This is a genomic window from Bradyrhizobium sp. SZCCHNR2028, assembly GCF_032380995.1.
Classification (GTDB): Bacteria; Pseudomonadota; Alphaproteobacteria; order Rhizobiales; family Xanthobacteraceae; genus Bradyrhizobium.
This window is the reverse complement of record NZ_JAUHJF010000004.1, coordinates 344,903-401,255: the sequence shown is the minus strand read 5'-3', so window position 1 is coordinate 401,255 and position 56,353 is coordinate 344,903. Positions and strand designations below refer to the sequence as shown.

Here is a 56,353-nt window from a genome sequence, read left to right as displayed (position 1 = left end):
GCCGGCGGCTGGACCCCGTCGGCGTCGAGGTCATTGTGCATGACCGCGGTCTAACCGCAAGATCGTTGAAATACGAGATTCCAAAAACGATGCACCCCGGCAACACCGCTGCCGGCAATGATGCCGCGCGCCGGTCTTTGCCTGCACACAGCGCGATCTCGCCGAACACGTAGGCGCACCATCCCAGATAGGCGGCAAGACACAGCGCGGCATCGAGGGAACGTCGCATCGGATCTGCCTCGCAGCAGGAACGGTGGGAAGATGTAGAGGAAGATCGCCACGGCGCGCGTGCCGACGTGGTCGCGCCGGTCACTCATCTCGCGGTCTTGCCACCGCAGCCCTTGTAGAACGGCGCCAGATCGTCGTGGTCGCGCCACATCAGCTCGGTGTGCTCCTTGGTGCCGTCCCAGCCGTATTTTCTTGGTGACGAGGTGACGGATGAAGCGCGGATAGCGGTGCCACATGATCGAGGTGGCGTCGGCGGCGAAATAATGCTCGCCGCGGGGTCCGTCGAGTGATCCAAGATTGCCTGATCAGTTGCCCCGCCAGCCTATCGACGCCGCGTCAGGGTTGAGCTGCCGCCACAAAGACGGTGCGCTCCCCTCCCCCTTGCGGGGAGGGGTCGGGGGTGGGGGTCCGCGGGCGCTGGCGTTCGTGGGAGCACGCCCAGGATGCGACCCAAACCATGGCTACTAAAGAAGAGGACGATACGATCGTCATGCCCCCTGCTCATGCGGGACAAGCCATCGCTGATGGTCATCCATCGTAGACGATTTCATCGCAGGCAGGGTGAGCTCGTGGACCCCCTCACTGCCGTTGCGGCGAGAGGCCGGGTTAAATTTGCGCAGCCGAGTGCTCGCGCGGCAGTTGCTCTACAGAAGCGCCAGCGCGGCTTGCTTGAGGTGGGAGGCGATGGCATCGCGGGCTTCGCGTGAGCCGACGCTGCGCGCCATCGTCACCCCTCCCGAGAGGATCGCCATCAGCGACCAGGCCTTTTGCAGCCGAGCTTCATCGGTGCTCCCCTGCAACCCTTTTGCGATCTGCTGCGCGACCTTTTCGAGCGCGGCGCCATAGGCGGCCTTCGTTTCCTCGCTTGCGCGCGTCACGTCCGGCGTCAGGCTCTGCAGTCCGCAGCTTGAGTCCAGAATGCAATGGAGACGTTCGCCGAGGTAGAACGCGATGAACGCCTCGGCCCAGCGCACTCCCATCTGCTGCTGAAGACTCGCGATCCCCATCCTGAGCTCGTCCAGCCCGGCCAACGCGGCGGCTTCGAACGCAGCATCCTTCGACTTGAAGTGACCGTAGAAGGCGCCGGACGTGACCCCGGCTTCCTTGGCGAGGCCGTCGACGCCGATCCCGCCATAGCCAAGCCGGCGAAAGCCGCGCCCCGCGGCCTCCAACAACTTCGTCTTTGCTTCCTGCTTGTGCTCGGCGTGGTACCGCATCTGGCGCCTTCCATAGCGATCGTTATTTCATGATTGACTCATAACGATCGTTATTCTATTAGTGGATCACGGTCGTTATTTAATGACCGCCGTTCCCCAGGACAACCGCCACAGGGCGAGCACAGGAGGAGTCATGCCGATCAGTCTCACACTCACCGAAGGCGTCATCGCCGCCGACAAGGCGCCGATCGCCGTTGCGCGGATCACGGAATCGTTCTTGAGGCACCATGGTCTCGCGGGCAACAGGATCATGACGGCGAACGTCACCGCCCATCTGAACATCCTGCCGAAAGGCCAAGCATTCGCCGGCGGCAAGCCGGTCGATGGCGCCTGGATCGAGACCAAGACACCATCGTTCGCGCTCGCCAGTCACGAGGTCCAGACGGCGTTCTTCGGCGAAGCCACCGACATTCTGCATGACCTCTCCGGCGGGGCGCTTGCCAGGGACCGGATCTGGTCCAATGGCGTCCACGCCGTCGACGGCACCTGGAATCTGGACGGCAGGCCGATGACCAACGAAGCGCTTGCGGGGGCCATCACCGCGGGCTGACACCAAGGCAGTCGCCAAGCCTGCGCGGCCGCTCCGGCGTCTGTTGCGGTAGCGGCCGCGACTCATGCGGATCGTGTCACGTCCCCGGCTTCACCAGCCCGAGCTCAGCGAACTTCATCTCCGTCGCCACCACGGCATTCTCATACACCTCGCCGCGCTCGACGAAGTAGTTGAAATAGCCGGCCGGCGTTTCCGGCTGGATCTCGACCAGATCGACGGTCTTGTATTTGGGATCGGTGATCACGCCGCCCGCGATCAGATCGTTGATGCGCTTGAGCGCGTCGACCTCGGCCTTGTAGCCGACCGAGAACCACATCTCAGTGGTCCAGTCCTGCACCTCAAACCAATTGCCGGGCGCCTGGCCCTGCCACCCCTGGGCGAGCGGGCGGACGGCGAAGACGCGGTCGAAGCCGTGCAGCTCGGAGATGATGCTAGCGCGGTGATAGGCGCCGTCCATCTGTCCCTGGGGCAGCTTGGTGAAGCCGTAGAGCGACAGCCACAGCGCAGCCTTGACCGCCTCTGGCGTGATCGGGCGGATGGCGCGCTCGGCCAGCACCTCGGAGGCGTAGCGCAGATCGCGCTTGGCCGCCGATTGCCGCGCCTTGACGGCATGGGCGTTGGGAACCGACTTCTCCGCCGGCAGCAGCGCCCGCGCCGCCTCGTTGCCGTAGAGATAGCCCGTGCCCGCCTCGGGATCATAGGTGTTGAACACAACGCCGATCGGCGTGGCATTGAGCGTCTCCGCCGCGTGCGCGAAGTCAGCCTCGCTGCGCACCGGGACATATTGCTGCGCCGGCCACAGCCGGTCCGCGAGGGCGTTGAACGGGCCGTCGCGCCAATCCGGCCAGGAGACGAATCGCGCCAGCGCCTCGGCATAGGCGGGACGAAACACGCCGGGATAGCCGAACAGCACTGTGCGCAGCTGCGACGCCGGATCTCTGAGGCGGTCGGAGGACATCAGCTCGTTGCGCAGATCGAGACCCTGAAGCCACGCCGACAGCACCAGGATCTGGCCGGACGTCGCGGTGACGAGATCCGGCGTGACGCCCCAGGCGCGGGCGGTGTCGAGGAAGCCGGCGCCATGGGCGTTCAAGCCGCCCAGCCCAGCCAGCGCAAAGGCCACACGCACGGCTTTCTCCATCAGCAGAGGGACCGGAAAACGCTACCTCAGATTGTTTCGGCGACGCAACCGACGGCGAGACACGGCGAATTCGACCATCGAACGAAGCGACGCGCTGCGAACATGATCAATGCTCAGATCCCCACAAAATCCCGGTGATTCGCGGAAGCGTACGGCGGCAAGCGGCGAAAAGCTGCAGCCGGCGGCTGTGAGCCCCCTCCACAACCTCATGTTGCGCGCGTGCAGAATGCTTCACTTATCGACCAATGATTGTCGCAACCCCAAAAAAGTTACATAACTTGGCTGTGCGCGAGGGCAACACTGTTGTCTAGCTGCAATAGTGTGGCAATGATTGGTTAACCATATTGAATTACCTTGGTTAACATGGCCCGCGGCAAACAGCCTTCAGTGTCGCATGCGCTCCCGAAGCAGCCGACGCTGCTCGATTGCTTCCTCGAAGCGCAGGCGAAGCGGACGAAGCGTCGGCGACGCCCCGCCGACGCGGTGACCAGCGCCGATCCCTTGGATCCTGCAAACGACGCTTCGGCTCTCGATGAGGCCGAACAGCCGTCGGCCGAGACCAAGACCGCCCGCGCGGTTTGAGTCCGCGCGGCACGGTTGAGGACCGACACGCCGGCCCTCTCGGCTCAGCCGAGGTGCTTGTGGAAGAACGCCGTGGCGCGGCCCCAGGCGAGCTCGGCGGCCCTGCGATCGTGCACGGTCATGCGCTGCTCGTTCACGAAGGCATGCTCGGCATCGTAGCGATAGAGCTCGAGCGACTTGCCGGCGGCCTTCATCGCCTTCTCGAAGCCGTCCACCAGCGCCGGCGTGCACCAATCATCCTTGTTGGCAAAGTGGGCCTGCAGCGGGATCTTGACGTCGGCCGGCTTCGCCGCCTGCTCCGGCGGAATGCCATAGAACACGACGCCGGCGGCGAACTCGTCGATCTTGGTCGCGCCGATGATCGTCACCGCGCCACCGAGGCAGAAGCCGGTGAGGCCGACCTTGGCGCCGTTGCGCGCCAGATATTGCGCGGCCCCGCGCACGGTCTGCGTGGTCGCGTCCATGAAGTCGAGCGAGTTCATCTCCCGGCCCGCCGCATCCGTGTCGTGATAGGGCACCACCGTGCCCTTGTAGAGATCGGGCGCCAGCGCGTTGAAGCCGGCGAGCGCGAAACGATCGCACATCCCCTTGATCTGGTCCTGCAGGCCCCACCATTCCTGGATGACGACGACGCCCGGCGCATCGGCCTGCGCGGCCTTGGCGAGATAGCCCTTGGCCTCCTGGCCGTCGGGGCGCTTGAAGCTGATGAGTGTGCCCATGTGTTCCTCCGCATTTTCTGTTGGAAGCTCAGGAGCGGGGTTTACCGCAAATGCGTGTCCGGCGCGACGGGAGCAATCGGGTTCGTTTCAACGTGACTCCCGTAGCCCGGATGAGCGCAGCGACATCCGGGACCACAACCGGCGCCGCGACGATCCCGGATATCCGGGCGATGGCCCTCGACCAGCCAGCCCCACAGCAGCGCCGCGGTGATATCTATGCCGCCATAGGCGGCATAGGCGCGGCCGGCGAGCGGGCTGTCGGCCAGGGTCAGCAGATAGGCAAAGCCGGCAAGCGCGGCCAGCCCCGGCAGCAGCCATAGCGGCGACTGGCCGAGCCGCAGCCGGGCCCAGAACGCGAAGCAGCCGCCGATTTCGAGCACGGCGGCGCCTGCGAAGGCCAACGATGAAGTCATGCGTCGCCTCCTCTGCCGTGCCTCGCCAATGGCGCGACGGCCAGACCGGCCAAAAGCAAAAAAGCCCCCGAAGGGGCTTTTTCAATCTCATGCCGTGATGGCCCGCACACCGCTCAATGCGCGGCGGCCCAGACCCGCTTCTTGGTGAAGTACATCAGGCCGGCGAAGATGATCAGGAAGATGAACACCTGGTAGCCGAGGCGCTTGCGCGCCTCCATGTGCGGTTCGGCGGTCCACATCAGGAAGGTCGCGACGTCGTGGGCATACTGCTTCACGGTGGCCGGCGAGCCGTCGTCGAACGTCACCTGGCCGTCGGACAGCGGCGGCGGCATCTTGATCGCATGCCCGGGGAAGTACTTGTTGTAGTACGAGCCCTCCGGGATGGTGACGCCGTGCGGCGGGGTTTCTTCATAGCCCTGCAGCAGCGCGTTGATGTAGTTCGGGCCCTGCTCCTGGAACTGGGTGAAGAAGTCGATCAGGAACCAGGGGAAGCCGCGCTTGTATGAGCGCGCCTTGGCCATCAGCGACAGGTCCGGCGGGGCCGCACCGCCATTGGCGGCCCGTGCGGCCTGTTCGTTCGGGAACGGCGACGGGAAGTAGTCGGCCGGCCGGCCCGGACGCTCGAACATGTCGCCAGCGTCGTTGGGACCGTCCTTGATCTTGTACTCGGCCGCGAAGGCGGCGGCCTGCGCCGCCGAGTAGCCGGGGCCACCGGGCTCGGCGAGGTTGCGGAACGCCACGTATTGCAGCGAATGGCAGTTCGAGCAGACTTCCTTGTAGACCTTGAGGCCGCGCTGCACGGCGCCGCGATCGAAGGTACCGAACGGACCGGCGAACGACCAGCTCGCCGACGGCGGGTTCTCCTGGCCTTCGCTGGCACGGGCGTCGCCCATGCTGCCGGCGAGCAGCGACACCGCGGCGGCCAGCGCGATCACGGTCGAGACCATCGGCGCCGCCTTGCGGCCGGACTTGGCCAGCACGTCGTCAGCGATCGAGTTCGGCAGCGGGCGCGGCCGCTCGATGCGCGCGAGCAGCGGCAGCACGATCAGGAAGTAGGCGAAATACAGCACCGTCAGGATGCGGCCGAGCACGACATAGACGCCCTCCGGCGGCTGCGCGCCGAGATAGCCAAGGCCGATGCAGACGACGACGAAGATCCAGAAGAACTGCTTGCCGAGCGGACGGTACTTGTTGGAGCGGGTCTTGGCCGAGTCGAGCCAGGGCAGGAACACCAGCACGATGATCGCCGCGAACATCGCCACGACGCCGGCGAGCTTGTTCGGGATCGAGCGCAGGATGGCGTAGAACGGCAGGTAGTACCATTCGGGCACGATGTGCGCCGGCGTCACCGCCGGGTTGGCCGGGATGTAGTTGTCGGCCTCGCCGAGATAGTTCGGCATGTAGAAGATGAACCAGGAATAGAAGATCAGGAAGCAGGTGGCGCCGAAGAAGTCCTTGATGGTGGCGTAGGGCGTGAACGGCACCATGTCCTTCTCGGTCTTCGGCTCGACGCCGGCCGGGTTGTTCTGGCCGGCGACGTGCAGCGCCCAGACGTGCAGCACGACCACGCCGGCGATCAGGAACGGCAGCAGGTAGTGAAGCGCGAAGAAGCGGTTCAGGGTCGGGTTGCCGACCGAATAGCCGCCCCACAGCAGCGTCACGATGCTCTCGCCGAAATACGGCACGGCCGAGAACAAATTGGTGATGACGGTGGCGCCCCAGAAGCTCATCTGGCCCCACGGCAGCACATAGCCCATGAAGCCCGTCGCCATCATCAAGAGATAGATGATGACGCCGAGGATCCAGAGCACCTCGCGCGGCGCCTTGTATGACCCGTAATAGAGGCCGCGGAACATGTGGATGTAGACGGCGAGGAAGAACATCGACGCGCCGCAGGCATGCATGTTGCGCAGCAGCCAGCCGTAGTTCACGTCGCGCACGATCAGTTCGACCGACTTGAAGGCCAGGTCGGCATGCGGCGTGTAGTGCATCGCCAGGATGACGCCGGTGACGATCTGGACACCCAGCATCATCGAGAGGATGGCGCCGAACGTCCACCAATAGTTCAGGTTCCGCGGCGTCGGATAGGCAACGAAGGACGAGTGGACCAGGCCGATGATCGGAAGTCTTTGCTCGAGCCACTTCAAGGCGGGGTGGCTCGGCTGGTAGTCAGAAGGTCCACTCATGATGCGTTCCTGAAGAAATTATCTTGCACGATCGAGCGTGAGCTGAAGACGAACGTCCGCTCAGCCGATCTGGATCTTGGTGTCGGAAACGAACTGATAGGGCGGGACGGGAAGGTTGAGCGGCGCCGGCCCCTGGCGCACGCGGCCGGAAGCGTCGTACTGGGAGCCGTGGCACGGGCAGAAGAAGCCGTCGTAGTTGCCTTCATGGGCGATCGGGATGCAGCCGAGATGGGTGCAGATGCCGATCACGACCAGCCACTGCTCGTGGCCGTCCTTGGTGCGGGACTGGTCGGTCGCCGGATCGATCAGGCTCGACACGGGAACCTTACGGACCTCCTCGACCTGCTTCTTGGTGCGGTGGGAGATGTAGATCGGCTTGCCGCGCCAGAACACCTTGATGTCCTGACCTTCGGCGACCGGAGAGAGGTCGACCTCGATCGGCGCACCGGCCGCGATGGTCGAGGCATCGGGATTCATCTGGGAGATGAAGGGCCACAAGGCGGCCACACCACCGACCGCTGCGGTCGCGCCCGTGGCGACGAAAAGAAAATCCCGGCGTGTCGGATGATCCGCAGTAGACGCTGTCACGATTCCAACCCTTTCTTCGTTGCAGCCGGTGGAACCGCCCCGCTCGACGTCTTAGATCTCGGCGTTGGAGATCACGTGACCGGGAGATCCTGCCGGCGCCCGCGTCCCCCGCGGCGGCAGAAAACGGCTCGCTCCACCGCCCCTGGGGAACAAGCCGTCCAGAATCGTTCTATTGGCACCCTTGCGATACGAGCGCAAGCCCGCTATCGGCCCTGCAGCACGCCATGCACCAATTCCCGCGCAGGAAGCGGACTTTCCGCCTCAGTCTTAAGACCAATTCGCATGCAGATCGCGCTCTATCAACCCGACATTCCGCAGAACACCGGAACGATCCTGCGGCTGTGCGCCTGCCTCGGGCTCGCGGCCCACATCATCGAGCCGGCCGGCTTTCCGGTGTCGGACCGGCAGTTCCGCCGCGCCGGCATGGACTATCTGGACCAGTTGAATTGGCGGCGCCACGACTCATGGCACGCGTTCGAGGCCTGGCGGGCGGCGGCGGGCCATCGCCTGCTGCTGCTGACGACCAAGGCCGCGACCTGCTATCTCGACTTCAGCTACGGCGCGGACGACATCCTGCTGCTCGGGCGCGAGAGCGCCGGCGTGCCGGAGGCCGTGGCGGAGGTCGCCGATGCGCGGCTGCGGATTCCGCTGCAGCCCGGGTTGCGCTCGCTGAACGTGGCGATGGCGGCGGCGATGGCCGCCGGCGAGGCGCTGCGCCAGACCGGACAATTCGTCCAATTGCAATCTGCACAAGGAGCCGAAGGGTGAGCTACGCGGTGAAGGAAATCTTCATGACCCTGCAGGGCGAAGGCGCCCAGGCGGGCCGCGCCGCGGTGTTCTGCCGCTTCGCCGGCTGCAACCTGTGGAGCGGACGCGAGGCCGACCGCGCAACCGCGACGTGCCGGTTCTGTGACACCGATTTCGTCGGCACCGACGGCACGCTCGGGGGCCGCTATGACAGCGCCGATCTCGCCGAGGCGATTGCCGGGCAATGGACAGGCGGTGCCGCCGACCGCTATACGATCCTCACCGGCGGCGAGCCGCTGCTGCAGGTCGATGCCGACCTGATCACGGCGCTTCACGCCCGCGGCTTCGCGGTCGGGATCGAGACCAACGGCACGCTCATTCCGCCCGACGGCATCGACTGGATCTGCGTCAGCCCGAAAGCGGGCACCGAGTTGAAGCTGCGGCAGGGCCATGAGCTGAAGCTGGTCTATCCGCAGGACGGCGCCGAGCCGGAGCGGTTCGAAGGCCTCGCCTTCGAGCGTTTCTCGCTGCAGCCGATGGACGGGCCCGACGCGGCCGCGAACACGGCGCGCGCGATTCAATACTGCCAGCATCATCCGCAATGGCGGCTCAGCCTGCAGACGCACAAGATGATCGGCATCAGATAGGGATTGTGACTGACACGATGTGGGAATTGACCAAGTCGTTCACCTTCGAGGCCGCGCATACGCTGCCGATTACGACGCTCGGCGAAGCCAGCCAGGAGATCCACGGCCATTCCTTCCGCGCCGAGGTGACGGTGCGCGGCGATGCGACCAATCCCGAGACCGGCATGGTGGTGGATTTCGGCGTGCTGACGCAGCGCTTGAGCGAGATCCAGGCCATGCTCGACCACAAGTTCCTGAACAAGATCGAGGCGATCGGGCTGCCGACGCTCGAAAACCTGTCGCGCTTCATCTATGAGCGCGTCCGCTCCATCGGCCATGTCACCAAGGTCAGCGTCCACCGCGACAGCTGCCGCGAGACCTGCACCTATTTTGGCCCGCAGGGCTGATCGCTTATGGTAGTAGCCAGGTGTAGCGACATGAGCGGTCCCACCCTCCCCTCCAGGGGAGGGTGAAAGAAACGCGCCCCGGGGAAAACTGCCATGACCACTGCCGCCATCGAGGATCGCAAGGCCCGCGCCCGCTCCTGGTTCGAGAGCCTGCGCGACCAGATCTGCGCGGCGTTCGAGCGGCTCGAGGACGAGGCGCCGGCCGCGCTCTATCCACGTCAGGCCAGCCGCTTCGTGCGCACGCCATGGGAGCGCACCGATCATGCCGGCGGCCCGGGCGGCGGCGGCGTCATGAGCATGATGCACGGCCGGCTGTTCGAGAAGGTCGGCGTGCACTGCTCCACCGTGCATGGCGAGTTCGCGCCCGAATTCCGCAGCCAGATCCCTGGCGCCGCCGAGGATCCGCGGTTCTGGGCCTCGGGCATCTCGCTGATCGCGCATCTGTGGTCGCCGCACGTGCCGGCGGTGCACATGAACACCCGCTTCGTCGTGACCACGAAGGCCTGGTTCGGCGGCGGCGCCGACCTGACGCCGGTGCTCGACCGCCGCCGCACTCAGGAAGACCCGGATACGCTCGCCTTCCACGCCGCGATGAAGAGCGCCTGCGATGCGCATGCGGCGGTCGCGTCGTACGACAAGTATAAGCGCTGGTGCGACGAGTACTTCTACCTGCCCCATCGCAAGGAGCCGCGCGGCATCGGCGGCATCTTCTACGACCATCACGATTCCGGCGACTGGGAGGCCGATCTCGCCTTCACCCAGGATGTTGGCCGCGCCTTCCTGAAGGTCTATCCGGAGCTGGTCCGCCGCAATTTCGGCGCGCCTTGGACCGACGCGGACCGCGAGGAGCAGTTGATCCGGCGCGGCCGCTATGTCGAATTCAACCTGCTTTATGACCGTGGCACCACATTTGGGCTGAAAACCGGCGGCAATGTCGACTCGATCCTGTCCTCGATGCCGCCCGAAGTGAAATGGCCCTGAAACCTTCAGCCCCGCCGCCGCGTACCAAGGAGATGACCGCTCCCCTGCCCCGCGCCATGCTGATCGACATGGACGACACCATCCTGTCGGCCTATGGCCGGCCCGAGATCGCGTGGAACATCGTCGCCACCGAATTCGCCGACGAGCTGGCGCCGCATACCTCGCAGGAGGTGGCGGCCGCGATCCTCTCCTCGGCGCGCAGCTTCTGGTCGGTCGCCGGCGCCGAATGGCGGATGAAGCTGATCCAGGCCCGCCAGGAGGTGGTCAAGGGCGGCTTCGCGGCGTTGACCGCCGCAGGCCAGGCGCTGCCGACCGAGCTTGCGATCCGCATCGCCGACCGCTTCACCGCCTATCGCGACGAGCAGATGTTCATCTTTCCCGGCGCGCATGAGGCGATCGACGCATTCAAGGCGCGCGGCGTCCGGCTGGCGCTCGTGACCAACGGCGAGGCCGGCCAGCAGCGCGCCAAGATCGAGCGCTTCGCGCTGGCGCACCGCTTCGACCACATCCAGATCGAGGGCGAGCACGGCTTCGGCAAACCCGAGGAGCGCGCCTATTGGCACGCGATGGAGCGGCTCGGCGTCGGCCCCGAAGACACCTGGATGATCGGCGACAATCTCGAATGGGAGATCGTGGCGCCACAGCGGCTCGGCATCTATTCGATCTGGATCGACGTCCATGGCGACGGCCTGCCGGAAGGCACCGACGTCAAGCCCGACCGCATCATCCGCTCGCTGACCGAGCTCGTGCCGGCCTGAAGCCTGGTGATCAATGCAAGAGCGCCGGCCCGTCAGGACCGGCGCTCTGTCGTATCCGGATCAGGCCGGACGCTCGGCGACGTTGGGACGCCATTTGATCAGGCGGCTCTCCACGAGGTCGAGCAGCGCGTCGATGCACAGCACGAAGATCGCCAGGATGAAGATGCCGGCGAACACGCCGACCGCATCGAAATTGCCTTCGGCCTGCGCGATCAGATGGCCGAGCCCGGCGGACGAGCCGAGATATTCGCCGATGATGGCGCCGACCACCGCAAAGCCGACCGAGGTTCGCAGCGACGACAGGATCCAGCTCGCAGCCGCCGGGAAGTAGACGTGACGCAGCAGCTCCGAGCGCCGGGCGCCGAGGATGCGGGCATTCGCCAGCACCACCGGGTTGACCTCGCGCACGCCCTGCAGCGCGTTGAAGAAGGTGACGAAGAACACCAGGGTCACCGCAAGCGCCACCTTCGACCACAGGCCAAGGCCGAGCCATAGCACGAAGATCGGCGCCAGCACCACGCGCGGCACGGCGTTGAGCGCCTTGATGAAGGGATCGAGGATGCGCGCCGCGGAATGGTTGAGGCCGAGCCAGACGCCGGCGGTGACGCCGAGTCCGGTGCCGATGATGTAGCCGAGGATCGTCTCGGTCAGCGTCGTCGAGACATGCGCGTAGAAGCTCTGCGCCGACAGCCAGGCAAACACCTGCTTGAGCACCGCCAGCGGCGCCGGGAAGAAGAACGGATCGATGACGCCATAGGTGACGCCGGCCTGCCAGCCGCCGACGATGACGATCAGCAACGCGAGCTGGATGAGGCGTTCAGTCATGGCGGGCATAGCTCTTCTCCACTTCCCCGCGCAGCGAGGCCCAGATGTTGCGATAGAGATCGGTGAAGCGCGGATCGAGCTTGATCTCGGCCACGTCGCGCGGCCGCTCCAGGTCGACTGGGAAGCTGTCGATGACCCGCGAGGCCGGTCCCGAGGCCAGAACGACGACGCGATCCCCCAGCGCGATGGCCTCCTCGAGATCGTGGGTGATCATGACCACCGCGCGCTTCTCCTCCTGCCACAGCCGCAGCAGCTCGTTCTGCATCAGGTGGCGGGTGTGGATGTCGAGCGCCGAGAACGGCTCGTCCATCAGGATGACCTTCGGCCCATGGATGAGCGCCTGAGCCATCTGCACGCGCTTGCGCTGGCCGCCGGAGAGCTGGTGCGGATAGCGGTGCTCGAAGCCCTTCAGCCCGACCTTGACGAGCCAGGCCATTGCGCGCTCATGGCGCTCACGGGCCGACACGCCGCGGAACAGCGGGCCGAGCTCGACATTCTCGATCGCGGTCTTCCACGGCAGCAAGGCATCCTGCTGGAACAGATAGCCGATGTTGCCCTGGACACCGCGCACCGGCTGGCCATCGATGGCGATGCTGCCGGCGCTCGGCTTCAAGAGGCCCGCGATCGCGTTGAGGATGGTGCTCTTGCCGCAGCCGGTCGGACCGGCAATGGCGAGAAACTCGCCATCGGCGACCGTCAGATTCACGTCCCTGACGGCGGTGTAGCTGCCGAAGGACATGGTGACCTGATTGATCTCCACCATGCTCCTGGCGCTGCGGGACTGAACCATCGGGTCCGGGTCCTTGACGACGGCGAGTGCCATTGTTTTCCTCCCGATCAGTTCGAGACGCTCTGCGCCTTCACGGCGAAGGCGTTGGTGTAGGTCTTGGCGAGGTCGATCGACGCCGCCTCCACCTTGTCATTGAAGCTCTTGAGCACATGCAGCGGCGTCTGCACATCGGTCTCGTCGAACTGCCCATCTCTGGAGAAGATCGCCTTGGCGTTCTCAACCGCCTTCGTATAGGTCTCCTTCTCGCCGGAGATGAAATCGTTCGGCAGCACCGCGACGATCTCCTCGGCGCTGTGCGTGGCGATCCAGCGCAGTGCCTTGACCGTGGCGTTGGTGATCTTCTGGACCGTTGCCGGGTTCTTCGCGATGTACTGCTGGGTCGCGTAGAGCACGGAGGTCGGATAGATGCCGCCATAGACCTGCTTGGCGCCCTCGTCGCTTCGCGCATCGATCAGGATCTTGCCGATCCCCTTCTGCTCGACATAGGTCGCGGCCGGATCGTAGTTCACCAGCAGATCGATCTTGCCCTGCTCCAGCGCGGCCACGGCAGCGGCCCCTGATCCGACGCCGATCAGATACACGCTCTCGGCGGGGATCTTGTTCTGCTTGAGATAATAGCGGACGAAGAAGTCCGAGGATGATCCGGGGGCGGTGATGCCGATCTTGGCGCCCTTGATGGTCTCCGGCCTGGCCGGGTCGAACGTCGCAGCCTTGCCACCGGCCAGCACCAGACCGGAATTGCGCGACAGCAGCACGAAGCCGACGACCGACTTGTTCTGCGACTGCATCTGGATGGTGTGGTCGTAGAAGCCGACGGCGACATCGGTCGATCCGGCGACCAGCGCCTGCAGCGTCTTGGAGCCGCCGGAGGCGAAATTCTCCACGGTGATGTCGAGCCCTTCCTTCTGGAACAGGCCAAGGCCCACCGCGACCGGAAACGGCAGGTTGTTCAGATTGTACGAGCCGACGCTGATGCGCACGGGCTCGGCGGCGGCCGAGCCGCAGATTGCGACAGCCGCAGTGATGGCGAGCATGAGACGACGCATGTGACTTCCTCCCTTGTTATCGATGTCGATTGAGTCCGGACGCCGCGTGCGCTCAGGCGGCGTGTACCATCCGTGTCGCGGGCTTTGCGAACACGCAGCCTTCGAACAGCCTGCGGGCGGTCCGCAAAATCCCAGCCACGATCCGGCCATCGCGCTCCTGCAGCTTGACGTCGATATGGCCCATCGGGTGCTCGATGCCGATCACCGCAGGCGCGACCTGCAGCCCAGCGAGACGCGCGCTCACCGTGTCCGCCACGATCAGCGAGGTGGCGATGCCGACGGCGCCGGTGGTGGCAAGCGACGGGTGGCAATCGTGCGGCATGAAATAGCGGGCCGACACGTGGCCGCCATGCACCGCGGGGGCGAGCAGCACCGGCTTGGGAATGACACGGTCGCGAACGTCGCCGAGTCCCATGCGCCCGCCGGCCGCCACGCGCAGCCGCTCGAGCCGCTCCAGCAGCGCCGTGTTCGCACTCAACGCGGCGGCGCTCTCATAGCCGGTCACGCCGAGATCCTCCGCACGCACGATCATCATTGGCATCGCGCAGTCGATCAGCGTGACGTCGAGATCGTCGATCGTCTCATTGGCCTCGCCGGTCGGAAACATCTCGTCCATCCGGTTGGCCGCATCGAGAAAGGTGAGCGCAATCGGCGCCGCTCGCCCTGGGACACCGTCGATCGACGCGTCGCCGAGATACGACACTTTGCCGTTGGGGGTCGGCACCTCGGCCTCGATCAACTGGCGCGTATTGACGTTGTGGATGCGGACCAGCGTCGCCGGACCTTTCGCCGGCACCAGCCCCGCCTCGATGGCAAAAGGTCCGACCGCGGCAAGCATGTTGCCGCAATTCGGCGAGGTATCGACCAGTTGCTGATCGATCCGCACCTGCGCGAACAGATAATCCACGTCGGCGCCGGGCACGCTGGCCGGCCCGACGATGGCGACCTTGCTCGTGACCGGATTGCCGCCGCCGATGCCGTCGATCTGCAGCGGATGACCGGAGCCCATGACCGAGAGCAGAATCTCATCGCGCCGGGCCGGATCGCTCGGCAGGTCCGACGCCAGGAAAAAGGGCCCCTTCGACGTTCCGCCTCGCATCAGGACGCACGGTATCGAGATCAGATCGTTCATGCCGGCCTCAGTTATGTCAATTTCGTATCAATCTAAGTTACTGTTGCGTATACTGAGCTGAGATCGATCTTTGAAATGCAAAGAATTGCGGTATTGATGCATGATTAACATCAATTGTGAGATCCTAGACCTCCGGGCCTTCCTGAGCGTCTCGGATCTGGAGAGCTTTCATCGGGCCGCCGAGGCCCTGAACCTCTCGCAGCCGGCATTGAGCCGGCGCATCCAGAAGCTGGAGGGCGCGATCGGCGCGCCGCTCCTGGAGCGCACGACGCGTCACGTCGCGCTGACGGCGCTCGGCGCCGAGCTGGTGCCGCTCGTGCGGCGTATGATCGAGGAGTTCGACGGCTCGCTGTTTGCTGTGCGCGACAGCGGCCTCAATCGCGGAGGCCTCGTCACCATCGCCTGCCTGCCGACCGCGGCGTTCTACTTCCTGCCGTCGGTCATCCGCGAGTTCAACGATCAATATCCCAACATCCGCTTTCGCATTCTCGACCTGCCTGCCACCGATGGGCTGCAGGCCGTCGAGCGTGGCGAGGTCGAGTTCGGCATCAACCTGATGGGAGCATCGGACCCCGAGCTGATCTTCGACCGTCTGGTCGAGGATCCCTTCGTGCTCGCCGCGCGCAAGGATCACCCGCTCGCCGCGATGGCGACGGTCGGCTGGGGCGATCTCGAGCCCTACCCCCTGATCACCGTCCACCGGTCCAGCGGCAACCGGACCCTGCTCGATGCCGCGCTCGCCAAATCAGCGATCAAGCTGCGCTGGTTCTACGAGGTGACGCATCTCTCCACGTCGCTTGGACTCGTCGAGGCTGGGCTTGGCATCTCGGTTCTTCCGAAGATGGCGACACCGCAGAGCGATCATCCCTTCCTCGTCACGCGCCCCATCCTCAATCCCGAGATCTCACGCACCATCGGCGTCGTGCGCCGCAGAACCGGCACGATGTCGCCTGCGGCGGAGCGTTTCCTGAAGATGCTGATCGGCCGCTGGGGGCGGACGTAGAGGCCGAGCAGCACAGCAGGTAGCCTGACGCCGAAGGGCTATCCCGCCGGCAGCAGGTGCCGCAGCGCCGACGCGATCATCACGCCGCCGCCGGTGATCACGGCGGCGTCGAGGATGGCGGCGTGGATGTGCACCGGCATGCGGGCGACGAAGGCCTTGGCGAGGAACGCGCCCGGCACCGCGACCGCGCCGATCAGGAGCGCGAAGGCCAGCACCTGCGCCGTGACCACGCCGGCCAAACCAAACACCGAGATCTTGATGACGCCCGTCGCCACCGAGATCATCGCGTCGGTGGCGATGACCGCGGCGCCTTCCAGGCCCGCCGCCATCAGCAGCGACAGCAGGATCACGCCGGAGCCGGAGGTGCCGCCGACCAGCACGCCATAACCGACTGCTCCGGCGGCAAGCCCGCCATTGCCGATCCTGACCTCGCGCTTGCGCAGGATCCGCCGCAGCGGGACGCTCATGATCAGCATGGTGCCGATCACGAACGCCGCGCCGGCATTGGTCAGTCGCGTGTAGCCGTAGGCGCCGAGCGCCGTCGTGAGCGCGGCTGCCGCGATGACGATCACGGCGCGCGTGCGGTCGGCGTGGCTGATGTAGGCGACGACGCGGCTGAGGTTGGTGAGGATCGCCGAGATCGCGATGATCGGCACGACGGGTTCGGCGCCGACCATCGGCACCAGCACGAGCGGCATGAGAGCGCCGGTGCCGTAGCCGGCGAGACCACCGATGATGGAAGCAAAGAGAGCGACGGAAGCGACGAGCAGGAGTTGCAGGAGCGAGATGTCGGCAAAGCCTGCCAGAAAATTCATGAACGTCCGTCGCGGTTGACACGCGCCGCCGCCTGATCGGCGATCGCGTTCAGCGATGCCTCGTCGAGCGGAAAGTCCGCCGCGAGCCAGGCATCCTCTGCGAGGGTGAGCACATGACCGAGAAGCGGTCCCTCCGCAACCCCGCGCGCGATGAAATCGGCCGCCTTCAACGGCAATTTCGGCGGCGTGAAGCGCTGCGGCAACAGCGCACGCTCGCGCCAGCTCCGGTCGTCGCGATCGCGCGCCCGCGCCCAGCCGAGCATCAGGCGGTCGCGATAGACGGTCTCGCCGAGACGATACAGCAGACGCCGGACTCGCGCCTCATCGGCGGAAGCGAACCGCCACCAGCGATGGCCCATGCCGTCCAGCGCCTTGGTCTCGGCATTGGAGAGCTTCAGTCTGACGCCGAGACGGCGCGCATCCTCGGTCACGGCGACCGCGAGCGCCGCGAGACGGCGGACCGCGCTCGGCGAAAGCTCCAGCTCGCGCTCGATGCCGATCATCGCGGCAAACGGACCGAGATAGGCGACGCCGCCGAGGATCGCCGTCAGCAACCCGCCATCGGCCATCGCCGTGACCGCGCCGACCGCGCCGTCGGTGACGAGCAGTTTCAGCATCTCCATGCGCACCCGCTCGGCGGACAATGCGGCGAGGCCGGCGCGGCCGGCGATGCAGGCCAGATAGCCCTCGCGGTCGGGGACGCCGTGGCCGAATGCCGAATGGATGCGGAAGAAGCGCAGGATGCGCAGATAATCCTCGGCGATGCGCTGGGCGGGATCGCCGATGAAGCGCACGCGGCGTTGGGCGATGTCGGCGAGACCACCGACGTGATCATGCACCACGCCGTCCGGCCCGACGGACAGCGCATTGATGGTGAAGTCGCGCCGGTGCGCGTCGCCGACCCAGTCGCGGCCGAACTCGACCTTGGCCTTGCGGCCGAAGGTCTCGGTGTCCTCGCGCAGGGTCGTGACCTCGAATGGATGCCCCTCGAGCACGAGGGTCACGGTGCCATGGTCGATGCCGGTCGGCACGCTCTTGATCGACGCCGCCTTGGCGCGCCGGAGCACCTCCGCCGGCAGCGCCGTGGTCGCGATGTCGATGTCGCCGATGGCGATGCCGAGCAGCGCATTGCGCACGGCGCCGCCGACCACCCGCGCCTCCTCGCCGTCGCAATTGAGCAGCGCGAGCACGCGCGCGGCGGGACCGGACGAGAGCCAGGGCGCATGCAGCACCCGCGCGCCGATCATTTCTCGACCCCTGGAACGAGCCTGCCGTTCTCGACATGAGCGGGGATATAGGTCGAACGCGGCGGCGCGCCGGAGAACTCGGCGAGCAGGACCAGACTTGCAATCACCAACACCAGCGCCGCCACCGTCAATTTTGTGATCAGATGAAAGGGCCAGTTGACAGGCACCAACAGCCCCGATTTGGTCGCGAGCAAAAACAACACATAAACCGCAAAAGGAATGAGGAAAATTCCGATTTCCGTCAACACGCCACGGATCATGGCTGACAGACCCGCTCGTACAAGACCCGAAGGATGCCCGCTGTAGCGCCCCATATGTAGCGCTCGGCGAACGGCATCGCGTAATACAAGCGCTCCATGCCGCGAAACTCCTTGGAATGCAGCTGATGATTGGCGGGGTCCATCAGGAAGGCCAGCGGCACCTCGAAGGCGTCGTCGACCTCGCCCTCGTTGATCTTGAGCGTGAATCCGGGCCGCACCCGCGCCACCGTGGGCAGGATGCGGAAGCCGAAGGCGGTGCCGTAGACGTCGAGATAGCCGATCGGGTCGACGAAGCTGCGGTCGAGCCCGACCTCCTCTTCGGCCTCGCGCAGGGCGGCATCGAGCGGCGAGGCATCGGTGACGTCTATCTTGCCGCCGGGAAAGGCGATCTGCCCGGCATGGCTCGAGAGGTTCGGCGAGCGCTGGGTCAAAAGGACCGTCGGCTCGGGATGGTCGACCACCGGGATCAGCACCGCCGCGGGGCGGATGGGCTGCTCGCGGGAGATGATCTCGAGCATGCGGTCGGTGCCGGAATCTCCGCTGGCCGGAATGACATCCGGATCGAGCAGGGCCTGCGGAACGTCGAAGCGCAACCGCGCGCGGCCCCGCGCGAAGAAATCGGCTGAACTGAGCCCAGCGGTCCCGTTCCTCACCATGGGCTGGTTCAAAGCGCCGCCCTCACCTGTTCTGCATCGGCCATGGGGAAGAACGCGCCGCCCGACCCCACGCCGAACATGACACGCCCATCGATCATCCGCTCCTCACCCATGTCAACAAGCTCGTAGTAGAGCGCCCGCGTCACCTTGGCCCAGAGATCGGCTCGCACATGCAGATAGGGCGTCAGGCCGCCGCTCTCGCCAGGCTCGAAGCGCAGCCGGTGCTCGGCATCGCACGCGACCCAGTCGTCGACATTGGTGCGGAAATGCAGCAGCGGTCCGCGCGCATCGCTCTCCGTCCGCATTTCTACGGCCGTGAAGGGGGCATCATCGACGCGGATGCCGACCTTCTCCACCGGAGTGACCAGGAAATAGCGATCACCCTCGCGCTTGAGGATCGTCGAGAACAGCCGCACCAGCGCAGGCCGCCCGATTGGCGTGCCCATGTAGTACCAGCTACCATCACCGGCGATTCGCATGTCGAGATCGCCGCAGAATGGCGGATTCCACAAATGCACCGGCGGCAGTCCCTTTGCGGATGTGCCAGCCTGCGTTGCCGCCGACGTCAGCCGATCGAGTCCGTTGTCGGTGGTCTGCCCTTGCTTCGCCATGGTTTGCCTTGAGTTTGCGTCCACCTTGGCACGATTGGTGCAAGATTCCATCGCCGTCGTCTGTGCAAAAGTTCCTGGCGGCCCTGCAGGTCATGTAAGGTCGCCATAACGTGATGCCGTCAATACCCCGTAATGCCGATAATATGGGGATAGTTTAACTCAACGAATACAGCGCCTTCGCATAGGTTGGCATCCGTGTCCCGGCAAACTGGAGCGGAACGTCCGTCCGAAAGTTCAAGATGCGGGGCAGAAGGAGCGATGGGAATGGCTGAGAGTGCCGAGAAGCTCGAGGATGCGATCGTCCGGTCGGCCGAACAGGTCTCCGGCCAGATCCGAGCGGCAAAGGATGCGATCTCCAGCGTCATCTTCGGCCAGGACCGCGTGGTGGAAAACACGCTGGTGACCATCCTGTCCGGTGGCCACGCGCTGCTGATCGGCGTCCCCGGCCTCGCCAAGACCAAGCTGGTCGAGACCTTGGGCGTGACGCTCGGCCTCGATGCCAAACGCATCCAGTTCACGCCGGACCTGATGCCGTCGGACATTCTCGGCGCCGAGGTGCTCGACGAGAGCGCCGGCGGCAAGCGCTCGTTCCGCTTCATCGCCGGCCCGGTGTTCGCGCAACTGCTGATGGCGGATGAGATCAACCGCGCCAGCCCGCGCACGCAGTCGGCATTGCTGCAAGCCATGCAGGAGCAGCACATCACGGTTGCAGGCGCCCGTCATGACCTGCCGAAGCCCTTCCACGTGCTCGCGACCCAGAATCCGCTGGAGCAGGAAGGAACCTATCCGCTTCCCGAAGCCCAGCTCGACCGCTTCCTGATGGAGATCGACGTCGACTATCCCGATCGCGACGCCGAGCGCCGCATCCTGTTCGAGACCACCGGTGCCGAAGAGAGCGGCGCCAAGGCCGCGATGACCGCAGACGCGCTGATCGCTGCGCAGCGGCTGGTACGCCGGCTGCCGGTCGGCGATTCCGTGGTCGAGGCGATCCTGTCGCTGGTGCGGTCCGCCCGCCCCGGCCCGGAGGCCGGCGACGCCGGCAAGCTGATCGCCTGGGGCCCGGGTCCGCGCGCCAGTCAATCATTGATGCTCGCGGTGCGCGCCCGCGCCTTGCTCGACGGCCGCCTCGCTCCCTCGATCGACGACGTGCTCGATCTCGCCGAGCCCGTGCTCAAGCACCGCATGGCGCTCACCTTCCCGGCCCGCGCCGAGGGACGCACCATTCCGGACGTGATCCGGCAACTGAAGAGCCGGATTGGCTGATGGCCGCAGCGACAGGGCACGCCGACAAGGAGATTCTCGCAATCCGGCGTGCCGATGGCGAAAGCCGGACGCTGGCGTCGTCGCTGCCGCGGCTGGTGCTCGAAGCGCGCCAGATCGCCGCCAATGTGATCCATGGTCTGCATGGCCGTCGCCGCGCCGGCTCCGGCGAAAGCTTCTGGCAGTACCGCCGCTTCGTCTCCGGTGAGCCGTCGCAGCGCGTCGACTGGCGCCGCTCCGCGCGCGACGATCATCTCTACGTCCGTGAGCAGGAATGGGAGGCCGCGCACACCGTGTGGATCTGGCCGGACCGCTCGCCGTCGATGGCGTTCGCGTCGAAGGGCGCCCGCGACAGCAAGCTCGAGCGCGCCCTGATCGTGACCTTCGCCCTGGCCGAGTTGCTGGTGGCCGGCGGCGAACGCGTCGGCATTCCCGGCCTGATCAATCCGACCGGGAGCCGCAACGTGATCGACCGCATCGCGCAGGCGATGCTGCATGATGAGACGATCAGGCCGAGCCTGCCGCCCTCCTTCGTGCCGTCCGCGCTCGCCGAGATCGTCGTGCTGTCGGATTTCTGGTCGCCGATCTCCGAGATCAGCACCATGCTCGCCGGCCTGTCCGCGTCGGGTGCGCACGGCACGATGGTCCAGGTCGTCGATCCCGCCGAGGAGACCTTCCCCTATTCCGGCCGCGTCGAGTTCGTCGAGCCGGAGGGCGGCGAGGTCATCACGGCCGGCCGCGCCGAGAGCTGGGCGCAGGACTACGTCGCCCGCGTGGCGCTGCACCGCGACCAGATCCGCGCCGAGACCGGCAAGCTCGACTGGCTGTTCACAACCCACACCACCAGCCGCTCGGCCGCCGAGCTGCTGCTGTTCCTGCATGCCGGTATGACCACGGCCAAAGGTAGCGCGCGCGGCGGCGTCAAAGTGGGCGCTGGCCCCGGAGGGCTCGGCGCATGATGGGCCTGCCGCTGTCGTTCGCCGAACCCTTGCTGCTGACCGGGCTCATCAGCCTGCCGGTGCTGTGGTGGCTGCTGCGGGTGATGCCGCCGCGGCCGCGCCGCATCGAGTTTCCGCCGACCCGGCTCTTGTTCGACATCACGCCCAAGGAAGAGACGCCGTCGCGCTCGCCCTGGTGGCTGACCCTGCTGCGGCTGATCGCGGCGGCGCTGGTGATCTTCGCCGCGGCCGGTCCGATCTGGAATCCGCGCACCGAGGCCGTCGGCAGCAAGGCGCCGCTTGTGCTTTTGCTCGACGACAGCTGGAGCGCAGCCGCAAGCTGGGACACGCGCATCAGGGCCGCCGACGAGATCATCGCCAATGCCGATGCCGACCGGCGCGGCGTCGCGCTGGTGCCGCTGTCCGAGCCCACGCGCGACCTGACCTTGATGCCGGCTGGCGCTGCACGCGTCGCGCTGCGCCAGATCGCGCCCAAGGCCTACACGACCGAGCGCGCCGATGCGCTGCCGCAGCTCGATCGCTTCCTGAAAGCGACCGGCGATGCCGAGATCATGTGGTTCTCCGACGGCGTCGATCCCGGCCGCGGCAGCGAGTTTGTCACCGGCCTTGCCAAGACCATCGGCGATCGCAGCCTGACGGTGTTCGAAGGCGGCACCCTGTCGCCGCTGGCGCTTGCGGGCGCCGAGAACGCCGCGGCCAAGATGACCGTGAAGGTGCTGCGCGCCGATCTCTCGGTTCCGGGCGGCATTGTGCGCGCGCTCGACGCCAAGGGCTCGCCGCTCGGCGAAGCGCAGTTCGGCTTCGCCGCCGGTGCGCACGACGCCGAGGCGAGCTTCGATCTTCCGGTCGAGCTGCGCAATGACATCACCCGGCTCGAGATCGCCGGCGAGCGCTCCGCAGGCGCCGTGCAACTGCTCGACAAGCGCTGGCGGCGGCGTGCGGTCGGCATCGTCTCCGGCGCCACCAGCGACACCGCGCAACCGCTGCTCGCGCCGACCTTCTATCTGACGCGCGCGCTGGCGCCGTTCGCCGATCTCCGCCTCGGTGATCGCGGCGCTCCGCAGCAGGTCATCACGCAGTTCCTCGACCAGAAGGTGCCGATGATCGTGATGGCCGACGTCGGCACGCTGTCGCCGGAGCTGCGCGACCGTCTCAACGGCTGGATCGAGAATGGCGGCGTGCTGGTGCGCTTCGCCGGCCCGCGCCTGGCGCAGGGCGACGACGATCTCGTGCCGGTCAAGCTGCGCCGCGGCGGCCGCACCCTGGGCGGCAGCCTGACCTGGGAGAAGCCGCAACACCTGGCCGCGTTCGCCGCCGACGGCCCGTTCGCCGGCATCACCGTCCCGAAGGACGTGACGGTCAATCGCCAGGTCCTCGCCGAGCCCGACGCCGTGCTGGCGACCAAGAGCTGGGCCTCGCTGGAGGACGGCACGCCGCTCGTCACCGGCGAGCATCGCGGCAAGGGCCTGATCGCGCTGTTCCACGTCAGCGCCGACATGCGCTGGTCCGATCTGCCGATGTCAGGCGCGATGGTCGAGATGCTCCGCCGCATCGTCGACATGTCCGGCTACACCTCGACGCCGGGCCCTGGTCCCGCGGGTGAGACCGCCAAGGCCACGCTGGCGCCGCTGCACATCCTCGACGGCTTCGGCGCCTTCGGACCGCCGCCTTCGACCGCCAAGCCGCTGCCGGCGGATTTCAACGACCGGGCTTCGCTGGATCATCCACCCGGATTCTATGGCCCAGCCGAGGGACCCACCGCAGTGAACACGCTCAGCCCCGCCGATCGCATTCTGCAGCTCGACACGTCGACGCTGCGCGCCAAGCGTGCCAGCTACACCACCGCCGAGCCGCGCGATCTCCGGGGCATCCTGCTGTCGACCGCACTGCTGCTGTTCCTGATCGACGCGGTCATCGTCGCCCTGCTCGGCGGCGCGCTGGCCTCGCTCGCACGGCGGCGGCGTGCAGCGCCCGCGTCCATCGCGCTTGCGGTGCTTGCAACCGGCGCCCTGCTCGCGGTCGCGATGCCGACGGCCGCGCGCGCCGACGCCGCCAGCGACGATTTCGCCATGCGCGCGGTGTCGCAGACGCGGCTTGCCTATGTCGTGACCGGCAATGCCGACGTCGATTCCATCGTCAAGGCCGGCCTGACCGGACTGACCTTGTTCCTGGCCCAGCGCACGGCGCTCGAAGCCGGCGACCCCGTCGGCATCGATCCTGCGCATGACGAGCTCGCCTTCTTCCCGCTGATCTACTGGCCGATCGTGCCGGGCACGCCGAAGCCGCCGCAGGACGCGATCAACAAGATCGACGCCTACATGAAGCAGGGCGGCACGGTGATCTTCGATACCCGCGATGCAGTCGAGGCGCCCCCGGGCGAGAACGGCGCGCAGCAGACCCCGGGCATGCAGTCGCTGCGCGAGATTCTGTCGTCGCTCGACGTCCCCGAGCTCGAGCCGGTGCCGCGCGAGCACGTGCTGACCAAGACGTTCTACCTGCTGCGCGACTTCCCCGGTCGCTTCACCGCAGGCCAGACCTGGGTCGAGGCGCTGCCGAAAGACGAGGACGAGGACAGCACCTCGCGTCCGGCGCGCGGCGGCGACGGCGTCTCACCGATCATCATCACCTCCAACGACCTCGCCGGCGCCTGGGCCATCCGCCCCGACGGCCAGGCCATGCTGCCGATGGTTCCCGGCGAGCCGCGACAGCGCGAATTCGCCTTCCGCGCCGGCGTCAACATCGTGATGTACACGCTGACCGGCAACTACAAGGCCGACCAGGTGCACGCGCCGGCGCTGATCGAACGGCTTGGGCAGTGATGACAATAGCCACGCGCAGCCGCGCCAAAACCTCCGTCGTCACGCCCGGCCTTGAGCCAGGCATCCACGCCCCTGTTTTCCGAGGGAATGACGTGGATGGCCGGGACAAGCCCGGCCATGACGAAGCCAGCGAGTTTGCCTCATGAATTACGGCATCGCGTTCACGCCTCTGGTCCCGACAGTCGTGCTGTGGCTCGCGATCGGCGCGATCGTCGTCATCGCCGCGCTCCTGTTGCTCGGCCGCTCGCGCTCGGCCTGGATCCGCGTCACCGCGCTCGCCTTGATCGCGCTCGCGCTGGCCAATCCGCAGTTCACGCGCGAGGACCGAGAGCCGCTGAGCTCGGTCGCCGCCGTCGTGGTCGACAAGAGCCCGAGCCAGAATTTCGGTGACCGCAACAAGCAGACCCAGGCGGCCCAGGAGTCGCTGGTCGACAGCTTGAAGAAGATCAAGGGCCTCGAGGTCCGCGTGGTCGATGCCGGTCAGGCCGATGGCGAGACCGACGGCACGCATCTGTTCAGCGCGCTGACCTCGGCGCTGTCGGACGTCCCGGTCGATCGGGTCGCGGGCGCCTTCCTGATCACCGACGGCCGCGTGCACGACATTCCCGGCAACGTTGCCGCGCTCGGCTTCCAGGCTCCGCTGCAGGCCCTGATCACGGGCCAGAAGGCCGAGCGCGACCGCCGCGTCGCGATCACCGCCGCCCCTCGCTTCGGCATCGTCGGCCAGCCGCAGACGATCAGCTTCCGGCTCGACGACCAGGGCGTCAGCGGCGCCAGCGCCAAGGTCGTGATCCGGCGCGACGGCGAGGTCATCAGCGAACGCACCTTGACCAGCGGCCAGGCCGCCAATGTCGACGTCGACATCAAGCACGAAGGCCAGAACATCGTCGAGATCGAGGCCTCGCCGCTCGACAACGAGCTGACCCTCGTCAACAACCGCGCCGTGGTCTCGATCGACGGCGTCCGCGACAAGCTGCGCGTGCTGCTGGTGTCGGGCGAGCCGCATTCCGGCGAGCGCACCTGGCGCAACCTGCTGAAGTCGGACGCCAGCATCGATCTCGTCCACTTCACCATCCTGCGGCCGCCGGAGAAGCAGGACGGCACCCCGATCAACGAATTGTCGCTGATCGCGTTTCCGACCCGCGAGCTGTTCCAGCAGAAGATCAACGAATTCCAGTTGATCATCTTCGACCGCTACGCCCGCCAGGGCGTGTTGCCGATCGCCTATTTCGACAACATCGCGCGCTACGTGCGCAATGGCGGCGCGGTGCTGGTCTCGGCCGGGCCGGACTACGCCTCCAACACCAGCATCTGGCGCACACCGCTCGATTCGGTGCTGCCCGCCGAGCCGGTCGGTGTCACCGAGAAGCCCTTCTATGCGCATCTATCTGACGCCGGCAAACGGCATCCGGTTACGCGCGGCCTCGAGGGCTCGGGCTCCGAGCCGCCGCGCTGGAGCCGCTTCTTCCGCACCGTCGAGACGCGTAATGCGGTCAGTCCGCCGGTCATGACCGGCGCCGATGGCAAGCCGCTCCTGCTGCTGTCGCGCTTCGGCGCCGGCCGCGTCGCTCTGCTGCTGTCCGACCACATCTGGCTGTGGGCACGCGGCTACGAAGGCGGCGGACCGCATCTCGATCTGCTCAGGCGGATGTCGCACTGGCTGATGCAGCAGCCTGATCTCGACGAGGAAGCGCTGCGGCTCCAGATTCAAGGCAAGGATCTCGCCGTCATCCGCCAGACCATGGGCGACACCGTCCCGCCGGTGACCGTGACCTCGCCGTCCGGCACCACGCGCGAGCTCACTCTGAGCCAGGGCGATCCCGGCGAATGGCGCGCGACCCTGCCCGCCAACGAGCTCGGCCTGTGGCAGGCGACCGACGGCACGCTGAAGGCGCTGATCAATGTCGGCCCGACCAATCCGAAGGAATTCTCCGAGGTCACCTCGACCACCGAAACCCTGAAGCCGCTGGCACAGGCGACCGGCGGCGACGCCCGCCGCATCGCCGACGGCTCGGGCATCGACCTGCCGCGTATCGTCCCCGTCAGGTCATCGACGCTGTTCAGCGGCGACGGCTGGATGGGCGTGCGGATGCGCGACGCCAGCGTGGTCAAGGGCGTCGGCGTGCTGCCGATGTTCGCCGGCGTGATCGGCCTGCTGCTGCTGCTCGGCGCGCTCGCCGCAACCTGGGTGCGCGAGGGACGCTGACACGAAGGCACACGCGCACCACGGCGGCGCGCGACGTGGCGCGAAGGGCACAGCGAGCCGGTTTCCATCCGTTGCCGCGGCGCTCTGATTGACAGCTAAGAGGCGCCTCTGCGATGTTACATTGTAACAAAGGCTGAGCCTCTCAGCCGAACGGGGTGGCCTACTCACATGAGCCAGATCACATGAGCCAGAGCTGGCGATGAGCTGGTTTCGCGCGAACATCAAAGATGTCTCGCGGCTCGCGCTGTTGGCGCTGGTGCTGCAATTCGCGCTCGCGTTCGGCCATGTTCATTGGCTCTCCACGCAGAGCCTGGACGGCAGTCGTATCACGACCGCACAGGCCCATACCGGCTCCTCTCCCGCAAGCCAGGACCCCGACCAGCAGCCCTCCGCCGATGGCTGCGCCATCTGCGCCGTCATGGCGATGGCGCAATCGATCCTGCTATCACCGACGCCCGTTCTGACGCCTCCTGAAGCGGTGGCATTTCGTCTGCCCGATGCGATCACCGCCACTGTCGCGGCTGTTGTCGTCGACACCGCCTTCCAGCCGCGCGCTCCTCCCATCGCCTGATCCGAACCGCTCGAAACGCCGCCACGGTTGCGCTCACGCGCACGGCGGCAGCGTGCAGGAATGGGTCCGTCGCAAGCCGACGGCAGGCGCATCCCGCCAGCAACGAAAGACGTGGGACGCCTGATCAGGATCAGGAATTGAAGGATGTTGTCGAGAGCCTTGATGTCGGGCTGCAGCGCCGCAGCCATGTTGTGCGTTTTGGGTGCGCCCGCGCGCGCTGACGATCCGAAGCCGGCGGCCGAGTTGCCCGAGGTCAACGTGACAGCGCCAAGCCCGATACGGGCACGGAAGCCGGTGGTGCCGCGGCCCAATCCTACCGCGCGCGTCGCGCGCGGGCCCCGTGCGCCGACGCCAGCGCGAGAAGCACAATCAGCGCCACCGCCGCCGCAACAGGGCGTGCTGCCTGTCGTCACCGACCAGTTCGCAACCGTCACCGTGGTGCCGAACGAGGAGCTTCGCCGCTCCGGCGCCGCCACGCTCGGCGACCTTCTCAATTCGAAACCCGGCATTACCGGATCGAGCTTCGCGCCGGGCGCCTCGAGCCGGCCGATCATCCGCGGCCTCGACGTCAACCGCGTCGGTATCGTCGAGAACGGCATCGGCGGCGGCGGTGCGTCCGACCTCGGCGAAGATCATTTCGTGCCGATCGATCCGCTCACCAGCGACCAGATCGAGGTCGTCCGCGGCCCCGCGGCGCTGCGCTACGGCTCCACCTCGATCGGCGGCGTCGTCAGCGCCACCAACAACCGCATTCCGCAGGCCCTGCCGACCTGTTCGACCGCGCCGTTCCAGACCTATGGCCTGCCGGCGAGCGCGCCGGCCGCGGGCAGCGCGCCTTGCGTCACCGCGGAAACGCGCACCTCGTTCAGCTCGGTCGACCGCGGCGTCGAGGGCGGCGTGCTGCTCGATGCTGGCGGCGGCAACTTCGCACTTCATGCCGATGCCTACGGCCGCAAGACCGGCGACTATTCGATTCCGGGCTACCCCTATCTGTTCGACCAGACCCGCCCGGTGAACGGCCGGCAGCCGAACTCCGCCGTGCAGAACGATGGCGCCTCGATCGGCGGCAGCTACTTCTTCACCGGCGGCTTCATCGGCGCGGCGATCCAGCAGACCGATGCGCTCTACCACATCCCCGGCATCGACGGCGCCGACAGCCGGACCCGGATCGACGCACACCAGACCAAGATCACCGCCAAGGGCGAGTATCGCCCGGACTCCGCGGCGATCGATGCGATCCGATTCTGGGCCGGCGCGACAGACTATCGGCACAATGAGCTCGGCCTTGCAGCCGTCACCGACCCGACCACCGATGGCGTGCGCCAGACCTTCACCAATCGCGAGCAGGAAGCGCGCGTCGAGATGCAGATGATGCCCGTCAATCTGCGCTTCGCCACGCTGACGACCGCCTATGGCGTGCAGGCCGGGCACCAGGAGCTGAATGCGCCGAGCCCCGACAACCCCGGCTCGGTGTTCAACGGCCTGTTCGGCCCCAACACCAACAATCGCGTCGCCGGCTATGTCTTCAATGAGTTCGCCTTCTCGCCCTCGACCAAGGCGCAGGTCGCCGGCCGGATCGAGCACGTCGCGCTGAACGGCTCCACACCGAACTTTCCGGTCGACTATCTGCCGGACGGCACGCCGCAAGCCAACATCGCCCGCAATCCGTCGTACACGCCGAAGAGCGCGAGCGTCGGCCTGTTGCAGAACCTGCCGGGCGATCTGGTGGCGAGCGTGACCGCGCAATATGTCGAGCGCGCGCCGAAGCCAGCCGAGCTGTTCTCGCGCGGCGGCCACGATGCGACCGCAACCTTCGACATCGGTAATCCGAACCTGACCATCGAGACGGCCAAGACCGTCGAGGCCGGGCTGCGCAAGGCCACTGGCCCGTTCCGCTTCGAAGCCACGGCCTACTACACGCAGTTCAGCAACTTCATCTATCGCCGGCTGACCGGCGTGATGTGCGACGACGATTTCGCGTCCTGCGGCACCACGGGCACCGCGCTGAACCAAGCGGTCTACTCGCAGCGCAACGCGCTGTTCCGCGGCTTCGAGTTCCAGAGCCAGTTCGATGTCGCTCCGCTCGGCAGCGGCATCTTGGGCATCGAGAACCAGTTCGACGTCGTCCGCGCCACCTTTTCCGACGGCACCAACGTGCCGCGGATTCCGCCGATGCGCGTCGGCGGCGGCCTGTTCTGGCGCGATGCCAACTGGCTGACCCGCATCAACCTGCTGCACGCCTTCGCCCAGAACGACATCGCGCCGATCGCGGAGACTCCGACGCCGGGCTACAACCTGCTCAAGGCAGAGGTCAGCTACCGCACCAAGCTCAATCCGAACATGTTCGGCGCGCGCGAGATGCTGGTCGGCCTCGTCGGCAACAATCTGTTGAACGAGAAGATCCGCAACTCGGTCTCCTACACCAAGGACGAGGTGCTACTGCCCGGCATCGGCGTGCGGATCTTTGCCAATCTCAAGTTCTGATTGCGAATTCGGTCGGGGCGCGGAGGAAAGCAATCTGAGCCCCCTTCGTCATTGCGAGGAGCGAAGCGACGAAGCAATCCAGACTTCTCTTGGGGCTCTGGATTGCTTCGCTTCGCAGCTTCGCTCGCAATGACGACCTACCTAGCGTAGTCCCAGTCAGGACGGATCGCGCCCTCGACGTCCTCGAACGCGCCGTCGACGAGCTCGTTCACCAGCAGCCGGTTGTAGTCGACCGGGCCCGGCATGATCGCCCGGCCTTTCGGCACCGGCTTGAACCCGACACGGCTGTAGTAGGCGGCGTCGCCGACCAGCAGGATCAAGCGATGGCCCTGCGCCCGCGCGTCCGCGATCGAGCGCTCCATCAGCATGCGGCCGATGCCGTGCTTGCGGAACGGCGGCTCGACCGTCAGCGGCCCGAGCATCAGCGCCTTGGTGTCGCCGACGCAGATCGGGAGCTGCCGCACCGAGCCGACCAGCAAAGTGCCGATATGGGCGGTGAACGATAGCGCGAGCAGATGATCGACATGCTCGCGCAAGCGGTAGGCGCTCAGCACGAAGCGGCCGGGGCCGAAGGTGCGCTCATGCAGCCGCTCGATCGCCTGCGCGTCGCCCGGCTTCTCGGCGGAGATCGTAATGGACAGGTCACTCATGTGGGGTGGCGAGATAGCATTCTGGAGCGGCGCGGTCCATGGCGTGCCGTCCGCGCGTTGACAGCATTCGCTCGCCCCGGGATCGCCAATGCCAATTTTCTGAGCACTCGCGTGGCGTGACCGAAGATTGTGCTAAAATGTCAAGTTTCCGGAGCCGCCCTCGCTTAACCTGCCCCAGGTCATGAGCGTTGTGGTCGCTGTCGCGGCCGCTGGGACCGCTCTGACGCAGCACGAGCGGCAGGTCGAAGATGACGGGTGCGTTCCGGTCGCGCCATCGCGGCGAAACTCATGTGTTCGATGATCTCAAGACGCTGTTGGCCTGCGCCTCGCCGCGCCGGTCCGGCGATGAGCTGGCTGGCCTCGCAGCCGACAGCGCCGCGCGACGGGTGGCGGCGCGGATGGCGCTCGCTGACGTGCCGCTGCGGCGTTTCCTCGACGAGCCGCTAATTCCCTATGAGAGCGACGAGGTCACGCGCCTCATCCTCGACAGCCACGATGCCGCCGCATTCGCGCCCGTCGCGTCGCTGACCGTCGGCGAATTGCGCGAATGGCTGATGTCCTGGGAGGCGGACGCTGACCGGCTGGCCGCCCTCGCGCCGGGCCTGACGCCGGAGATGGTGGCCGCGGTCTCCAAGCTCTGCGGCAATGGCGATCTCGTCGCTGTCGCCGCCAAATGCCGGGTCGTGACCCGCTTCCGCTCCACGATCGGCCTGGAGGGGCGGCTGTCGTCGCGGCTGCAGCCGAACGATCCGACCGACGATCCCCGGGCGATCGCCGCAGGCACGCTCGATGGCCTGCTGTTCGGCATGGGCGATGCGGTGATCGGCATCAATCCCGCGACCGACAATGTCGAGGCCTGCATCCGCCTGCTCACGATGCTCGATGATCTCAGGCTCAAATTCGAGGTGCCGACGCAGTCCTGCGTGCTGAGCCACGTCACGACCTCGATCCAGGCGATCGGGAAAGGCGCGCCGCTCGATCTCGTCTTCCAGTCGATCGCCGGCACCGAGGCTGCCAATGCCGGCTTCGGCGTGACCCTGGCGCTGCTGGCCGAGGCGCAGGACGCGGCCTTGTCGCTGAAGCGCGGCACGATCGGCAACAACGTCATGTATTTCGAGACCGGCCAGGGCGCGGCGCTGTCGGCCGACGCTCATCACGGCCTCGATCAGCAGACGGTCGAGGCCCGCGCCTACGCGGTGGCGCGCGCCTTCTCGCCGCTGCTGGTCAACACCGTGGTCGGCTTCATCGGTCCCGAATACCTCTACGACGCGAAGGAGATCATCCGCGCCGGGCTGGAGGATCATTTCTGCGCCAAGCTGCTCGGCGTGCCCATGGGCTGCGATGTCTGCTACACCAACCATGCCGAGGCCGATCAGGACGACATGGACGATCTGGCGCTGCTGCTTGCGGCGGCCAACGTCAACTTCCTGATCGCCGTGCCCGGCGCCGACGATATCATGCTCAACTATCAGAGCCTGTCGCATCACGACGTGATGCGGCTGCGGCATCTGCTCGGCCGCCGCCCGGCGCCGGAGTTCGAGGCCTGGCTGGCGCGGATGGGCCTGCTCGACCAAAGCGGCCGCATGCCGCCATTACCGGGCAGCGCGCCTTCCGTAGTCCGGCTGATCGGCCAGGGAGCGCGGGCATGAGGGACGATCCGTTCGACCTGCTGCGCGGGATGACGCGCGCCCGCGTCGCCCTCGGCCGCTCCGGCGACGGGCTTCCGACCGCAGCGAAGCTGGAATTCCAGATGGCGCATGCGCTCGCGCGCGATGCCGTATGGAGCAAGGTCAATTTCGACGGCATCGCCGACGCGCTCGCGCCGCGCGAGGTGATCAAGGTCGCGAGCGCAGCGACGGACCGCGCCAGCTATCTGCGCCGGCCCGACCTCGGGCGTCGCCTGGCCGCGGAGGATGCCGCCAGGCTAACATCCGGTCCGTACGATCTCGTCTTCATCATTGCCGACGGGCTGTCGGCGGATGCGGTCGAAAGCCATGCCGCCGCTGTCGTGATCGCCACCGCGGCGCGTCTGACGGGCCTGTCCATCGGCCCGATCGTGCTGGCTTCGCAGGCGCGCGTGGCGCTGGGTGACGCTGTCGGCGCCGCGATGCGCGCCCGGCTGGTGGCGGTCCTGATCGGCGAGCGTCCGGGTCTGTCGGCGGCGGATTCCCTGGGTGTGTATCTGACTCTGCACCCTGCCCCTGGCCTGCGCGACAGCGCGCGCAACTGCATCTCCAACATTCACCACCATGGGCTGTCGGCCGAGCGCGCCGCCGACAAGCTGGCCTGGCTGGTGCGCGAGGCGCTGCGGATCGGCGTCACCGGCATCGGCCTCAAGGAGGCGGCGCCGGACGCCGCGATCGAGACGACCACACCGTCATCACAAATCACCCATCACAAACAGACAGGAGCGACTGGACATGAGTGACGAGACCAAACCGACGCTTTCGAAGAGCCTGACCGGACTCCATCTCTGGGGCATCGCGGTCGGGCTCGTCATCTCCGGCGAATATTTCGGCTGGAGCTATGGTTGGGACAAGGCCGGCACGCTCGGCTTCCTCGTCACCACGATCTTCATCGCGGTGATGTATACGACCTTCATCTTTTCCTTCACCGAGCTCACCACCGCGATCCCGCATGCCGGTGGTCCGTTCGCCTATTCCTACCGTGCCTTCGGCCCGCTCGGCGGCTTCGTCGCCGGCTTTGCGACGCTGATCGAATTCGTGTTCGCACCGCCTGCCATCGCGCTCGCCATCGGCGCCTATCTCAACGTCCAGTTTCCGGCGCTGTCACCCAAGACCGCCGCGCTCGGCGCCTATGTGGTGTTCATGGCCCTCAACATCGCGGGCGTATCGATCGCAGCGACGTTCGAGCTGTTCGTCACGGTCCTGGCGATTGCCGAGCTCCTGGTGTTCATGGGCGTCGTGTCGCCCGGTTTTTCCTTCGCCAATTTCACCGCCAACGGCTGGGCCGGTGAGAATTCGTTCTCGCTGGCGAGCATCGGCGGCATCGTCGCAGCGATCCCCTTCGCGATCTGGTTCTTCCTGGCGATCGAAGGTGCCGCCATGGCCGCGGAGGAGACCAGGAATCCGACGAGGACCGTTCCTCGCGCCTACATTGCCGGCATCCTGACGCTCGTCGTGCTCGCCTTCGGCACCATGATCATGGCCGGCGGCGTCGGCGACTGGGCGAAGCTCGCCAACATCAACGATCCCTTGCCGCAGGCGATGAAGATCGTGGTCGGCGAGAACTCCGGCTGGCTGCACATGCTGGTGTGGATCGGCCTGTTCGGTCTGATCGCCTCGTTCCACGGCATCATCATGGGCTATTCGCGGCAGATCTTCGCACTGTCGCGCGCCGGCTTCCTGCCGGCCAAGCTCGCCGCACTGCATCCGACCTGCCGCACGCCGCATTGGGCGATCCTGGCCGGCGGCGTGATCGGCATCGCCGCGATCTACTCCGACGAGCTCATCCAGTTCGCCGGACAGACGCTGACGGCGAACATCGTCACCATGAGCGTATTCGGCGCGCTCGTGATGTACATCATGAGCATGGCCGCTCTCTTCCGCCTGCGCGCCACCGAGCCCAATCTTATCAGGCCGTTCAAGGCGCCGCTCTATCCGGTGCTCCCGGCCGTGGCGCTGGTGTGCGCGACGCTCTCGCTGCTCACGATGATTTGGTTCAACCTGCAGGTGTTCGCCGCCTTCGTGGTGCTGTTCGCCGCCGGTCTGCTGCTCTATCGTCTGACGGCCGGAAAGCGCGGCAACGCGGCGAATGACGATCTGCTCGACATCGCTTTGACCGAGGCCCGCGCCATGGCCGACTGATCCGCCAGGGCCCGCGAGATCCAGGATCGAGGCAAGCCCTCCGCGTCCCTGCGCGGAGGGCTTTATCGATAGCCCGCTTCGGCAGGCACGTGACTTGCATAACTACGAGGTGTCAACCGACGGCGTACGTCCTCAAAGGCGAGGATTTCATGGCACAGCCTCTTGCAGCCGAACGCGAGCATCCGCGCGACCGCAGCCGGAACATTCTGGCCGCTGCTGCGACCGGTGTCGCTGATTTCATCGCCCTGACGGGAGGCCGTCCGGAAGCGGTATTCGAACGGGTGGGCATCGATGCCGAATGCCTGGGCCAGACCCGCCGCGCGCTCGACCTCGCCGACTATGTCGCGATGATGGAAGACGCCGCGCAGGAGACCGGCAACGACAATTTCGGACTGTGGTTCGGCCAGCGCTACCAGCCGCAGATGCTCGGCCTGATCGGCGAGATCGCGCTGTCCGCGCCGACGCTCGGTTCGGCGATCGAGCATCTCGCGCTGTGGTTTCCCTGGCATCAGCAGGCCACCGAGACCCGCCTCGCCCGCAAGGACGGCTTTCTCCGCCTCGAATATCGCATCCTCGACGGCTCGATCGTCGATCGCCGGCAGGATGCCGAATTGACCATGGGCATGTTCGCGAACGTCTTCCGCGCGTGCCTGCCATCGGGCTGGGCGCCTGACATGGTGCTGTTCGAGCATGCCCGGCCGGCCGCCTGGCGCGATCATGAGGCAGCCTTCGATGCCGACGTCGGATGGTCGCAAGGCACCAATGCGCTGGTGTTTCGCGACCGCGGTCTGGACCGCGCCATGCCAGGGGCCGATCTGTCACGCCTGCAGCGGCTCACGACCGATCTTGCCAGTGTCGCCGGCTCGTGCGGCACGCCGGCGTTCCTCGATCTGATCCGCGGCGAGATCAGACGGCGGCTGTCGGCCGGCGCGCTGCATCTCGAGGAGGTCGCCGACGCGCTGTCGACCACGCCGTGGACGTTGCAGCGCCGGCTTGCCGAGTTCGGCGCCACCTTCTCCGACCTCGTTGAGGCGACCCGGCTCGACCTCGCCCGCCACTATCTGCGCCAAGCGCATTTGCCGCTCGGCGACGTCGCCTTCCTGCTCGGCTATTCCGAGGCGTCCGCGTTCTCCCGTGCCTTCGCGCGCTGGAGCGGCTGCAGCCCGCGGCAGTGGCGCCAACGGTCATTGCAGGCGACGGCTCGCAGCTAGCGCCACGCCGCCGGCATCAATCAGCCGGCATCGTCTTCTCGACCAGCCGCACCCAATAGGAGGCGCCATGGCCGAGAATGTTGTCGTTGAAGCGATAGGCCGGGTGGTGGCAATCCTTGCCGTCGCCCATGCCGAGGAAGACGAAGGCGCCGGGACGGGCCTGCAGCATGAAGGCGAAATCCTCGGCCCCCATCAGCGGCGGCGCATTGTCGACCACCCGCTCCGCGCCGACAACGTCGCGGGCGACGTCAGCGGCGACGCCGGTCTCGCGCGCATGATTCATCGTGATCGGGTAGAGCCGCGTGTATTTCGTCGTCGCCTCACCGCCATAGGTGCGGGCGATGCCGTCGGCGACCTCGGCAATGCGGCGCTCCACCAGATCCTGCACCTCGGGATCCAGCGTGCGCACGGTCCCCTTCAATTCGACGGTCTCCGGAATGACGTTCATCGCCTTGCCGGCCTCGACGACGCAGATCGAGATGACCGCCGACTTGATCGGATCGACGTTGCGCGACACGATCGACTGCAGCGCCGTGATGATGTGCGCAGCGATCAGCACGCTGTCGACCGCCTTGTGAACCCCGGCGCCGGCATGACCGCCCTTGCCGCGGACGGTGATCTCGATCTGGTCCGATGACGCCAGCATCGGGCCCGGCCGCAGCGCGAAGACGCCTTCGGGCACGCCCGGCGCATTGTGCAGACCGTAGACCTCCTGGATGCCCCAGCGGGTCATCAATCCATCGTCGACCATCGCCTTGCCGCCGGCGCCGCCCTCCTCGGCGGGCTGGAAGATTACAATCGCGGTGCCGTCGAAATTGCGCGTGTCGGCGAGATGCTTGGCGGCACCCAGCAGCATCGCGGTATGGCCGTCATGGCCGCAGGCATGCATCAGGCCCGGCGTCTTCGACGCATAGGGCACCCCCGAGGCTTCCTCGATCGGCAGCGCATCCATGTCGGCGCGCAGGCCGACGGTGCGACCTGAACTCGTCCGACGGCCGCGGATGACACCGACCACGCCGGTGCGCCCGATGCCGGTCACCACCTCGTCACAGCCGAATTCGCGCAAGCGCTCGGCGACGATGCCGGCGGTGCGGTGCACCTCGTACATCAATTCCGGATGTTCGTGGAAATCACGGCGCCAGGCGGCCATGTCGTCGGCGAGCGCGGCGATGCTGTTGAGGATGGGCATGGAGGCGGTGTTCTCGTTCAGGACGTTGACGCCCGAACCATGACCGGAACGGCGGACGGACACAAGCTTTCGCCTGCATCACCCCTCGATCGGCGCGTGTGACAGATAGGCCAGCAGCTTCATCTCGCGGCGACCGCGGGTGACGGTGTCGAGCACGAGGCCCGACGAGGCCGACAGCAGCGCCATGATCATCAGGCCCATCGACAGCACGGCGGTCGGCAGCCGCGGCACCAGTCCGGTCTCGATATAGGTGACGAAGATGGGAATCGCGAAGCCGATCGAGACCAGCGCGAGGAAGATGCCGATCGCGGTGAAGAATCGCAGCGGCTTCTCCGAACGATAGAGCTTCAGGATCGTGCCGAGGATGCGGAAGCCGTCGCGCCAGGTGTTGAGCTTGGAGACGGACCCTTCGGGCCGCGCGTAGTATGGCGTCGCCAGTTCGGCCACCGGCAGCGCCAGCTCCAGCGCATGCACGGTGAGCTCGGTCTCGATCTCGAATCCGTCGGAGAGGACGGGGAAGGATTTGACGAAACGGCGCGAGAATACGCGGTAGCCGGACAGGATGTCCTTGAAGGCCTGGCCGAACACCTCGGCGAGGAAGCTCGTCAGCATCCAGTTGCCGGTGCGATGACCCATGCGATAGGCGGCCTGCTCCTGGTCGACGCGCAGGCCCACCACCATGTCGAGCCGCTCGCTGACGAGACGCGCGATCATGCCGGGCGCACTCGGCGCGTCATAGGTCGCGTCGCCATCGACCAGGACGTAGATGTCAGCATCGACATCGGCGAACATGCGCCGGACGACGTGGCCCTTGCCCTGCCGCCGCTCGCTGCGCACCTCGGCGCCGGCCGCGCGCGCGACCTCGATGGTGCGGTCCTTGGAATTGTTGTCGTAGACATAGACCGTGGCCGTCGGCAGCGCCTGCTTGAAATCGCGGACCACGGTGGCGACCGCGGCCTCCTCATTGTAGCAGGGCACCAGCACGGCGATCCGCATCGAAGGTGATATCATCGACCCCTCTCCCACGGCCGGGAGACTGCCCTCATTCGGTGCAGAAATTCATAATGATCCGGCGGCAACGTGCTGTTCCGGCCGCCAGGTGGGAATGACCTTAACGCCGTCTAGCACCTCGCGCAGGCGGGACAGCGTGCCGAGCGTGGTTCCCTCCGGCAGCGCATCATTTGCGAAGAATCCGGTCTCCACGATCTCGAGGTTCGGCTCCGGCGGCCGGTCCTGCGTGAACCTTTTGATAATGAAGACGGCGACGTGGTCGCGCGACGAGACGTGGCTGTTGAGGAAGATGCCGTGCAGCTCCGGCTCGCCTTCGAGCGCGATCCGGCCCTCCTCGAACAGCTCCCGCGTCAGCGCCTCAATGAACGTCTCGCCGACCTCGACGCCGCCGCCCGGCAGGTGCCAACCCGAGACATAGCCATGCCGGACCAGGAACACGCGGTTCTCGGCATCCAGCACCACGCCGCGGACGCCGAGCGTCATGCCGCGGGCGAAGCGCCAATAGAGATGGAAGCCGCGGCGGAGCACGGGCTCGAACCGGATCCGCAGCCGGCTCAGATGTGTCGTCATCGCTGTCGTCGTCCTGGTTGTTCTTGCGCTCGCTGGCAGGGCTTGTCATGAGAGCCGGGCACCACGAGGGATAGCACGAGATGACATCTGGGCGCGCTTGCATCCGCCATCGGCACCGAGGGGCATAATGGCCGCCTTCACGCTCGCCCATCTGTCCGACCCGCATCTCGCGCCACAGCACAAGCCGCGCCTGTCGGAGCTCGCCGGCAAGCGCGCGCTCGGCTATCTCAACTGGACGCGCAATCGCTACAAATACCATCGCAGCGACATCCTCGATCTGCTCATCTCCGACCTGCACACGCAGATGCCGGACCAGATCGCCGTCACCGGCGATCTGGTCAATTTCGCCCTGGAATCGGAATTCCCGCTCGCCCAGGCCTGGCTCAGGACGGTGGGTCCGCCGGACAGGGTCACCGCGATCCCGGGCAATCACGACGCCTATGTGCGCTCGACCCGGCTGCGCTTCGCCGAGAGCTTTGCCGACTATTTCGGTGGCGATGCCGCGGGACCGGCAACGTTCCCGTCGCTGCGCCGGCGCGGGCCGCTGGCGCTGATCAGCCTGTCCTCGGCCGTGCCCTCGGCGCCGTTCATGGCGACGGGACGGATCGGCAGCGCGCAACTCGCCGCGCTTGAGCTGCTGCTCGAATCGCTTGCGCACGAGCAGCTGTTCCGCGTGCTGCTGGTGCATCATCCGCTGCGCTCGGCCCACCGGATGAAGCGGCTGACCGACGCCAAGAAGCTGATCGCGCTGCTCGCGCGCCATGGCGTCGAGCTGATCCTGCACGGCCATGACCACGTGCATTCGACCATCTGGATCGACGGCCCGGAGCGCAAGATCCCGGTCGTCGGCGTGCCCTCGGCCTCCTCGATCGCGCATGGCCACTATCCAGCCGCGGCCTACAACATGTTTGCCATCAGCAGCGACGGCAATCACTGGCGCTGCGACATGACCGTGCGCGCGGTCAACGAGGCGCTGCGCGTGCGCGAAATCCGCGAGGTCCGCCTGCTTTGAGTCGCGGCCAAGTCCTCAGATCTGCTGCAGGCTCGCATAGAACGCGACCCCGAACAGCGACAGCGCGCCAAGCACGAAGCCGAGCACGAACGGCCAGAACCCGCCGCGCCGCCGCGGCGCCTCGCTGGTCTCCTTCGCCTGAGCCCGGGCGACGCTGAAGGCACGCTCGCGCTCGACCATGCGGCGGGCGACGTAGTCGGTGACGGCTTTCACGATCGCACCGATGTCGTGCGACTCGACGAGCACGATGCGGCCGTTGCGGGTGTCCTGCACGAAGCGATACTGCCGCTTGTCACGCCCCATCACGACATGGGCGACGACGTCGATCCACAGCCGCGGCGTCTCGCCCTGGCTGATGCCACGGTCGAACAGATCGAGCTGGCTCGGGATCTCTGCGAACAGGGGGTCGAGCGCGTCGTTGAGGATCTCCAGCCGAGCCACCTCGGCGTCGCGCAGGTCGACCACCACGCCCGTTCGGTCCGCGGCCTCGATCCGGGCCTGGCGCAGCGCTTCGCGCAGACGCACGGGGCGGGAGTCTGTGCTGCTATCGGCGGCCTCGGACATCGCTCACGCTTTCACGGTTCGGCCCTGGTTTCGCCAGGTTCCCACCGCGTAAACCTAGCAGTAACCCAGTATTCTGCAATCCCCTTTCATCTTCAATGGGTTATAAGCACGCCGTCGTAACCACGAAAAGGACGTGGGCGGCCCCCGCCGATGTGATCCGGCTGAGACCGCCCCGTCCTTGGGCTCTTCCTTGAGCTTATTGAAATACCCGGCAATGCATTCCTTGCGCGGCCGCGTCAGGCGGCCGGAGCGCGCTGCGGTTCCTCGACGATCGAGAACCGCACGCCAGCCTTGTGGCGGTTCTCCTCGGACACCTCGCGCCAGCAATCCTCGGCTTCCTTGCGCGACTTGAACGGACCCTTCACCTGGGCCGAGCCTTCCACCAGCTTGTGGAAATTCATCGAGCCGAACTCGCCGCCGATCACCCAGAAATTGCTGCTCATGAGACTCTCCTTCAACCGTCACAATTTTGACAGTGCATTGCGAATTGCGTGACAGGAGATAAACGCGAGTCCGGCTGTTTCGTATAGAGCCCTTGTTTTCGAATGGTGATGTCATGTAACATCATCACTTGTCATAAATGTTATTTTGTAAATTTTGTCACAAAGGCGGGCCGGCCGGCCCGAAGGGGGATCGCGATGCCCGGCGAATCCGGAAAGAAGCTGTTCGTCGGCCCGCGCTTCAGGCGCATCCGCCAGCAATTGGGGCTGTCGCAGACCCAGCTCGCCGAGGGCCTCGGGATCTCGCCGAGCTATGTCAACCTGATCGAGCGCAACCAGCGCCCGGTCTCTGCCCAGATCCTGCTGCGGCTGGCCGAAACCTACGACCTCGACCTGCGCGACCTCGCCAGCGCCGACGAGGACCGCTTCTTCGCCGAGCTCAACGAGATCTTCTCCGATCCGCTGTTCCGCCAGATCGAGCTGCCCAAGCAGGAGCTGCGCGATCTCGCCGAGCTCTGCCCCGGCGTCACCCACGCGCTGCAGCGGCTGTACGCGGCCTACACCGAGGCGCGCCGCGGCGAGACCCTGGTGGCGGCGCAGATGGCCGACCGCAACGAGGGCGCCCGTTTCGAGGCCAACCCGATCGAGCGCGTGCGCGACCTGATCGAAGCCAACCGCAACTATTTCGCCGAGCTCGAGCAGCAGGCCGAAAGCCTGCGCGACGCGCTCGACGTGCCGGCCGAGGGGCTCTATGCGGCGCTCGCGGCGCGGCTGCGCGAAAAACATTCGGTGCAGACCCGCGTCATGCCGGTCGACGTGATGCGCGAAACGCTGCGCCGCTACGACCGTCATCGCCGCCAGCTCCTGGTTTCCGAGCTGGTCGACGGGCCGGGCCGCACCTTTCAGCTCGCGGTCCAGCTCGGCATGGCCGAATGCCTGCCGCAGTTCGAGGTGATCCTCGGGCGCGCGGGTGCGCTCGACGACACCTCGCGCCGACTCTATCGCATGACCTTGGCGAGCTACTTCGCCGCCGCCGTCATGATGCCTTACCCCGCCTTCCTCGCCGCGGCCGAAGCGCTGAACTACGACATCAACGTGCTGGCGCAGCGCTTCAACACCGGCTTCGAGCAGGTCTGCCACCGCTTGACCACGCTGTCGCGCCCCAATGCCCGCGGCATTCCCTTCTTCATGCTGCGCGTCGACAATGCCGGCAACGTCTCCAAGCGCTTCTCGTCGGGCACCTTCCCGTTCTCCAAGTTCGGCGGCACCTGCCCGCTGTGGAACGTGCATTCGACCTTCGACACTCCCGACCGCCTCCTGAAGCAGATCATCGAGCTGCCGGACGGTTCGCGCTATTTCTCGATCGCCCAGATGGTCCGCCGCCCGGTCGCGCCGCATCCGCTGCCGCAGCCACGCTTCGCGATCGGCCTCGGCTGCGAGATCAGGCACGCATCGCGCCTGGTCTATGCCGCCGGCATCGATCTGGAGAAAACAGAGGGCACTCCGATCGGCGTCAACTGCCGGCTGTGCGAGCGGGAGAACTGCGCCCAGCGCGCCGAGCCGCCGATCACGCGGACGCTGATCCTGGATGAGACGACGCGGCGCGTCAGCTCGTTCGCGTTCAGCAATGCGAGGGAGCTTTGAGACCACGGCTCTCTCCTCCGTCATTCCGGGGCGCGCGAAGCGCAAACCAGGAATCCATCCAACGACACCGCCTGCGGCCCTGATTCCGGGCTCGCGCTTCGCGCGCCCCGGACTGACACCGGGTTTTTAGCCCCATCTATCCACGTCATTTGGGCGCGGCGCGCAGAGAGCAGCGCCAGATGCAGACAGCGCCGCATGCGCGCCTTTGCCCACCCTACGAACTGCAATCGCTAAGAGAGCTTTCGTTTGGAAGAACCTCGCGTTGCCAAGAATGATCCGACCTAATCCGAGGCCAGCCGCGAGAAGCGGAAGTTGCAGTGGCTTGCGCCACCGGCCAGCGTCTGCGTCCGCTCGAGCCGGACGCCGCGCGTCGCATAGGCGTCGACGTCCAGCCCGCAGATGTTCGGCAGGATGTCCTTGTCACCATGACGAGCGGCGAATTTGCAGAAGCCGCAAGCCTTGTAGTCGATGCCGAATTCGAAGGTGTCACTCGGGCCGGGCTCGACGACGTCGTAGACGAAGTCGTCAGGAAATTCGCGCCGATGGCTTTCCGATGTACTCAACGCCGCCTGTTGACGCAAGAAGCTCCGGTTCTCGGGCGACATGAATCGGCGGCCCGCTTCGAGACGCTGCGCTTCAGGCTCCGTGAGCAGCTGCGCCTTGTGGACCTCTCGTTCGATGTCGCCGATCACGGCGGATGGCAAGCCGTGTCGCCGGAGCACACGGCTCATGGCCATGAAGCCGATGAGCTGCATGAAGAACGCGGTCATGCGGCTTGCGGCGCCTCCGACATATGGAAGCTGGTTGAGCACGACGTCGAACTCCTTCAGGACGTCGGTCCTGATTGCATCGATGTCAGACAGCTCAGCCCGCTGGCTCAGGAAGGGACCGGCAAGGTCGAGGCGCTGGCGCATGGCGTCCTGCATGGCGCCGATGTGCGTCTGGTAGAAGAGATGGATATCGGACATCGAACCTCCTTCGTTGCCGGACCTGTCCGGCCAGCACGTTGAGCAAGCAACCCTACCCGCGACCATCCGCGGGCCTCAAAGCAGAGTTTCTGCGGCTCAGCGAAAGAAAATCTATTGCAGGCCTACGGACCTGCCGTGCCAGAGTGCCTGACGATGACCTACAGCCTCCCTCCCCTGAACGCGCTCCGAGCCTTCGAAGCTGCGGCGCGACATCTCAGCTTCAAGCTGGCTGCGCATGAGCTGCATGTGACGCCCGCCGCTATCGGGCAGCACGTGAAGGCCCTCGAACTGCGCCTCGGGGTGCGTCTGTTCGAGCGGCTGCACAAGCAACTCGTCCTGACGGCGGAGGGAAAGTCCTATCTGGTCGGGATCTCCGACGGCTTTCGCCGCATCGCAGATGCGACCTCGCAGCTCAAACCCCGATGCGCGGTGCTGCTGCAACTGGGCGTCCACGACGGCTTCGATTTGCGTCGCCTCGCGCTGGAGCATTTCCGCGGCACACATCCCGACATCGGATTGCGGGTCGTGCAGCCGGCCGGCTTGCATGAGTTGGTCGAAGGGAAGGTCGACGTGTTGATCGACCGTGGCCTTAGCAACCATCCCGGCTATCGCTGCGACAGGATCGAAGGGAGCAGCGGCTTGGGAGACTGGCTCATCGCACCTGAAGGGACGGCGGAGTGTCCGGAAGTGACGGGCCTGCGCGTATGGTTGCGTTCCAGATCGGCTGACGCCTTGCCGATCGACCGTCGACCAGGTCGGATCGGACTCGTCCGACGTTGAAGCCTCCCCCCTCGCCTTTGCCAATATAGAGCCGTGCGAGCAACGACCGGTCAGCGGCGTCATGATCGTCGTTCATGTGCCGTTCGGACACGACGATCGATTGTTCGGGCTGAAGGGTCGCGCTTCCCGATGGAACCCGACGCCTTCAGAAATGTTGCTCCGCAGTTCCATGCAGCAAAGCGAGAATAAGTTGAATCGTCGTCAGTTCATTCAATCTGCGGCTGCGATCCCGGTCGCCGCATCGCTGGCGCGGAGTGCGTCGGCAGCGGCGCAGCCGTTCAGTGCAGCCACTGTCCGCGACCTCGCGCGCAATCTCGCGGCCAAGCCCTACGCTGCGCCGGACGACAAGCTGCCGGACGCGCTGGCCAAGCTCGACTACGACGCCTATCGCTCGATCCGCTTCCTGCCGGACCATGCGCTGTGGCGCGGCGATAACCTGCCGTTCCAGGCGCAGTTCTTCCACCGCGGCTCCATCTACAAGGACCGGGTCGACATCTACGAGATTGCCGACGGGCAGGCCAAGCCCGTGGCCTATCGTCCGGAGGACTTTGCATTCGGTCAGCAGGTCGCGGCGTTCCCGGCCGCCGATCTCGGCTTTGCCGGCTTCCGCATCCACGCGCCGATGAACCGGCCGGACTACTACGACGAGGTCTGTGTGTTTCTTGGCGCGAGCTATTTTCGCGCGGTCGCCAAGGGCGAGATCTACGGGCTCTCCGCGCGAGGGCTGTCGATCGACACCGGCGAGGCCAAGGGCGAGGAATTTCCGGTGTTCAAGGCGTTCTGGCTGGAGAAGCCGACGGGCGGCGCCACCGCGATGGTGGTGCACGCGCTGCTCGACAGCAAGAGCGCCACCGGCTCCTACCGGTTCACCATCCGTCCCGGCGAGACGACCGTGTTCGACGTCGAGGCCTCGCTGTATCCGCGCGTCGAGATCGCTCACGCCGGGCTCGCGCCGATGACCAGCATGTTCTTCTTCGGACCCAACGACCGCAACGACGTCGACGACTTCCGCCCCGCCGTGCACGATTCCGACGGGCTGGCGATGTTCAACGGCAAGGGCGAGCAGTTGTGGCGCCCCCTGAGCAATCCGCGAGACCTGCAGGTCAGCGTGTTCAACGATCTCAACCCGCGCGGCTTCGGCTTGATGCAGCGGGAGCGAAAATACGCCGCCTACCAGGATCTGGAATCGCATTTCGAACGGCGGCCGAGCCTGTGGATCGAGCCGATCGGTGACTGGGGTGAAGGCGCGGTGGTGTTGTTCGAGATTCCGACCAAGCAGGAGATCCACGACAACATCGCCGCATTCTGGCGACCGAAGGCGCCGCTCGCCGCCAAGGGCGAGCACAACATGACCTACCGCCTGCATTGGGGCCAGGATGCGCCGAAGCCGCATGCGCTCGCGCGCGTCACTCGCACCGGCGTCGGCGTTCACGGCGAAGGACGGCTGTTCGTGCTCGAGCTCGAGGGAGACGCCTTGAAGGAACTCGATCCGGGCCAGGTCAAAGGCGTGGTCAGCGCCGACAAAGCGGAGGTGACCAACATCGTCACGCAGCCCAACCCCGAGACGGGCGGATGGCGGCTGAGCTTCCAATGTGCCGTGAATGGCGCACCGGTCGAGCTGCGCGCCGAGCTGACCGCCAATGACAAGCTCGTCTCCGAGAGCTGGATCTATCGATGGACGCCGTAACCTCAAGGCAGATGCGCGCGCCTCATCGCGCGGCGATCAACAGCTTCCTTCCCGCAGAAGCGCCGCTCGCGATGGAGCCGTCGCCGCTGCATCACGTTCCGGCGGCGCAACAGGCGATCACGAACGGGCCACGCATCGCGTTGCGGCGCGCGCTGATCTTCGCCGGCACGGCCGCATTGACGTTGGCCGGCTGCTACAAGATGTACGAAGTGGTCGAGGTCGGCGGGGTGACCGTGCTGGAAGGCATGGTGCTGGTGCTGTTCTCGATCCTGCTTGCGTGGATCGCCTTCGCCTTCGTGTGCGCGCTGGCCGGCTTCTATGCCTTGCTGGGGCGGCGGCGCGATACGATCGCGATCGACATCGACGGCCCTCTGCCCGATCTCGCAAGCCGCACGGCGATGCTGCTGCCGACCTACAACGAGGATCCGCATGCGGTGATGGTGCGGCTGCGGGCCATGATCGAATCCGTCGCCGAGACCGGTCAGGCCGAGCACTTCGACTGGTTTCTGCTGAGCGACACCACCGATCCCGACATCTGGATCGGCGAGGAAGCCGCATTTCTGGCGCTGCGCGAGGCCTGCGGCACCGATCGCGTGTTCTACCGGCACCGCGCCGACAATGTCGCCCGCAAGGCGGGCAACATCGCCGAATGGGTGCGGCGCTTCGGCGCGGCTTATGATCACATGATCATCCTCGACGCCGACAGCCTGATGAGCGGCCCGACCGTGGTGCGGCTGGCGCATGCGATGGAGCACGCCCCGGAAGCGGCGCTGATCCAGACCCTGCCCGTGATCGTCAACGGCACCAGTCTCTTCGCTCGCCTTCAGCAGTTCGCCGGCCGACTCTACGGGCCGGTCATCGCCGCCGGCAATGCCTGGTGGTACGGCGCCGAAGGCAACTATTGGGGCCACAACGCCATCATTCGCGTCGCGGCGTTCGCGCAGGACGCGGCCCTGCCGGAGTTGCGCGGCCGCAAGCCGTTCGGCGGGCATATTCTCAGCCACGACTTCATAGAAGCCGCGCTGATGCGCCGCGCCGGCTGGGGCATCTACATGACGGTCGACCTCGACGGCAGCTTCGAGGAAGTCCCGCCATCGCTGATCGACCATGCCGCGCGCGACCGGCGCTGGTGCCAGGGCAATCTGCAGCATTTGGCGGTGCTGCCGGCGCGCGGCCTGCATTGGGTATCGCGGCTGCACCTGCTGATCGGCATCGGCGCCTACATCACCGCGCCGCTGTGGTTCGCCTTCCTCGTGCTCGGCATCCTGATTTCGCTGCAGGCCAATTTCGTCCGGCCGGAATACTTCCCGAAGGGCTTTGCGCTGTTTCCGACCTGGCCGGCCCAGGATCCGGTGCTTGCGGCCCAGGTCTTTGCGGCGACGCTCGGGCTGCTGATGGTGCCGAAGCTGCTCGCCTGCTTCGCGACCTTGTTCACGCCGGCGCGGCGCCGCGGCTTCGGCGGCGGGCCGCGCCTCTGCGCCGCCGTGCTGGCGGAGACCGTGCTGGCTGCGCTGATCGCGCCCTCGATGATGATCTTCCAGTCGGTCGCGGTGATCGAGATCCTGCTGGGACGCGACGCCGGCTGGCAGGTACAGCGCCGCAGCGACGGCGGCGTGAGCCGGCAGGAGATCTATCGAAAGTTCGCGCTGCCCACCCTGTGCGGCCTCGCAATGGCTGCCAGCGCCTATGCGGTGTCGCTGCCTCTGCTCGCCTGGATGTCGCCGGTCATTGCCGGCCTCGTGCTGTCGATTCCGATCGGACTTCTGACGGGCGGCCGCAGCACCGGCACCGCCCTGTTCGTGACGCCCGAGGACCGGACGCCGCCGCGCGTGCTGATCCGGGCGCGGGAGCTTGCCGATGAGCCCGAGCCCCGCCGCGAGGCCGCGCTGGTCGCGCTGCAGCGGAATGCCGAGCTGCGGCGACAGCATATCGATGCCCTGCCCGCGCCACAGCGGCGCGAGCCGGGCGACATCGACGTCGACCTCGCCACCGCCAAAGCGCGGATCGCGGGGGCCGGCTCGTTCACGCAGGCGATCCGCTTCCTGTCGCGCCGTGAGATCCTGGCCGTCCTCAGGGATGGCGCGACGCTGGAGCTGCTCGTCGCACTTCCCGCATGAGCGCCTGGACGACCTGCCCTATTTGGTCAGATGCGCCGATGCGATCGCCTGCTGGAACAGCGCGGTGAGCGCTGCGCCGATGCTGCCGCTCGAATCGACCTCGTAGTAGTAGCCCGGGCTGGCGCACGATTTCATGATGCCGCTGATCGAATCCCGCCATGGCGCGATATAGGTCGTGTACCAGCTGTTGTTGGTGATCGCGAGATAGGTGGTGTAGAGCACGGCGATCTTGATGCCACGAGCCTTCAACGCATCACAGGTCGTCGTGTTCAGCGGTTCCTGGCAGCGGCCGCCCGAGAGAACTGTCTTGCTGCAGGTGGTCGGATAGGAATAGTCGGCGACGCCGTCGGAGACGAAGAACAGCCATTTCTGCGGCTTGGTCGACGAGCCATCGCCCTGGGTCGGGATGACGCCGTTCATCGCGGACATCGCACCGTCGAAATCGCTGCACATGTCGTTGTTGTAGCCGCTGTAGGGGATCGTCATCAGGTCGAGCGAACCGACCGACGATTTCACCGAGGACATGCTCGAGGACAGGCTGGCGATGGTCGTGAGGCCGAGCGAGCCGCAGTCGCTGCCCAGGCTGTAGACCGCCATGCGGTACTGGTTGCTGACGACCTGGCTGGCGGTCGCCGTGTCCGTGAGCGACTGCGTCGCGCTCCGGACGACGTCGATGCGCATCGTCACGCCCTTCTTCTTGGCGATGGAATAATAGCTGTTGGTCTGCAGCGTCTTCTTCGAGCTCGACGTATAGGTGTCGTGGCAGGCGAAGGCGCACTTGTCGGACGTCGCATTCTGCAGCGTCGTCATGTCGGCCGTGGTTGCGCCGAGGCCCTGCGACGGCGAGTTGTCGAGCAGAACGTAAAAGTCCATGTAGGTCGGGAACGAGGCCGAAGCCGACGACGAGGCCGAGACCGTCATGGTCGGGTAGCCGAACATGTGCATGAAGGCCGTCTTGACCACCACGGTGGCGCTGCCGGTCACGGTCCGCGCGGTGACGCTATCGCTGATATCGATGTTCAGCGAGTCCGCCGCCAGATTGTGCGCCGCCATCTGGCCGTTGAACATGTTGGTCGCCGCCGTCTTGGCGTCCGACGCGGCGCCGCGCATGGCGGTGTAGCCGGTCGCAGCCAGCATCGCGGCGTCGATCGAAGCCGACAGCTTCGCCTTGGCGCGCACGGCCATCGAATAGTCGATCGCCGAGCCGACGAAGGCGAGGATCGGGAGCAAAGCAAGCGCGAAGATGATCGCGATGTTGCCGCTCTGGTCGCGACGGAAACGCGACAATAGCCTGAGGTATCTATTTCCGGCCAGCACGGCCACACTCCAACGAACACGGTGATGTTGCCGGGAATGTTGCGGATCAAGCGTTGCATTGGAATTGATGGAATTGCCGAGAATTGGTTACGTTGCGTTTCCGATTGTCGTAAGCGGCCTTCCGGCGGTGTCGATGCACCACTCAGAGTGACATGACTGCCATGCGGACAGTGCTTTTGGCGGGCCCAACACGGAATGCCGGACGGGTCTCATCCGCCCGCCGCCCCCTGATCTGCGCGGCACCCCTCCTCTGGTACCCCGATTGCAAAGCGGCTGCGCCGATTGCATAGTCCGCGCGGTTTGCAGCGCCGGGGCGCGCTGATTCTCTGGGGGAGTTGAGGACGACGATGGCGGATGCCGATCTTGATGCCGTGATCCGGCAACTGGCCAAGCAGCAGAACAAGGCCATTCTGGCGGCGGCGAAGAAGCGCAGGGACCGCTTCAACGGCATGGCCGTCAAGGCCAAGGACAAGGACGCCAAGGAGCGCTTCAAGCTGCTCGCTCGCGAGGCGGTCGAGCAGGCCAATGCCGCCGCCCGACGGCTCCTGATCTCCGCCGACAACGTCGCCGACAGCTACGCCCGCGCGATGCGCCAGGCCGCCGCCGCGGAGCTGCCCAGGAAGGCGGAGTCCAAGCCTCCGGAGAAAAAGGCCGACGCCGCGGCAGCCAAGCCGCAAGCTCGCAAGGCGGCCAGGAAGGCTCCTGCGAGGGCCACGGCGAAGAAGGCCGCCAAGTCGGCCTGAGCCGGGCTCCGAGCGGACGCCTCGCCACCTCCGAAAATTGCGCCTTCGATAGCAACCATCGCCGCGCCCTTCGACTTGCCTCCGCAACATTCTGCCCGGAGGACTGTATGAAGGCGCTGGTTTGGCATGGCAAAGAGGACATTCGCTGCGACACGGTGAGCGATCCCGAGATCGAGCATGACAGGGATGCCATCATCAAGGTGACGAGCTGCGCGATCTGCGGCTCCGACCTGCATCTGTTCCACAACTACATCCCGGCGATGATGCCCGGCGACATCATGGGCCACGAGACCATGGGCGAGGTCGTCGAGGTCGGTTCCGGCGTCAACGGCAAGCTCAAGAAGGGCGACCGCATCGTCGTGCCCTTCACCATCATCTGCGGCGAATGCGAGCAGTGCCGACGCGGCAATTTCTCGGTCTGTGAGACCACCAACCGCAACAAGCACCTTGCCGAGAAGGTGTTCGGACACACCACCGCAGGCCTGTTCGGCTACACGCATCTCACCGGCGGCTATCCGGGCGGCCAGGCCGAGTATCTGCGCGTGCCGTTCGCCGACGCCACGCATATCAAGGTTCCCGACGGCTTGACGGACGAGCAGGCGCTGTTTCTCAGCGACATCTTCCCAACCGGATGGCAGGCGGCCGCGCAATGCGACATCGAGCCGGACGATACCGTCGCTGTGTGGGGTTGCGGCCCGGTGGGACAGATGGCGATCCGCAGCGCCATCCTGCTCGGCGCCGCCAAGGTGATTGCGATCGACCGCATTCCGGAGCGGCTGGCGATGGCCGAAGCCAGCGGCGCCATCCCCATCAAATTCGACAAGGAGAGCGTGGTCAGACGGCTGAACGAGCTGACCGACAACAAGGGCCCGGAGAAGTGCATCGATTGCGTCGGCTTCGAGAGCCATGTCACCCTGGCGCAGCCCGATAGCGTAGTCGATCGCGCCAAGCAGATGTTCATGCTCGAGAACGACCGGCCGCACGTGCTGCGCGAGATCATCTATGTCTGCCGTCCCGGCGGCATCGTCTCGATCCCCGGAGTCTATAGCGGACTGTCCGACATGGTGCCGATGGGCGCGCTGATGAACAAGGGCCTGACGATCCGCACCGGCCAGACCCACGTCAACCGCTGGACGGAGGACCTCGTGCAGCGCATCGAGGATGGCCAGATCGATCCGTCCTTCGTCATCACCCACACCGTGCCGCTCGCGCAGAGACCTGAGATGTACCGCGCCTTCCGCGACAAGCAGGACAGCTGCGTCAAGGTCGTGCTGAAGCCATAAGGGATCGCATCGCATGTTTCATGTCTCGAATCTCGTGAGGTCGAAAGGCGACCCCAAGATCATCTCGACCGGCCCGAGCTCGCTGACGCCGGCCGATCGACTGGCCCGCGGGCTCGGCTGGTTCAGCATTGCGCTCGGCACGCTGGAGCTGCTGGCGCCGCACCGCGTCACCCATGCGCTCGGCATGGAGGGCCGCGAGGGACTGGTGCGCGCCTATGGCGTGCGCGAGCTGTTCGCCGGCGTGCCACGCTCTCGGTGGAGAAGCGGGCCGGCCTGCTGAGCCGCGTCGCCGGCGATGGGCTCGACATGACGACGCTGGCCGGTGAGCTCAGGCCGAGCAATCCGCGCGTGGGCAGCGTGCTGGCGGCGCTGGTCATGGTCGGAGGCATCACGGCGCTGGACTACATGTGCGCCCAGGACGTCAAGAGCCAGCACGATCCGCGACGCGGCCGCAAGCGCCTCTACAGCGACCGCAGCGGCTTTCCCAGGGGCATCGCCGCCGCAAAAGGCGCGGCGTTGCCGCGGCCGGCGCGCAGCACCGCTGCGACCTAGCCGGCCTGTGACAAAGCGTCCTGAAGCTACGGCTTCAGGACGACAGAGAACCGGCGAAAGCCCGCGATCTTCGGAAACGCCTCCGCGGCCTCCGGCGAGACCAGGGCCACCACGGCTGCGCTCACCTCGCCATTGTTCAGCCGGGTGATCGCGGTGGCCTGTCCTTCCAGCAGCAGCACCTCCGTCGCACCGGCCGCATTCATGGCCGCGGTGATCTTCGCGTTGGACTTGGCATAGCGCTCGTCGATCGCGATCACCTTGCCGCTGAGATCGCCCACTCCGCGCACGGTGGGACGCGCCAGCAGCACCGCGACGAGATGACTGTCGGCGGGCCCCTCTGGGACACGCAGCGCGGTCATCCGCTCGGCCAGTTCGGCCGCCACCGTCACCGCAGCCACCATGACGTCGTTTTGGACCTTGGCCGGATTCGGCGTGTCCGTCGTGGCGGAGGGGGTCTTGATCACCGGCGCGGGCGCGCCGTCAGCCGGCGCGACCGGATCGGGCCGCGGCGTTTGCGCCGGCGCCGCGAGCGGCTTTTCGATCGGTTTATCAATCGCCTTTTCAATCGGCTTTTCAGTCGTCTTGGCGGTGACGATTTGCGGCTTAACCCGGCGCTTTGCGGCGTGGGCGTGCTTGCGCTGCAGGGCCGCGCGGCGCGCGACCGCGGCTGCGGGCTTACGGATCGTCTTGGCAGGCTCCAATGATTGCGGCGGCTGGTCGGCGACGGGACCGTCCACGCAGGGCCTTCCGCTCAGATCGACGCAAGGCGAGGCCACCTGCGGCGTCACCTGGTGGCTGCAGCCGGCCAGGGCCAAGGTTGAAACGACGGCCAACGCGCCGAGACAAAGCGCTCTCACTTTTCCGCTCCTGACGACTCTCCTGCGCACGGGACGCGCCTCTGCTTTGGCCTGCTATTTCAAGGGCCATCGGTTAAACTCAGGCTTAAGCGCCGGTCCCGGCGCGCGGACTCAGTGAGGCGTGGTTAATGTCGCGCGCACAAGGCGGCGGCATTGGCCGGCCTCGACCGCGAGGACCCGGCATTCCCTCAGCGGATATGAAATAGGCTTCACGCCGCCGCGGCGGGCGTGCACGAATTCCGTTGATCGGATCACCGCGCGCCGCCATGTTGCGGCAGGTTCGTCGCGACGCCCCGCGTTCCCTGCGCCCGCCGCGGCGGAACGAAGCGCCGCCGCAGATGTTTCTCGAACTTGCGAAGGATGCTCCATGGCCAAGACAGACCCCGCAGCCGGCAAGCCGATCGCCAATGCCGCGCTCGCCAACATTCCGCGGCTGATCACGGCCTATTATGCGCTGAAGCCCGACCCGCACCAGCCGACCCAGCGCGTCGCGTTCGGCACGTCGGGCCATCGCGGCTCGTCGTTGAAGACCGGCTTCAACGAGAACCACATTCTCGCCACCAGCCAGGCGCTCTGCGACTACCGGCGCCAGCAGGGTCTCGACGGCCCCCTCTTCGTCGGCATCGACACCCACGCGCTGGCCGAGCCGGCGCTCGCCAGCGCGCTCGAAGTGTTCGGCGCCAATGGCGTCGAGGTGATGGTCGACAAGGACGGCGGCTACACGCCGACACCGGTGATCTCGCACGCCATCATCTCCTACAACAAGGGCCGCACGGCGCATCTCGCCGACGGCGTCGTCATCACGCCGTCGCACAATCCGCCGGAGGATGGCGGCTACAAATACAATCCGCCGCATGGCGGTCCCGCCGACACCGACGCGACCGCCGAGATCGAGCGGCAGGCCAATGTCTATCTCGCCAACGACCTCGATGGCGTGTCGCGCATCAGCTACAGCCATGCCAAGCAGCGCGACTCGGTGCACGCTTACGACTACATCACGCCCTACGTCGCCGATCTCGCCAACACCGTCGATCTCGACGCCGTCAAGGCGGCCGGCATCAAGATCGGCATCGATCCGCTCGGCGGCGCGGCGATCGCCTATTGGGCGCCGATCATCGAGCGCTACGGCCTCAATGCCACCATCGTGAACGAGCTCGTCGATCCGACCTTCCGCTTCATGACCGCGGACTGGGACGGCAAGATCCGCATGGACTGCTCATCGCCCTACGCGATGGCGAGCCTGATCGGCATGCGCGAGCGCTTCGATGTCGCGTTTGCCAACGACACCGACGCCGACCGCCATGGCATCGTCACGCGTTCGGGCGGGCTGATGAATCCGAACCACTATCTGGCGACGGCCATCTCCTATCTGTTCGCGCACCGGCCCGATTGGCGCGCCGATGCCGCGATCGGCAAGACCATCGTATCGAGCTCGATGATCGACCGCGTCGCGCGCAAGCTCGGCCGCAAGCTGGTCGAGACGCCGGTCGGCTTCAAATGGTTCGTCGAGGGCCTCGGCTCCGGCAGCTTCGGCTTCGCCGGCGAGGAGAGCGCGGGCGCGTCGTTCCTGAAGCGCGACGGCACGGTGTGGACCACCGACAAGGACGGCCTGATCCTCGGACTGCTCGCGGCCGAGATCATGGCCAAGCGCGGCCGCGACCCGAGCGAGCTCTACAAGGAGCTGACGGCAGAGCTCGGCGCGCCAGTCTATGAGCGCATCGACGTACCGGCGAGCCCGTCGGCAAAGGCGGCGCTGAAGGCCCTGACGCCGGAAATGCTGAACCTGAAGGAGCTCGCCGGCGATCCCGTCCGCATGGTGCATACGAAGGCTCCGGGCAACGGCCAGTCGTTCGGCGGCATCAAGGTCGAGACCGACTACGGCTGGTTCGCGGCGCGCCCCTCCGGCACCGAGGACGTCAACAAGCTCTATGCCGAGAGCTTTCGCGACGCCGAGCATCTCAAGCGGATCCAGAGCGAGGCCCAGGCGGCGCTGGCGAAGGTGGGGTGAAAGGGCGAGTAGCGAATAGGGAGTAGCGAATAGGGTTCTTGCCGTTCCCCATTCGCCATTCGCCCCTGCCCCCTTCCCTCCCGCCCCCCGCATCGGATATCGATGGCTGGACAACGACCTGACAGCCATCGGTGAGACCGGATGCGAAGCTCTTCGACTGCCTTGCGCGTCATCTTCAGCGCGCTCGCAACCTCGTTCATGCTGGTTGTCAGCGCCGCGGCGCAAATGGCGCCGGAAGCGGCCGCACCGCGTCCGAGGCCGGCGCCTTCCTTGCGCGCCGCGGCCTGCCATAACGGCCAGAGCTTCGACCGGTTTCTCGCCGAGCTGAAGCAGCGTGCCATTGCCGAAGGCGTGTCGCAGAGCGCGATCGCGGCCGCCTCGCCGTACCTCACCTACAACCAGGGCATCGTCAACCGCGACCGCGGCCAGCGGGTGTTCGGCCAACTGTTCACCGAGTTCGCCGGCCGCATGGCCGCAAGCTACCGAATGCAGAACGGCCAGCAGCACATCCGGATGCATGCGGCGGCGTTCGCGCGCGCCGAGAAGGAGTATGGCGTGCCCCCGGCGGTCATCGCCGCGTTCTGGGGCCTGGAGAGCGATTTCGGCGCCAACATGGGCAACCTGCCGGTGCTGCCCTCGCTGGTGTCGCTGGCCTACGACTGCCGCCGCAGCGAGCGCTTCCAGAACGAGACCATCGCCGCGTTGAAGGTCATCGACCGCGGCGACCTCGCGCCGTCCGAGATGATCGGCTCCTGGGCCGGCGAGCTCGGCCAGACTCAGTTCCTGCCGACCCACTACGTCACCTATGCCGTCGATTATGACGGCGACGGCCGTCGCGATCTGCTGCGCAGCGCGCCCGACGTGATCGGCTCGACGGCGAACTATATCGCGACCGGGCTGAAATGGCGCCGCGGCGAACCCTGGCTGGAGGAGATCCGCGTGCCCCAGACCTTCCCCTGGGAGCAGGCCGATCTCACCGTCAAGGCGCCGCGCAGCAAATGGGCCGGCCTCGGCGTGACCTATGCCGACGGCCGGTCGCTGCCGAACGATGCGCTCGAAGCCTCCGTGCTGCTGCCGATGGGCCGCAACGGCCCGGCGTTCCTGGCCTACGCCAATTTCGCGGCCTATACCGAATGGAACAACTCGCTGATCTATTCGACGACGGCCGGCTACCTCGCGACCCGCATCGCCGGCGCGGCGCCGATGCGCAAGGCATCCGGCCCGGTCGCGCAGCTGCCGTTCAATGAGATCAAGGAGCTGCAGCAGCTCCTGGTAAAAGCCGGTTTCGACGTCGGCAAGGTCGACGGCGTGCTCGGCCAGCAGAGCCGTATCGCGGTCAAAACGATGCAGTTGCGGCTCGGGCTGCCGGCCGATTCCTGGCCAACGGCGGAACTGCTCGTAGGCATGCGCGGCACACCGCGGGCGCAGGCGGCGCCGGCTTCAGCGACAGCGACACGGTAGGTGAGCCGACATCATCGCGCGACGCTCCTCGTCTCTCAATTGCTGATGACTTATTGTCCGACTTCATGCGACCGTGTCGTCCGCTCTTGGTTATTCCAATTTATCACCTTGGAATTGGACCGCCAGACGATCGCTCAGGACAAAAGCGCGAGCAGACGGACAATTGAAGCCCAATTTGGCTTGTAGCGCCGATCTTCATCCTGACCATGTTCGGCCACGCAGGCTCGTCGTTCTCCACGACCTCGATCCGGCATTTCGTCCACGGCTTGGCGAAATCCTCTAGGGAACGCGTCCACAATCGCCGTGACCTCAGCGTGAACGACTGGAATGCACGGCGACCGCAAAACCAGAAAGATGCAGTTGCATTCTCTTGGACGCAGCCCCATCTCCGAGGGCGCGCGCTTTCGTCGCGACGTCTCCTGCCAAAAGAGAGCATCATGTCCTTTTACGATTCGACCGTGCCGGCCTACCTCCAGATCCTCGGCAGCCTGTCCAGCCTGCTCAGCAAGGCCGAGGCCCATTGCGAAGCCAAAAAGATCGCCCCCGAGGTCCTGCTCGGCGCGCGCCTGTATCCGGACATGCTGCCGCTCTCCAAACAGATCCAGCTCGCCTGCGACTTCGCCGCCAAAGGCTGC

53 protein-coding genes and 1 pseudogene (1 of these 54 only partly in view) are annotated in these 56,353 nt (G+C 66.3%); 29 read left to right on the top strand and 25 right to left on the bottom strand.

What is annotated here, in order from left to right; translation table 11 throughout:
• Nucleotides 1–313: 313 nt before the first annotated feature.
• Both QX121_RS10130 and QX121_RS10125 read right to left on the bottom strand, forming a co-directional pair.
• A complete protein-coding gene (locus tag QX121_RS10130; protein ID WP_315811827.1) occupies nt 314–523 on the bottom strand; it encodes a hypothetical protein in 210 nt (69 codons plus the stop codon).
• A 349-nt stretch (nt 524–872) separates the two neighbouring features.
• A complete protein-coding gene (locus QX121_RS10125; protein WP_315811826.1) occupies nt 873–1,445 on the bottom strand; it encodes a TetR/AcrR family transcriptional regulator in 573 nt (190 codons plus the stop codon).
• Nucleotides 1,446–1,578: 133 nt separating this feature from the next.
• On the opposite strand from QX121_RS10125, the gene QX121_RS10120 reads away from it, so the two are divergent.
• On the top strand, nt 1,579–1,995 hold the full coding sequence (locus QX121_RS10120; protein ID WP_315811825.1) for a 4-oxalocrotonate tautomerase: 417 nt from the start codon (nt 1,579–1,581) through the stop codon (nt 1,993–1,995).
• 76 nt (nt 1,996–2,071) lie between these two features.
• Here the strand turns inward: QX121_RS10120 and QX121_RS10115 are convergent, their stop codons facing one another.
• Complete coding sequence (locus QX121_RS10115) at nt 2,072–3,124, bottom strand: hypothetical protein (protein ID WP_315811824.1); 1,053 nt, start codon at nt 3,122–3,124, stop codon at nt 2,072–2,074.
• 375 nt (nt 3,125–3,499) lie between these two features.
• On the opposite strand from QX121_RS10115, the gene QX121_RS10110 reads away from it, so the two are divergent.
• Nucleotides 3,500–3,718 carry a hypothetical protein gene (locus tag QX121_RS10110; protein WP_315738343.1) on the top strand — a complete coding sequence of 73 codons (219 nt, stop codon included), beginning with the start codon at nt 3,500–3,502 and terminating at the stop codon, nt 3,716–3,718.
• Nucleotides 3,719–3,762: 44 nt separating this feature from the next.
• Here the strand turns inward: QX121_RS10110 and QX121_RS10105 are convergent, their stop codons facing one another.
• The 4 genes from QX121_RS10105 to petA all read right to left on the bottom strand — a co-directional run bounded on the left by QX121_RS10105 (nt 3,763) and on the right by petA (nt 7,627).
• Complete coding sequence (locus QX121_RS10105) at nt 3,763–4,437, bottom strand: dienelactone hydrolase family protein (protein ID WP_315811823.1); 675 nt, start codon at nt 4,435–4,437, stop codon at nt 3,763–3,765.
• 41 nt (nt 4,438–4,478) lie between these two features.
• Complete coding sequence (locus QX121_RS10100) at nt 4,479–4,850, bottom strand: YnfA family protein (protein ID WP_315811822.1); 372 nt, start codon at nt 4,848–4,850, stop codon at nt 4,479–4,481.
• Between the two features lie 113 nt (nt 4,851–4,963).
• Nucleotides 4,964–7,036: a cytochrome c1 gene (locus QX121_RS10095; protein WP_315776147.1), complete on the bottom strand. Its 2,073-nt coding sequence runs from the start codon at nt 7,034–7,036 to the stop codon at nt 4,964–4,966.
• A 60-nt stretch (nt 7,037–7,096) separates the two neighbouring features.
• Nucleotides 7,097–7,627, bottom strand: a complete 531-nt coding sequence (gene petA, locus QX121_RS10090; RefSeq protein WP_315738712.1) for a ubiquinol-cytochrome c reductase iron-sulfur subunit — start codon at nt 7,625–7,627, stop codon at nt 7,097–7,099.
• Nucleotides 7,628–7,906: 279 nt separating this feature from the next.
• Here petA and QX121_RS10085 point away from each other — a divergent pair, with 279 nt between their 5' ends.
• The 5 genes from QX121_RS10085 to QX121_RS10065 all read left to right on the top strand — a co-directional run bounded on the left by QX121_RS10085 (nt 7,907) and on the right by QX121_RS10065 (nt 11,143).
• Nucleotides 7,907–8,392, top strand: coding sequence for a tRNA (cytidine(34)-2'-O)-methyltransferase (locus tag QX121_RS10085; protein WP_315811821.1), 486 nt, complete (start codon nt 7,907–7,909; stop codon nt 8,390–8,392).
• Nucleotides 8,389–9,018, top strand: a complete 630-nt coding sequence (gene queE, locus QX121_RS10080; RefSeq protein WP_315811820.1) for a 7-carboxy-7-deazaguanine synthase — start codon at nt 8,389–8,391, stop codon at nt 9,016–9,018. The genes QX121_RS10085 and queE overlap by 4 nt, the downstream gene beginning before the upstream one ends.
• 17 nt (nt 9,019–9,035) lie before the next feature.
• The gene (locus tag QX121_RS10075) at nt 9,036–9,404 is read left to right on the top strand and encodes a 6-carboxytetrahydropterin synthase (protein WP_315738713.1); all 369 of its coding nucleotides are present in this window, start codon (nt 9,036–9,038) and stop codon (nt 9,402–9,404) included.
• Between the two features lie 93 nt (nt 9,405–9,497).
• Nucleotides 9,498–10,385, top strand: coding sequence for an oxygen-dependent coproporphyrinogen oxidase (hemF, locus tag QX121_RS10070; protein ID WP_315811819.1), 888 nt, complete (start codon nt 9,498–9,500; stop codon nt 10,383–10,385).
• Nucleotides 10,386–10,417: 32 nt separating this feature from the next.
• On the top strand, nt 10,418–11,143 hold the full coding sequence (locus QX121_RS10065; RefSeq protein WP_315811852.1) for an HAD family hydrolase: 726 nt from the start codon (nt 10,418–10,420) through the stop codon (nt 11,141–11,143).
• Nucleotides 11,144–11,203: 60 nt separating this feature from the next.
• Here QX121_RS10065 and QX121_RS10060 read toward each other — a convergent pair whose 3' ends face one another.
• From QX121_RS10060 to QX121_RS10045, 4 genes are read right to left on the bottom strand one after another with little or no spacing between them, the layout of a single operon-like run.
• Nucleotides 11,204–11,977 (bottom strand): ABC transporter permease, encoded by a 774-nt coding sequence (locus tag QX121_RS10060; protein WP_315738348.1) that lies wholly within the window; start codon nt 11,975–11,977, stop codon nt 11,204–11,206.
• Nucleotides 11,961–12,791, bottom strand: a complete 831-nt coding sequence (locus tag QX121_RS10055; RefSeq protein WP_315738349.1) for an ABC transporter ATP-binding protein — start codon at nt 12,789–12,791, stop codon at nt 11,961–11,963. Before QX121_RS10055 ends, QX121_RS10060 begins: the two co-directional genes overlap by 17 nt.
• Before the next feature lie 14 nt (nt 12,792–12,805).
• The gene (locus QX121_RS10050; RefSeq protein ID WP_315738350.1) at nt 12,806–13,804 is read right to left on the bottom strand and encodes an ABC transporter substrate-binding protein; all 999 of its coding nucleotides are present in this window, start codon (nt 13,802–13,804) and stop codon (nt 12,806–12,808) included.
• A gap of 52 nt (nt 13,805–13,856) precedes the next feature.
• Nucleotides 13,857–14,936 (bottom strand): 4-oxalomesaconate tautomerase, encoded by a 1,080-nt coding sequence (locus QX121_RS10045; protein ID WP_315811818.1) that lies wholly within the window; start codon nt 14,934–14,936, stop codon nt 13,857–13,859.
• Nucleotides 14,937–15,039: 103 nt separating this feature from the next.
• On the opposite strand from QX121_RS10045, the gene QX121_RS10040 reads away from it, so the two are divergent.
• Entirely contained in the window at nt 15,040–15,939 is a 900-nt protein-coding gene (locus QX121_RS10040; protein ID WP_315738715.1) for a LysR family transcriptional regulator, read from the top strand.
• 38 nt (nt 15,940–15,977) lie between these two features.
• Here QX121_RS10040 and QX121_RS10035 read toward each other — a convergent pair whose 3' ends face one another.
• From QX121_RS10035 to QX121_RS10015, 5 genes are read right to left on the bottom strand one after another with little or no spacing between them, the layout of a single operon-like run.
• Nucleotides 15,978–16,754: a TSUP family transporter gene (locus QX121_RS10035; protein ID WP_315757023.1), complete on the bottom strand. Its 777-nt coding sequence runs from the start codon at nt 16,752–16,754 to the stop codon at nt 15,978–15,980.
• On the bottom strand, nt 16,751–18,001 hold the full coding sequence (locus QX121_RS10030; protein ID WP_315811817.1) for a CCA tRNA nucleotidyltransferase: 1,251 nt from the start codon (nt 17,999–18,001) through the stop codon (nt 16,751–16,753). Before QX121_RS10030 ends, QX121_RS10035 begins: the two co-directional genes overlap by 4 nt.
• Nucleotides 17,998–18,261 (bottom strand): DUF6111 family protein, encoded by a 264-nt coding sequence (locus QX121_RS10025; protein WP_315776140.1) that lies wholly within the window; start codon nt 18,259–18,261, stop codon nt 17,998–18,000. The genes QX121_RS10030 and QX121_RS10025 overlap by 4 nt, the downstream gene beginning before the upstream one ends.
• Nucleotides 18,258–18,917 (bottom strand): CoA pyrophosphatase, encoded by a 660-nt coding sequence (locus tag QX121_RS10020; protein ID WP_409997670.1) that lies wholly within the window; start codon nt 18,915–18,917, stop codon nt 18,258–18,260. The genes QX121_RS10025 and QX121_RS10020 overlap by 4 nt, the downstream gene beginning before the upstream one ends.
• 8 nt (nt 18,918–18,925) lie before the next feature.
• Entirely contained in the window at nt 18,926–19,528 is a 603-nt protein-coding gene (locus QX121_RS10015) for a DUF1285 domain-containing protein (RefSeq protein ID WP_315785698.1), read from the bottom strand.
• 264 nt (nt 19,529–19,792) lie between these two features.
• Here QX121_RS10015 and QX121_RS10010 point away from each other — a divergent pair, with 264 nt between their 5' ends.
• The 6 genes from QX121_RS10010 (at nt 19,793) to QX121_RS09985 (ending at nt 29,827) form a co-directional block, all read left to right on the top strand.
• Nucleotides 19,793–20,791, top strand: a complete 999-nt coding sequence (locus QX121_RS10010; protein WP_315738357.1) for a MoxR family ATPase — start codon at nt 19,793–19,795, stop codon at nt 20,789–20,791.
• A complete protein-coding gene (locus tag QX121_RS10005) occupies nt 20,791–21,747 on the top strand; it encodes a DUF58 domain-containing protein (protein WP_315776137.1) in 957 nt (318 codons plus the stop codon). The genes QX121_RS10010 and QX121_RS10005 overlap by 1 nt, the downstream gene beginning before the upstream one ends.
• Nucleotides 21,744–24,566 carry a DUF4159 domain-containing protein gene (locus QX121_RS10000; RefSeq protein WP_315811816.1) on the top strand — a complete coding sequence of 941 codons (2,823 nt, stop codon included), beginning with the start codon at nt 21,744–21,746 and terminating at the stop codon, nt 24,564–24,566. The genes QX121_RS10005 and QX121_RS10000 overlap by 4 nt, the downstream gene beginning before the upstream one ends.
• A gap of 142 nt (nt 24,567–24,708) precedes the next feature.
• Nucleotides 24,709–26,772, top strand: a complete 2,064-nt coding sequence (locus QX121_RS09995; protein ID WP_315738360.1) for a hypothetical protein — start codon at nt 24,709–24,711, stop codon at nt 26,770–26,772.
• A gap of 199 nt (nt 26,773–26,971) precedes the next feature.
• A complete protein-coding gene (locus QX121_RS09990; protein WP_315738361.1) occupies nt 26,972–27,343 on the top strand; it encodes a DUF2946 family protein in 372 nt (123 codons plus the stop codon).
• Nucleotides 27,344–27,505: 162 nt separating this feature from the next.
• Nucleotides 27,506–29,827, top strand: a complete 2,322-nt coding sequence (locus QX121_RS09985) for a TonB-dependent receptor (RefSeq protein ID WP_315811851.1) — start codon at nt 27,506–27,508, stop codon at nt 29,825–29,827.
• A 137-nt stretch (nt 29,828–29,964) separates the two neighbouring features.
• Here QX121_RS09985 and QX121_RS09980 read toward each other — a convergent pair whose 3' ends face one another.
• Nucleotides 29,965–30,477, bottom strand: coding sequence for an N-acetyltransferase (locus tag QX121_RS09980; protein WP_315757014.1), 513 nt, complete (start codon nt 30,475–30,477; stop codon nt 29,965–29,967).
• A gap of 248 nt (nt 30,478–30,725) precedes the next feature.
• On the opposite strand from QX121_RS09980, the gene QX121_RS09975 reads away from it, so the two are divergent.
• The 4 genes from QX121_RS09975 (at nt 30,726) to QX121_RS09960 (ending at nt 35,515) form a co-directional block, all read left to right on the top strand.
• Entirely contained in the window at nt 30,726–32,126 is a 1,401-nt protein-coding gene (locus QX121_RS09975; protein WP_315811815.1) for an ethanolamine ammonia-lyase subunit EutB, read from the top strand.
• Entirely contained in the window at nt 32,123–32,905 is a 783-nt protein-coding gene (eutC, locus tag QX121_RS09970; protein ID WP_315811814.1) for an ethanolamine ammonia-lyase subunit EutC, read from the top strand. The genes QX121_RS09975 and eutC overlap by 4 nt, the downstream gene beginning before the upstream one ends.
• Nucleotides 32,898–34,304: an ethanolamine permease gene (eat, locus tag QX121_RS09965; RefSeq protein ID WP_315738364.1), complete on the top strand. Its 1,407-nt coding sequence runs from the start codon at nt 32,898–32,900 to the stop codon at nt 34,302–34,304. Before eutC ends, eat begins: the two co-directional genes overlap by 8 nt.
• Nucleotides 34,305–34,453: 149 nt before the next feature.
• Nucleotides 34,454–35,515, top strand: coding sequence for an AraC family transcriptional regulator (locus QX121_RS09960; RefSeq protein WP_315811813.1), 1,062 nt, complete (start codon nt 34,454–34,456; stop codon nt 35,513–35,515).
• A 16-nt stretch (nt 35,516–35,531) separates the two neighbouring features.
• Here the strand turns inward: QX121_RS09960 and QX121_RS09955 are convergent, their stop codons facing one another.
• The 3 genes from QX121_RS09955 to QX121_RS09945 all read right to left on the bottom strand — a co-directional run bounded on the left by QX121_RS09955 (nt 35,532) and on the right by QX121_RS09945 (nt 38,285).
• On the bottom strand, nt 35,532–36,704 hold the full coding sequence (locus QX121_RS09955; protein WP_315811812.1) for a M20 aminoacylase family protein: 1,173 nt from the start codon (nt 36,702–36,704) through the stop codon (nt 35,532–35,534).
• Between the two features lie 78 nt (nt 36,705–36,782).
• A complete protein-coding gene (locus QX121_RS09950) occupies nt 36,783–37,715 on the bottom strand; it encodes a glycosyltransferase family 2 protein (protein ID WP_315773431.1) in 933 nt (310 codons plus the stop codon).
• Between the two features lie 48 nt (nt 37,716–37,763).
• The gene (locus QX121_RS09945) at nt 37,764–38,285 is read right to left on the bottom strand and encodes an NUDIX domain-containing protein (protein WP_315811811.1); all 522 of its coding nucleotides are present in this window, start codon (nt 38,283–38,285) and stop codon (nt 37,764–37,766) included.
• 127 nt (nt 38,286–38,412) lie between these two features.
• On the opposite strand from QX121_RS09945, the gene QX121_RS09940 reads away from it, so the two are divergent.
• Nucleotides 38,413–39,297, top strand: a complete 885-nt coding sequence (locus QX121_RS09940) for a metallophosphoesterase (protein ID WP_315811810.1) — start codon at nt 38,413–38,415, stop codon at nt 39,295–39,297.
• Nucleotides 39,298–39,312: 15 nt separating this feature from the next.
• Here the strand turns inward: QX121_RS09940 and QX121_RS09935 are convergent, their stop codons facing one another.
• Both QX121_RS09935 and QX121_RS09930 read right to left on the bottom strand, forming a co-directional pair.
• Nucleotides 39,313–39,861, bottom strand: a complete 549-nt coding sequence (locus QX121_RS09935) for a hypothetical protein (protein ID WP_315738370.1) — start codon at nt 39,859–39,861, stop codon at nt 39,313–39,315.
• A gap of 236 nt (nt 39,862–40,097) precedes the next feature.
• The gene (locus QX121_RS09930; protein ID WP_315717315.1) at nt 40,098–40,304 is read right to left on the bottom strand and encodes a hypothetical protein; all 207 of its coding nucleotides are present in this window, start codon (nt 40,302–40,304) and stop codon (nt 40,098–40,100) included.
• A 195-nt stretch (nt 40,305–40,499) separates the two neighbouring features.
• On the opposite strand from QX121_RS09930, the gene QX121_RS09925 reads away from it, so the two are divergent.
• Complete coding sequence (locus QX121_RS09925; protein ID WP_315811809.1) at nt 40,500–41,945, top strand: short-chain fatty acyl-CoA regulator family protein; 1,446 nt, start codon at nt 40,500–40,502, stop codon at nt 41,943–41,945.
• 281 nt (nt 41,946–42,226) lie between these two features.
• Here QX121_RS09925 and QX121_RS09920 read toward each other — a convergent pair whose 3' ends face one another.
• Complete coding sequence (locus QX121_RS09920) at nt 42,227–42,913, bottom strand: L-2-amino-thiazoline-4-carboxylic acid hydrolase (RefSeq protein WP_315811808.1); 687 nt, start codon at nt 42,911–42,913, stop codon at nt 42,227–42,229.
• A gap of 153 nt (nt 42,914–43,066) precedes the next feature.
• On the opposite strand from QX121_RS09920, the gene QX121_RS09915 reads away from it, so the two are divergent.
• The 3 genes from QX121_RS09915 (at nt 43,067) to mdoH (ending at nt 47,497) form a co-directional block, all read left to right on the top strand.
• Nucleotides 43,067–43,693, top strand: coding sequence for a LysR family transcriptional regulator (locus QX121_RS09915; protein ID WP_315811807.1), 627 nt, complete (start codon nt 43,067–43,069; stop codon nt 43,691–43,693).
• Nucleotides 43,694–43,883: 190 nt separating this feature from the next.
• The gene (locus QX121_RS09910; RefSeq protein WP_315811806.1) at nt 43,884–45,380 is read left to right on the top strand and encodes a glucan biosynthesis protein G; all 1,497 of its coding nucleotides are present in this window, start codon (nt 43,884–43,886) and stop codon (nt 45,378–45,380) included.
• Nucleotides 45,368–47,497 carry a glucans biosynthesis glucosyltransferase MdoH gene (gene mdoH / locus QX121_RS09905; protein WP_315811805.1) on the top strand — a complete coding sequence of 710 codons (2,130 nt, stop codon included), beginning with the start codon at nt 45,368–45,370 and terminating at the stop codon, nt 47,495–47,497. Before QX121_RS09910 ends, mdoH begins: the two co-directional genes overlap by 13 nt.
• A gap of 18 nt (nt 47,498–47,515) precedes the next feature.
• Here mdoH and QX121_RS09900 read toward each other — a convergent pair whose 3' ends face one another.
• On the bottom strand, nt 47,516–48,814 hold the full coding sequence (locus QX121_RS09900) for a TadE/TadG family type IV pilus assembly protein (protein ID WP_315738376.1): 1,299 nt from the start codon (nt 48,812–48,814) through the stop codon (nt 47,516–47,518).
• Nucleotides 48,815–49,161: 347 nt separating this feature from the next.
• Here QX121_RS09900 and QX121_RS09895 point away from each other — a divergent pair, with 347 nt between their 5' ends.
• The 3 genes and pseudogenes from QX121_RS09895 to QX121_RS09885 all read left to right on the top strand — a co-directional run bounded on the left by QX121_RS09895 (nt 49,162) and on the right by QX121_RS09885 (nt 51,392).
• Nucleotides 49,162–49,557 (top strand): hypothetical protein, encoded by a 396-nt coding sequence (locus QX121_RS09895; RefSeq protein ID WP_315776125.1) that lies wholly within the window; start codon nt 49,162–49,164, stop codon nt 49,555–49,557.
• Between the two features lie 107 nt (nt 49,558–49,664).
• Nucleotides 49,665–50,840: a zinc-dependent alcohol dehydrogenase gene (locus tag QX121_RS09890; RefSeq protein WP_315811804.1), complete on the top strand. Its 1,176-nt coding sequence runs from the start codon at nt 49,665–49,667 to the stop codon at nt 50,838–50,840.
• A 13-nt stretch (nt 50,841–50,853) separates the two neighbouring features.
• Nucleotides 50,854–51,392, top strand: a pseudogene (locus QX121_RS09885) (hypothetical protein).
• Between the two features lie 26 nt (nt 51,393–51,418).
• On the opposite strand, the gene QX121_RS09880 reads toward QX121_RS09885, so the two are convergent.
• A complete protein-coding gene (locus QX121_RS09880; protein ID WP_315811803.1) occupies nt 51,419–52,129 on the bottom strand; it encodes a hypothetical protein in 711 nt (236 codons plus the stop codon).
• A 487-nt stretch (nt 52,130–52,616) separates the two neighbouring features.
• Between QX121_RS09880 and pgm the strand changes: the two genes are divergently transcribed.
• From pgm to QX121_RS09865, 3 genes are all read left to right on the top strand, one after another.
• Entirely contained in the window at nt 52,617–54,257 is a 1,641-nt protein-coding gene (pgm, locus tag QX121_RS09875; protein ID WP_315811802.1) for a phosphoglucomutase (alpha-D-glucose-1,6-bisphosphate-dependent), read from the top strand.
• Nucleotides 54,258–54,482: 225 nt separating this feature from the next.
• On the top strand, nt 54,483–55,718 hold the full coding sequence (locus tag QX121_RS09870; RefSeq protein ID WP_315811850.1) for a lytic murein transglycosylase: 1,236 nt from the start codon (nt 54,483–54,485) through the stop codon (nt 55,716–55,718).
• A 437-nt stretch (nt 55,719–56,155) separates the two neighbouring features.
• Nucleotides 56,156–56,353, top strand: the beginning of a protein-coding gene (locus QX121_RS09865; protein ID WP_315811849.1) for a DUF1993 domain-containing protein. Its footprint extends 306 nt past the window's final position; 198 of the gene's 504 nt are visible here — the first part of the coding sequence; its start codon is at nt 56,156–56,158; its stop codon lies beyond the right edge, outside the window.

Bases quoted from the DNA above. Each gene is read 5' to 3' on its own strand.
- QX121_RS10015 (WP_315785698.1), bottom strand. From the start codon at position 19,528: ATGGCGAAGCAAGGGCAGACCACCGACAACGGACTCGATCGGCTGACG.
- QX121_RS10050 (WP_315738350.1), bottom strand. From the start codon at position 13,804: ATGCGTCGTCTCATGCTCGCCATCACTGCGGCTGTCGCAATCTGCGGC.
- QX121_RS10000 (WP_315811816.1), top strand. From the start codon at position 21,744: ATGATGGGCCTGCCGCTGTCGTTCGCCGAACCCTTGCTGCTGACCGGG.
- QX121_RS10105 (WP_315811823.1), bottom strand. From the start codon at position 4,437: ATGGGCACACTCATCAGCTTCAAGCGCCCCGACGGCCAGGAGGCCAAG.
- QX121_RS09935 (WP_315738370.1), bottom strand. From the start codon at position 39,861: ATGTCCGAGGCCGCCGATAGCAGCACAGACTCCCGCCCCGTGCGTCTG.
- QX121_RS09955 (WP_315811812.1), bottom strand. From the start codon at position 36,704: ATGCCCATCCTCAACAGCATCGCCGCGCTCGCCGACGACATGGCCGCC.
- QX121_RS10005 (WP_315776137.1), top strand. From the start codon at position 20,791: ATGGCCGCAGCGACAGGGCACGCCGACAAGGAGATTCTCGCAATCCGG.
- QX121_RS10035 (WP_315757023.1), bottom strand. From the start codon at position 16,754: ATGAATTTTCTGGCAGGCTTTGCCGACATCTCGCTCCTGCAACTCCTG.
- QX121_RS09925 (WP_315811809.1), top strand. From the start codon at position 40,500: ATGCCCGGCGAATCCGGAAAGAAGCTGTTCGTCGGCCCGCGCTTCAGG.
- QX121_RS10095 (WP_315776147.1), bottom strand. From the start codon at position 7,036: ATGAGTGGACCTTCTGACTACCAGCCGAGCCACCCCGCCTTGAAGTGG.
- QX121_RS09995 (WP_315738360.1), top strand. From the start codon at position 24,709: ATGAATTACGGCATCGCGTTCACGCCTCTGGTCCCGACAGTCGTGCTG.
- hemF (WP_315811819.1), top strand. From the start codon at position 9,498: ATGACCACTGCCGCCATCGAGGATCGCAAGGCCCGCGCCCGCTCCTGG.
- QX121_RS09940 (WP_315811810.1), top strand. From the start codon at position 38,413: ATGGCCGCCTTCACGCTCGCCCATCTGTCCGACCCGCATCTCGCGCCA.
- QX121_RS09870 (WP_315811850.1), top strand. From the start codon at position 54,483: ATGGCGCCGGAAGCGGCCGCACCGCGTCCGAGGCCGGCGCCTTCCTTG.
- QX121_RS10120 (WP_315811825.1), top strand. From the start codon at position 1,579: ATGCCGATCAGTCTCACACTCACCGAAGGCGTCATCGCCGCCGACAAG.
- QX121_RS10025 (WP_315776140.1), bottom strand. From the start codon at position 18,261: ATGATCCGTGGCGTGTTGACGGAAATCGGAATTTTCCTCATTCCTTTT.
- QX121_RS09915 (WP_315811807.1), top strand. From the start codon at position 43,067: ATGACCTACAGCCTCCCTCCCCTGAACGCGCTCCGAGCCTTCGAAGCT.
- QX121_RS09950 (WP_315773431.1), bottom strand. From the start codon at position 37,715: ATGATATCACCTTCGATGCGGATCGCCGTGCTGGTGCCCTGCTACAAT.
- QX121_RS09945 (WP_315811811.1), bottom strand. From the start codon at position 38,285: ATGACGACACATCTGAGCCGGCTGCGGATCCGGTTCGAGCCCGTGCTC.
- QX121_RS10085 (WP_315811821.1), top strand. From the start codon at position 7,907: ATGCAGATCGCGCTCTATCAACCCGACATTCCGCAGAACACCGGAACG.
- QX121_RS09895 (WP_315776125.1), top strand. From the start codon at position 49,162: ATGGCGGATGCCGATCTTGATGCCGTGATCCGGCAACTGGCCAAGCAG.
- QX121_RS09890 (WP_315811804.1), top strand. From the start codon at position 49,665: ATGAAGGCGCTGGTTTGGCATGGCAAAGAGGACATTCGCTGCGACACG.
- QX121_RS10055 (WP_315738349.1), bottom strand. From the start codon at position 12,791: ATGGCACTCGCCGTCGTCAAGGACCCGGACCCGATGGTTCAGTCCCGC.
- mdoH (WP_315811805.1), top strand. From the start codon at position 45,368: ATGGACGCCGTAACCTCAAGGCAGATGCGCGCGCCTCATCGCGCGGCG.
- QX121_RS10030 (WP_315811817.1), bottom strand. From the start codon at position 18,001: ATGATCGGCGCGCGGGTGCTGCATGCGCCCTGGCTCTCGTCCGGTCCC.
- QX121_RS10020 (WP_409997670.1), bottom strand. From the start codon at position 18,917: ATGGTGAGGAACGGGACCGCTGGGCTCAGTTCAGCCGATTTCTTCGCG.
- QX121_RS10060 (WP_315738348.1), bottom strand. From the start codon at position 11,977: ATGCCCGCCATGACTGAACGCCTCATCCAGCTCGCGTTGCTGATCGTC.
- QX121_RS10010 (WP_315738357.1), top strand. From the start codon at position 19,793: ATGGCTGAGAGTGCCGAGAAGCTCGAGGATGCGATCGTCCGGTCGGCC.
- QX121_RS10045 (WP_315811818.1), bottom strand. From the start codon at position 14,936: ATGAACGATCTGATCTCGATACCGTGCGTCCTGATGCGAGGCGGAACG.
- QX121_RS10075 (WP_315738713.1), top strand. From the start codon at position 9,036: ATGTGGGAATTGACCAAGTCGTTCACCTTCGAGGCCGCGCATACGCTG.
- pgm (WP_315811802.1), top strand. From the start codon at position 52,617: ATGGCCAAGACAGACCCCGCAGCCGGCAAGCCGATCGCCAATGCCGCG.
- QX121_RS10125 (WP_315811826.1), bottom strand. From the start codon at position 1,445: ATGCGGTACCACGCCGAGCACAAGCAGGAAGCAAAGACGAAGTTGTTG.
- QX121_RS09985 (WP_315811851.1), top strand. From the start codon at position 27,506: ATGTCGGGCTGCAGCGCCGCAGCCATGTTGTGCGTTTTGGGTGCGCCC.
- eat (WP_315738364.1), top strand. From the start codon at position 32,898: ATGAGTGACGAGACCAAACCGACGCTTTCGAAGAGCCTGACCGGACTC.
- QX121_RS09975 (WP_315811815.1), top strand. From the start codon at position 30,726: ATGACGGGTGCGTTCCGGTCGCGCCATCGCGGCGAAACTCATGTGTTC.
- eutC (WP_315811814.1), top strand. From the start codon at position 32,123: ATGAGGGACGATCCGTTCGACCTGCTGCGCGGGATGACGCGCGCCCGC.
- QX121_RS10100 (WP_315811822.1), bottom strand. From the start codon at position 4,850: ATGACTTCATCGTTGGCCTTCGCAGGCGCCGCCGTGCTCGAAATCGGC.
- QX121_RS10110 (WP_315738343.1), top strand. From the start codon at position 3,500: ATGGCCCGCGGCAAACAGCCTTCAGTGTCGCATGCGCTCCCGAAGCAG.
- QX121_RS09960 (WP_315811813.1), top strand. From the start codon at position 34,454: ATGGCACAGCCTCTTGCAGCCGAACGCGAGCATCCGCGCGACCGCAGC.
- QX121_RS09930 (WP_315717315.1), bottom strand. From the start codon at position 40,304: ATGAGCAGCAATTTCTGGGTGATCGGCGGCGAGTTCGGCTCGATGAAT.
- QX121_RS10065 (WP_315811852.1), top strand. From the start codon at position 10,418: ATGACCGCTCCCCTGCCCCGCGCCATGCTGATCGACATGGACGACACC.
- QX121_RS09920 (WP_315811808.1), bottom strand. From the start codon at position 42,913: ATGTCCGATATCCATCTCTTCTACCAGACGCACATCGGCGCCATGCAG.
- QX121_RS09990 (WP_315738361.1), top strand. From the start codon at position 26,972: ATGAGCTGGTTTCGCGCGAACATCAAAGATGTCTCGCGGCTCGCGCTG.
- QX121_RS09980 (WP_315757014.1), bottom strand. From the start codon at position 30,477: ATGAGTGACCTGTCCATTACGATCTCCGCCGAGAAGCCGGGCGACGCG.